At 73.5% G+C, this 57,165-nt stretch carries 51 protein-coding genes (1 of these 51 running past the window's edge); 22 read left to right on the top strand and 29 right to left on the bottom strand.

Annotated elements, in window-relative coordinates:
* A protein-coding gene (locus L6E12_RS31910; protein ID WP_236231640.1) for a TauD/TfdA family dioxygenase crosses the window boundary here: on the top strand, positions 1–887 show its 3' portion. Its footprint begins 100 nt before the window's first position; 887 of the gene's 987 nt are visible here — the last part of the coding sequence; its start codon lies off the left edge, out of view; it ends in the stop codon at positions 885–887.
* On the top strand, positions 887–2,755 hold the full coding sequence (locus tag L6E12_RS31905; protein ID WP_236231639.1) for an FAD/NAD(P)-binding protein: 1,869 nt from the start codon (positions 887–889) through the stop codon (positions 2,753–2,755). The genes L6E12_RS31910 and L6E12_RS31905 overlap by 1 nt, the downstream gene beginning before the upstream one ends.
* Positions 2,756–2,766: 11 nt before the next feature.
* On the opposite strand, the gene L6E12_RS31900 is transcribed toward L6E12_RS31905, so the two are convergent.
* On the bottom strand, positions 2,767–3,381 hold the full coding sequence (locus tag L6E12_RS31900; RefSeq protein ID WP_236231638.1) for a cysteine hydrolase family protein: 615 nt from the start codon (positions 3,379–3,381) through the stop codon (positions 2,767–2,769).
* Positions 3,382–3,476: 95 nt separating this feature from the next.
* Here L6E12_RS31900 and L6E12_RS31895 point away from each other — a divergent pair, with 95 nt between their 5' ends.
* Positions 3,477–4,742, top strand: a complete 1,266-nt coding sequence (locus L6E12_RS31895; RefSeq protein ID WP_236231637.1) for an FAD-binding protein — start codon at positions 3,477–3,479, stop codon at positions 4,740–4,742.
* An 18-nt stretch (positions 4,743–4,760) separates the two neighbouring features.
* Here L6E12_RS31895 and L6E12_RS31890 read toward each other — a convergent pair whose 3' ends face one another.
* The 3 genes from L6E12_RS31890 to L6E12_RS31880 all read right to left on the bottom strand — a co-directional run bounded on the left by L6E12_RS31890 (position 4,761) and on the right by L6E12_RS31880 (position 8,767).
* The gene (locus L6E12_RS31890) at positions 4,761–7,073 is read right to left on the bottom strand and encodes a glycosyltransferase (RefSeq protein ID WP_236231636.1); all 2,313 of its coding nucleotides are present in this window, start codon (positions 7,071–7,073) and stop codon (positions 4,761–4,763) included.
* Between the two features lie 32 nt (positions 7,074–7,105).
* The gene (locus tag L6E12_RS31885) at positions 7,106–8,113 is read right to left on the bottom strand and encodes an NAD-dependent epimerase/dehydratase family protein (protein ID WP_236231635.1); all 1,008 of its coding nucleotides are present in this window, start codon (positions 8,111–8,113) and stop codon (positions 7,106–7,108) included.
* Between the two features lie 258 nt (positions 8,114–8,371).
* Positions 8,372–8,767 carry a nuclear transport factor 2 family protein gene (locus L6E12_RS31880; protein ID WP_236231634.1) on the bottom strand — a complete coding sequence of 132 codons (396 nt, stop codon included), beginning with the start codon at positions 8,765–8,767 and terminating at the stop codon, positions 8,372–8,374.
* 107 nt (positions 8,768–8,874) lie between these two features.
* Between L6E12_RS31880 and L6E12_RS31875 the strand changes: the two genes are divergently transcribed.
* Positions 8,875–9,870, top strand: coding sequence for a GNAT family N-acetyltransferase (locus L6E12_RS31875; RefSeq protein ID WP_236231633.1), 996 nt, complete (start codon positions 8,875–8,877; stop codon positions 9,868–9,870).
* The gene (locus L6E12_RS35200; RefSeq protein WP_304523932.1) at positions 9,867–10,652 is read left to right on the top strand and encodes a hypothetical protein; all 786 of its coding nucleotides are present in this window, start codon (positions 9,867–9,869) and stop codon (positions 10,650–10,652) included. Before L6E12_RS31875 ends, L6E12_RS35200 begins: the two co-directional genes overlap by 4 nt.
* On the opposite strand, the gene L6E12_RS31865 is transcribed toward L6E12_RS35200, so the two are convergent.
* Entirely contained in the window at positions 10,633–11,388 is a 756-nt protein-coding gene (locus L6E12_RS31865; RefSeq protein ID WP_236231632.1) for a hypothetical protein, read from the bottom strand. The genes L6E12_RS35200 and L6E12_RS31865 overlap by 20 nt on opposite strands.
* 149 nt (positions 11,389–11,537) lie before the next feature.
* Between L6E12_RS31865 and L6E12_RS31860 the strand changes: the two genes are divergently transcribed.
* The 3 genes from L6E12_RS31860 (at position 11,538) to L6E12_RS31850 (ending at position 14,369) form a co-directional block, all read left to right on the top strand.
* Positions 11,538–12,317, top strand: a complete 780-nt coding sequence (locus L6E12_RS31860; RefSeq protein ID WP_236231631.1) for a hypothetical protein — start codon at positions 11,538–11,540, stop codon at positions 12,315–12,317.
* A 7-nt stretch (positions 12,318–12,324) separates the two neighbouring features.
* Positions 12,325–13,614 carry a hypothetical protein gene (locus tag L6E12_RS31855; RefSeq protein WP_236231630.1) on the top strand — a complete coding sequence of 430 codons (1,290 nt, stop codon included), beginning with the start codon at positions 12,325–12,327 and terminating at the stop codon, positions 13,612–13,614.
* 92 nt (positions 13,615–13,706) lie between these two features.
* Entirely contained in the window at positions 13,707–14,369 is a 663-nt protein-coding gene (locus L6E12_RS31850) for a DUF234 domain-containing protein (protein WP_236231629.1), read from the top strand.
* A 30-nt stretch (positions 14,370–14,399) separates the two neighbouring features.
* Here the strand turns inward: L6E12_RS31850 and L6E12_RS31845 are convergent, their stop codons facing one another.
* Positions 14,400–15,419, bottom strand: a complete 1,020-nt coding sequence (locus L6E12_RS31845; protein ID WP_236231628.1) for a GNAT family N-acetyltransferase — start codon at positions 15,417–15,419, stop codon at positions 14,400–14,402.
* Complete coding sequence (locus L6E12_RS31840; protein WP_236231627.1) at positions 15,416–15,928, bottom strand: hypothetical protein; 513 nt, start codon at positions 15,926–15,928, stop codon at positions 15,416–15,418. The genes L6E12_RS31845 and L6E12_RS31840 overlap by 4 nt, the downstream gene beginning before the upstream one ends.
* Before the next feature lie 492 nt (positions 15,929–16,420).
* Between L6E12_RS31840 and L6E12_RS31835 the strand changes: the two genes are divergently transcribed.
* The 3 genes from L6E12_RS31835 to L6E12_RS31825 are packed head-to-tail and all read left to right on the top strand — an operon-like array spanning position 16,421 to position 20,029.
* Complete coding sequence (locus L6E12_RS31835; RefSeq protein ID WP_236231626.1) at positions 16,421–17,938, top strand: FAD/NAD(P)-binding protein; 1,518 nt, start codon at positions 16,421–16,423, stop codon at positions 17,936–17,938.
* Positions 17,883–18,671 (top strand): class II aldolase/adducin family protein, encoded by a 789-nt coding sequence (locus L6E12_RS31830; RefSeq protein WP_236231625.1) that lies wholly within the window; start codon positions 17,883–17,885, stop codon positions 18,669–18,671. Before L6E12_RS31835 ends, L6E12_RS31830 begins: the two co-directional genes overlap by 56 nt.
* A gap of 11 nt (positions 18,672–18,682) precedes the next feature.
* Entirely contained in the window at positions 18,683–20,029 is a 1,347-nt protein-coding gene (locus L6E12_RS31825) for an FAD-binding oxidoreductase (protein WP_236231624.1), read from the top strand.
* Here L6E12_RS31825 and L6E12_RS31820 read toward each other — a convergent pair.
* The 3 genes from L6E12_RS31820 to L6E12_RS31810 form a co-directional block, all read right to left on the bottom strand.
* Positions 19,977–22,322: a LuxR C-terminal-related transcriptional regulator gene (locus L6E12_RS31820; RefSeq protein ID WP_236231623.1), complete on the bottom strand. Its 2,346-nt coding sequence runs from the start codon at positions 22,320–22,322 to the stop codon at positions 19,977–19,979. The two genes, L6E12_RS31825 and L6E12_RS31820, sit on opposite strands and share 53 nt — an antisense overlap.
* A 297-nt stretch (positions 22,323–22,619) precedes the next feature.
* Entirely contained in the window at positions 22,620–24,863 is a 2,244-nt protein-coding gene (locus tag L6E12_RS31815; RefSeq protein ID WP_236231622.1) for a LuxR C-terminal-related transcriptional regulator, read from the bottom strand.
* Positions 24,864–25,204: 341 nt separating this feature from the next.
* Positions 25,205–27,511: a germacradienol/geosmin synthase gene (locus tag L6E12_RS31810; RefSeq protein ID WP_236231621.1), complete on the bottom strand. Its 2,307-nt coding sequence runs from the start codon at positions 27,509–27,511 to the stop codon at positions 25,205–25,207.
* Between the two features lie 264 nt (positions 27,512–27,775).
* Here L6E12_RS31810 and L6E12_RS31805 point away from each other — a divergent pair, with 264 nt between their 5' ends.
* Positions 27,776–28,642, top strand: coding sequence for a trans-aconitate 2-methyltransferase (locus L6E12_RS31805; protein ID WP_236231620.1), 867 nt, complete (start codon positions 27,776–27,778; stop codon positions 28,640–28,642).
* Position 28,643: 1 nt separating this feature from the next.
* On the opposite strand, the gene L6E12_RS31800 is transcribed toward L6E12_RS31805, so the two are convergent.
* The 3 genes from L6E12_RS31800 to L6E12_RS31790 form a co-directional block, all read right to left on the bottom strand.
* Positions 28,644–29,066 (bottom strand): VOC family protein, encoded by a 423-nt coding sequence (locus L6E12_RS31800; RefSeq protein WP_236231619.1) that lies wholly within the window; start codon positions 29,064–29,066, stop codon positions 28,644–28,646.
* 39 nt (positions 29,067–29,105) lie between these two features.
* Positions 29,106–29,699: a hypothetical protein gene (locus L6E12_RS31795; protein ID WP_236231618.1), complete on the bottom strand. Its 594-nt coding sequence runs from the start codon at positions 29,697–29,699 to the stop codon at positions 29,106–29,108.
* Between the two features lie 78 nt (positions 29,700–29,777).
* The gene (locus tag L6E12_RS31790) at positions 29,778–30,767 is read right to left on the bottom strand and encodes a zinc-binding alcohol dehydrogenase family protein (RefSeq protein ID WP_236231617.1); all 990 of its coding nucleotides are present in this window, start codon (positions 30,765–30,767) and stop codon (positions 29,778–29,780) included.
* 65 nt (positions 30,768–30,832) lie between these two features.
* Here L6E12_RS31790 and L6E12_RS31785 point away from each other — a divergent pair, with 65 nt between their 5' ends.
* The 4 genes from L6E12_RS31785 to L6E12_RS31770 all read left to right on the top strand — a co-directional run bounded on the left by L6E12_RS31785 (position 30,833) and on the right by L6E12_RS31770 (position 35,037).
* On the top strand, positions 30,833–31,201 hold the full coding sequence (locus tag L6E12_RS31785; protein ID WP_236231616.1) for a helix-turn-helix domain-containing protein: 369 nt from the start codon (positions 30,833–30,835) through the stop codon (positions 31,199–31,201).
* Positions 31,202–31,332: 131 nt separating this feature from the next.
* On the top strand, positions 31,333–32,529 hold the full coding sequence (locus L6E12_RS31780; protein ID WP_236231615.1) for an Ig-like domain-containing protein: 1,197 nt from the start codon (positions 31,333–31,335) through the stop codon (positions 32,527–32,529).
* A 112-nt stretch (positions 32,530–32,641) separates the two neighbouring features.
* Positions 32,642–34,051, top strand: coding sequence for a glucose-6-phosphate dehydrogenase (gene zwf, locus L6E12_RS31775; protein WP_236231614.1), 1,410 nt, complete (start codon positions 32,642–32,644; stop codon positions 34,049–34,051).
* A 183-nt stretch (positions 34,052–34,234) separates the two neighbouring features.
* Positions 34,235–35,037 (top strand): IS5 family transposase gene (locus L6E12_RS31770; RefSeq protein WP_236231613.1). Its coding sequence is split into 2 segments (ribosomal slippage): positions 34,235–34,571 and positions 34,571–35,037, totalling 804 coding nucleotides; the frame shifts between segments, so codons are not numbered across the junction.
* A gap of 473 nt (positions 35,038–35,510) precedes the next feature.
* On the opposite strand, the gene L6E12_RS31765 is transcribed toward L6E12_RS31770, so the two are convergent.
* The gene (locus L6E12_RS31765; protein ID WP_236231612.1) at positions 35,511–35,987 is read right to left on the bottom strand and encodes an ATP-binding protein; all 477 of its coding nucleotides are present in this window, start codon (positions 35,985–35,987) and stop codon (positions 35,511–35,513) included.
* Positions 35,988–36,164: 177 nt separating this feature from the next.
* Between L6E12_RS31765 and L6E12_RS31760 the strand changes: the two genes are divergently transcribed.
* Both L6E12_RS31760 and L6E12_RS31755 read left to right on the top strand, forming a co-directional pair.
* Entirely contained in the window at positions 36,165–36,602 is a 438-nt protein-coding gene (locus L6E12_RS31760; RefSeq protein ID WP_236231611.1) for a DUF6292 family protein, read from the top strand.
* Between the two features lie 110 nt (positions 36,603–36,712).
* Positions 36,713–37,708 (top strand): Ppx/GppA phosphatase family protein, encoded by a 996-nt coding sequence (locus L6E12_RS31755; RefSeq protein WP_236231610.1) that lies wholly within the window; start codon positions 36,713–36,715, stop codon positions 37,706–37,708.
* 300 nt (positions 37,709–38,008) lie between these two features.
* Here the strand turns inward: L6E12_RS31755 and L6E12_RS31750 are convergent, their stop codons facing one another.
* From L6E12_RS31750 to L6E12_RS31740, 3 genes are all read right to left on the bottom strand, one after another.
* Positions 38,009–38,359: an STAS domain-containing protein gene (locus L6E12_RS31750; protein WP_236231609.1), complete on the bottom strand. Its 351-nt coding sequence runs from the start codon at positions 38,357–38,359 to the stop codon at positions 38,009–38,011.
* Between the two features lie 306 nt (positions 38,360–38,665).
* A complete protein-coding gene (locus tag L6E12_RS31745) occupies positions 38,666–39,517 on the bottom strand; it encodes an SRPBCC family protein (protein ID WP_236231608.1) in 852 nt (283 codons plus the stop codon).
* The gene (locus tag L6E12_RS31740) at positions 39,510–40,067 is read right to left on the bottom strand and encodes a transcriptional regulator (RefSeq protein ID WP_236231607.1); all 558 of its coding nucleotides are present in this window, start codon (positions 40,065–40,067) and stop codon (positions 39,510–39,512) included. Before L6E12_RS31740 ends, L6E12_RS31745 begins: the two co-directional genes overlap by 8 nt.
* 133 nt (positions 40,068–40,200) lie before the next feature.
* Here L6E12_RS31740 and hisG point away from each other — a divergent pair, with 133 nt between their 5' ends.
* Together hisG and L6E12_RS31730 are read left to right on the top strand one after the other, a co-directional pair.
* On the top strand, positions 40,201–41,058 hold the full coding sequence (gene hisG, locus L6E12_RS31735) for an ATP phosphoribosyltransferase (protein ID WP_236231606.1): 858 nt from the start codon (positions 40,201–40,203) through the stop codon (positions 41,056–41,058).
* A complete protein-coding gene (locus L6E12_RS31730; protein ID WP_236231605.1) occupies positions 41,058–41,735 on the top strand; it encodes a S9 family peptidase in 678 nt (225 codons plus the stop codon). Before hisG ends, L6E12_RS31730 begins: the two co-directional genes overlap by 1 nt.
* Here L6E12_RS31730 and L6E12_RS31725 read toward each other — a convergent pair.
* The 5 genes from L6E12_RS31725 to L6E12_RS31705 all read right to left on the bottom strand — a co-directional run bounded on the left by L6E12_RS31725 (position 41,704) and on the right by L6E12_RS31705 (position 46,431).
* The gene (locus L6E12_RS31725) at positions 41,704–43,653 is read right to left on the bottom strand and encodes a SpoIIE family protein phosphatase (protein ID WP_236231604.1); all 1,950 of its coding nucleotides are present in this window, start codon (positions 43,651–43,653) and stop codon (positions 41,704–41,706) included. The genes L6E12_RS31730 and L6E12_RS31725 overlap by 32 nt on opposite strands.
* The gene (locus L6E12_RS31720; protein WP_236231603.1) at positions 43,650–44,024 is read right to left on the bottom strand and encodes an STAS domain-containing protein; all 375 of its coding nucleotides are present in this window, start codon (positions 44,022–44,024) and stop codon (positions 43,650–43,652) included. Before L6E12_RS31720 ends, L6E12_RS31725 begins: the two co-directional genes overlap by 4 nt.
* A 177-nt stretch (positions 44,025–44,201) precedes the next feature.
* A complete protein-coding gene (locus L6E12_RS31715; RefSeq protein WP_236231602.1) occupies positions 44,202–44,420 on the bottom strand; it encodes a ferredoxin in 219 nt (72 codons plus the stop codon).
* A 2-nt stretch (positions 44,421–44,422) separates the two neighbouring features.
* Positions 44,423–45,616: a cytochrome P450 gene (locus L6E12_RS31710; RefSeq protein WP_236231601.1), complete on the bottom strand. Its 1,194-nt coding sequence runs from the start codon at positions 45,614–45,616 to the stop codon at positions 44,423–44,425.
* Positions 45,617–45,861: 245 nt separating this feature from the next.
* A complete protein-coding gene (locus L6E12_RS31705; RefSeq protein ID WP_236231600.1) occupies positions 45,862–46,431 on the bottom strand; it encodes a TetR family transcriptional regulator in 570 nt (189 codons plus the stop codon).
* An 89-nt stretch (positions 46,432–46,520) separates the two neighbouring features.
* On the opposite strand from L6E12_RS31705, the gene L6E12_RS31700 reads away from it, so the two are divergent.
* Complete coding sequence (locus L6E12_RS31700; protein WP_236231599.1) at positions 46,521–47,117, top strand: hypothetical protein; 597 nt, start codon at positions 46,521–46,523, stop codon at positions 47,115–47,117.
* A 557-nt stretch (positions 47,118–47,674) separates the two neighbouring features.
* Here the strand turns inward: L6E12_RS31700 and malQ are convergent.
* From malQ to L6E12_RS31685, 3 genes are read right to left on the bottom strand one after another with little or no spacing between them, the layout of a single operon-like run.
* Complete coding sequence (gene malQ, locus L6E12_RS31695; RefSeq protein ID WP_236231598.1) at positions 47,675–49,588, bottom strand: 4-alpha-glucanotransferase; 1,914 nt, start codon at positions 49,586–49,588, stop codon at positions 47,675–47,677.
* Positions 49,589–49,606: 18 nt separating this feature from the next.
* On the bottom strand, positions 49,607–51,001 hold the full coding sequence (locus L6E12_RS31690) for a DUF2867 domain-containing protein (RefSeq protein ID WP_236231597.1): 1,395 nt from the start codon (positions 50,999–51,001) through the stop codon (positions 49,607–49,609).
* Between the two features lie 43 nt (positions 51,002–51,044).
* Complete coding sequence (locus L6E12_RS31685) at positions 51,045–51,587, bottom strand: hypothetical protein (RefSeq protein WP_236231596.1); 543 nt, start codon at positions 51,585–51,587, stop codon at positions 51,045–51,047.
* 142 nt (positions 51,588–51,729) lie between these two features.
* Between L6E12_RS31685 and L6E12_RS31680 the strand changes: the two genes are divergently transcribed.
* Positions 51,730–52,146 carry an STAS domain-containing protein gene (locus tag L6E12_RS31680; RefSeq protein WP_236231595.1) on the top strand — a complete coding sequence of 139 codons (417 nt, stop codon included), beginning with the start codon at positions 51,730–51,732 and terminating at the stop codon, positions 52,144–52,146.
* Here the strand turns inward: L6E12_RS31680 and L6E12_RS31675 are convergent.
* From L6E12_RS31675 to L6E12_RS31660, 4 genes are all read right to left on the bottom strand, one after another.
* Positions 52,122–53,450, bottom strand: coding sequence for a sodium:proton exchanger (locus tag L6E12_RS31675; RefSeq protein WP_236231594.1), 1,329 nt, complete (start codon positions 53,448–53,450; stop codon positions 52,122–52,124). The two genes, L6E12_RS31680 and L6E12_RS31675, sit on opposite strands and share 25 nt — an antisense overlap.
* 29 nt (positions 53,451–53,479) lie before the next feature.
* A complete protein-coding gene (locus L6E12_RS31670) occupies positions 53,480–54,025 on the bottom strand; it encodes a hypothetical protein (RefSeq protein ID WP_236231593.1) in 546 nt (181 codons plus the stop codon).
* 70 nt (positions 54,026–54,095) lie between these two features.
* Positions 54,096–55,595 (bottom strand): CYTH and CHAD domain-containing protein, encoded by a 1,500-nt coding sequence (locus L6E12_RS31665; RefSeq protein WP_236231592.1) that lies wholly within the window; start codon positions 55,593–55,595, stop codon positions 54,096–54,098.
* Positions 55,596–55,902: 307 nt separating this feature from the next.
* A complete protein-coding gene (locus L6E12_RS31660) occupies positions 55,903–57,027 on the bottom strand; it encodes a glutamate--cysteine ligase (RefSeq protein ID WP_236231591.1) in 1,125 nt (374 codons plus the stop codon).
* Positions 57,028–57,165 lie beyond the last annotated feature (138 nt).

Genomic DNA, 57,165 nt, shown 5'->3' with positions numbered 1-57,165 from the left:
GGCTGGTGGAGCGCGGGGAGGTGCCGCCGGTGCTGCTGGGCGTCGCCGAGCGGGTGCGGGCCGAACGCGCGGCCGGGGTGCACGCGCACGCGCTGCGCAACTGCCCGCTGGACCCGGAGATCCCGCTGCTGGACCAGGACGACCCGCTGACCGACAAGTACGCGCGGAAGAAGACCTTCATCGGCGAGGCGTTCCTGGAGCTGTTCGGGCAGTTGACCGCCACGCCGCTGCTGTCGTACGCGACCCGGTTCAACGGTGACTTCTACGTCGACGTCATCGCCATCACCCGCTACCGGGGCAAGCAGACCGGCTACAGCGACGGCGAGCTGGCGTTCCACAACGACCGCGCCGCGCACCCGGTGCGCGCCGACCACATCACCCTCCTGGGGATGCGCTGCCCCGACAGCGAGGTCACCTACACCGGTTTCGTCAGCGGCGACGCCCTGCGCGCCTACGTCGGGGAGCACGGGGAAACGTTGCGGCAGGAGCACTTCGTCACCCCGTTCGACGTGGTGTCGCGGGACAACAACGAGGCGTTGACCGTCTCGGAGAAGCACGCGATCTTCTCCGGTGAGCGCACCGTGCGCTACGTGGACACGCACACGACCGTCGCGCCGGACGCGCCGCCGGAGGCCAAGGACGCGCTGATCGCCCTCAAGGACGCTTTGGTGCGCGCGGACAAGAGCAGGCACCGCATCCTCACCGGCGACCTGTTCACCTTCGCCAACCAGGACGGCCTGCACAGCCGCGAGCACCTGGAGATCACCGACCCGGAGCTGGCCGCGACCCGGTGGCTGCTCAAGACCTACGCCTTCCGCGACGAGGCAGCCGCCGCCGCGCACGCCGACCGCTGGGTCGACGGTGTGGTCGGGCGCGTCGGGGACTGATGATGCACAACGAGCAGGGCGCGCGGCGCGCGCAGACCGTGGCCGTGGTGGGCAGCGGCCCCCGCGGGCTGATCACCGTGGAGCGGATGGCGGCCCGGCTGGCCGAGGAGCAGACCGATCGGCTGGTCGACATCCACCTGATCGACGCGGTGGAGGTGGGCGCGGGCCGGGTCTACCGGACGGATCAGCCCGAGTGGTACCTGATGAACACCGTGGCGGGCATGGTGTCGGCGTTCTCCGGGGTGCCGGACGAGGGCCCGGTGCGGGCGGGCGCGGGGCCGTCGCTGTACGAGTGGTGGGCCGGGGTGGACCCGGAGAACGCCAGCCCGGACGGGTACGCCTCGCGCGCGGACTACGGCCGCTACACCCGGTTCCTGCTGGACGCGGTGGAGGAGAACCTGCCGCGCGGCGTGCGGTTGCTGCGGGTGCGCGCCGTGGTGGAGGACATCGGCCCGGACGGCGACGGCTACCTGCTGCGGCTGTCCGACGGCGAGGACCTGCGCGCCGACCAGGTGGTGCTGACCACCGGGCACACGGTGCCGGAGCTGACCGGCCGGGAGAAGGCGCTGGCCGACTTCGCCGCCGACCGGGCGGGCCCGCGCTACCTGCGCGGTGACTCCGCCGCGGACATGCCGCTGGCCGAGGTCGCCCCGGGCACGCCGGTCGGGGTGATCGGGCTGGGGCTGTCGTTCTACGACGTGCTGGCCGCGTTCACCCTGGGGCGGGGCGGGCGGTTCGTGCCGGACGGCGACCGGTTGCGCTACCTGCCCTCGGGCCGCGAACCGGTGGTGGTGGCCGGGTCGCGCAGCGGGATGCCGCTGCCCGCGCGCGGGCGCAACCAGAAGCCGCCGCGGTTCGCCTACCGGCCGACGCTGTTCACCCAGGACAACATCCGCGCCCGGGTGCCCTCGGGGCCGCTGGACTTCCGCCGCGACGTGCTGCCCTGGCTGCTGGCCGAGGTGGACCTGGTCCACTGCGCGACCCGGCTGCGGCTGCGCGACGGGGAGGAGGCCGGGGTCGCCTTCACCCACGCCGTGGCCCGCGCCGTCGAGGGCTTGGTCGACCCGGCGGTGCCGCCGGACGTGACCGCGATGGCGGCGGTGCACGGGGTGCTGGTGGACAAGGCCGACCTGGACGCGCTGGCCCGCCCGTTCGCCGGTCGCACCTTCGCCGACCGGGCCGAGTTCGACGCGGCGCTGACCGAGGCGGTCGCTGCGGACCTGGCCGAGGCCGAGCTGGGCAACGTGGACTCCCCGCACAAGGCGGCGATGGACGTGCTGCGCGACTGCCGGGGCATGATCATGCGGCTGGCGGACTTCTCCGGCCTGACCCCGCGCTCGCACCGCGAGGACCTGATCGACTGGTACGGCCCGCGCAGCGCGTTCCTGGCCGCCGGGCCGCCGCCGGTGCGGCTGCGGCAGGTGCTGGCGCTGCTGGAGGCGGGGGTGCTGCGGGTGATCGGCCCGGAGGCCCGGTTCGACCCGGACCCGGCGGCGGGCCGGTTCGCGGTGTCCTCACCGGTGGTCGGCGGCGCGGCGGTGCACGTCGACGTGGTGGTCGACGCCCGCATCCCCTCCCCCGACCTGGACCGGGACCTGAGCCCGCTGACCCGGCGGCTGCGCGAGCGCGGCATCTGGACCGCCTACGCCAACGGGGACTTCCGCACCGGGGGCGTGGCGGTGACGACGAGCCCGTACCACCCGGTGGACCGCGACGGCCGCGCGCACACCGGGCTGCACGTGGTCGGCATCCCCACCGAGCACACCCGGTGGTTCATGCAGGTGGGCAGCAACCGCCCCGGCCTGTGGGGGGACCTGGTGCACGACGCCGACGCGATCGCCGCGCACGTGCTCAAGGGCGGGACCTGACCGTGCCCCGCTCAGCGCGCGGCGGCCGGGGACAGCGCGTCGTCGACCGTGGTGACCTCGGCGGTGCGGGCGATGATGCGCAGCGCCCACTCGTGCACGTCCGGGTCGCCGGTGGCGGTGGCGTCGGCCAGGACCCGCACGCGGTAGTCGCGGTCGTGGGCCTCGCGGGCGGCCGAGAGCACGACCAGCTCGGTGGCGACCCCGGTCAGCAGCACGGTGTCGACGCCGAGACCGCGCAGCAGCAGGTCGAGGTGGGTGCCGTGGAACGGGCTCACCCGGCGCTTGACCACGACCGGCTCACCGGGGAGCGGCGCGACCCGGTCGTGCACGGTGGTGCCCCAGGTGCCCAGCGTGGGCTTGTCGTCGTCGGTGCGGGCGCGGAACAGCGGCGAGGCGACGGGCCAGTCGGCGTAGCCGGGTTCGAAGCCGATCACGACGTAGACCACCGGGACACCCGCCGCCCTGGCGCGCTCGACGGCGGTGGCGGCGCGGTCGAGCACGCCGCGCTCGGCGATGGCGCGGTGGTAGCCCTCCCCGGCCTTCTTGCCGTCGGGGTGGACAAGGTCGTTCATCAGGTCGAGCACCAGCAACGCGGAACCGGTCACCACGGCGTCCTCCTCGCTCACAGTCGCGACCGGATGCTCGCACACGGGGACGACAAAGGACACGGTCCGGAGTGGATCGTGGATGACCATGCGGGGAACCGCGCGGGGAGGGCACAGTGAGCACACCGGCGGACGACGACTTCGGCCACCTGGTCCACCGCACACCGGCGCGCGTGGTGCGCGCGGAGCGCACCGAGGACGTGGTGGCGGCCGTCATCCGGGCCCGGGAGGACGGGCTGCGGCTGGCCGCGCGCGGCGCGGGGCACTCGGTCTACGGTCGGTCCCAAGTGGACGGCGGGGTGGTCGTGGACGTGTCCGGGCTGCGGCGGGTCGACGCGCCCCGGGACGGGCGGATCACGGTCGCGGCGGGGACCACCTGGCGCGCGGTCGTCGAGGAGACCCTGCCGCGCGGCCTGCTGCCCCCGGTGCTGCCCGACTACCTGGACCTGACCGTGGGCGGCACGGTCGTCGTCGGCGGGGTCGGCGGGACCACCCACGCCCTCGGGGTCACCAGCGACCACGTCCTGGGGTTGGAGGTGGTGACCGGCGCGGGCGAGGTGCGCACCTGCTCGCCCACCGAGTCCCCGGAGCTGTTCGACGCGGTGCGCGGCGGCCTCGGCCAGGTCGGGGTGATCACCGAGGTGACGCTCGCGCTCACCGACGCCCCCACGCACGCCCGCCGCCACGCGATCACCTGCCCGGACCTGCCCACCATGCTCGCCGACGCACGGGTGCTGCTGGCCGACGGCCGGTGGGACCACCTGCAGGGCGCGATCCTGCCGACCCCCGACGGCTGGAAGTACACGCTGGAGGGCGCGGAGCTGTTCTCCGGCGAAGCCGACGACGTCCTGGACGGCATCGGGGGCACCGTGGAGACCTGCACCGTCACCCACGCCGAACTGCTCTCGCGCCTGGAACCGCTGGAAACGGCGTTGCGCGGGCTGGGCGCGTGGGGGAACCCGCACCCGTGGCTGACCACGTTCCTCGGCGACGACGCCGCCGACGACGCGGTCCCCCGGCTGCTGGACCGGACCGACCCGGCCGACCTCGGGCGGTTCGGCCGGGTCGCGCTGTCGCCGATCCGCGCGGGCGCCATCACGACCCCGCTGGTGCGCACCCCGGGCGGCGGGGACCTGTTCGCGCTCAACCTGCTGCGCTTCCCGGCGGGCGACGCGGGGACCGCGCGGCGGCTGGTCGCGGACAACCGCGCGGTCTACGAGCTGGTCCGCGCGGCGGGCGGCGTGCTCTACCCGGTCAGCGCCCTGCCGATGAGCGCGGCCGACTGGGCGGCGCACTTCGGCGAGCGCTTCCCCGCCCTCGCCGGAGCACGCGCCGAGCACGACCCGGACGGCCTGATGACCCCGGGCTACGAGGTCTTCTGACCGCTGCTGTTCTGACCGCTACACAGCCGCCTTGTCACCGGCTCCCAGCGCGCGGCCGGACGGCGCGTCGACCGCCTGCGCCGGGACCACGACGGCCACGGTGGCCGGGGTGACCGGTTCCGGGGCGACGACCAGGTCCAGCACCGCCAGCGCCCCGGCCAGCGCGGCGTCGAGCCCGGCCGGTTCGTCGGCGGACACGACCAGCCAGCCCAGCTTGCGGCCCGCCTCGGTGAACGGCAGCACCCGGTCGCCCGGCCCGACGAACAGGTCCACCCCGGCCACCGACGGCAGCGCGCGCACCGCGTCGAGGTCCCCGACGGCCACCACCTCGCCCGGCACGTCCAGCGGGGAGGTCAGCACGTGCAGCAGCGTCGGCCGCGCCGGCGCCGGGTCGAACCCGAACGGCTCGCCCAGCACCATGTCCAGCAGCGCCCCGACAACGTCCACACCGGACACGGCGGCGGCGAGCCCTGGCAAGCCGTTGCCGCTGAGCCGGGCACCGACCTCCAGCACGAACCGGGTGCCGTCGGGGCTCAGGACCACGTCGAAGTTCGCCGGGCCGTCGGACAGGTCCATCGCCGCGCACAGGGCGGCGGCCTCGTCGAGCAGCGCGCGCTCCACGGCCGGGTCCAGCACCGCGGGCGCCTGGTGGCCGAGGATGAGGAAGCGCGGGCCGGGGTCGATCCGCTTCTCGGTGATCAGCGACCAGCCGACCGCGCCGCCGCGCAGGAACACGTTGACGGTGAAGTTGCGCCCCGCCAGGAACTCCTCCACGATCACCTGCCCGGACGGGGAGAAGGCCGCCGCGTTGGCCAGCGCCGCGCCCAGGTCCGCCCGCCCGTCGACGCGCAGCACGCCCCGGCAGCCGGAGGCGTCGGTGGGCTTGACCACCACGGGGAAGCGGAAGTCCGCCGCGGTCGCGGCCAGCTCGGCGAGGTCGTCGGACTGCGCCCAGCGGTAGGTCGCCACGCCCGCCGCGGCGGCCAGCCGGTGGAACGCCGACTTGTCCATCGACGCGGCGACGGCCGCCGCCGGGTAGCGCCACGGGGTGGCGAACCGCTCGGAGAGCACCTGCCAGGACTCCAGGCAGGTGTCGGCCGCGGTGGAGACGACCCCGGCGACCGGCCTGCCCGCGAGCGCGGCGGCGATGGCCCCGTGGTCCGTCGTGGACAGCGGGAGGAACTCGTCGGCCAGCGCGATGCCCGGCCGGTCCGCGCGCATGTCCACCGCGACGGTCCGCAGCCCGCGGCGCCGCGCCTCCCGGTAGAGCACCACCTGCTCCTCACCGGCCCCGAGCACCACCAGCACCGGCTCGGCGCGGGTGGGCGGCGGCACCGGGGCGGCGCCGCCGTCGACCATGTCCGCCGGGTCGACGTCCACAGTGGCCTCGCGGACGTAGTAGTGCCTGCGCGGGCGGGCGTCCTGCATCCGCCGGTGCAGGTAGCGGCCGACCAGCGCGGTGGAGGCCAGCCCCAGCGCGGTCACCAGCGTCGCCACCGCCAGCACGACCGACGGGGCGACCAACCCGAACACGCCCAGCAGGGCCAGCAGGAGCGCGGCGGGGGCGGCCACGCCCGCGACCCCGTACATGACGTTCAGCGGGCGCCAGGAGAAGCCCAGCAGCAGCTCGAAGGCGTCCCCGGCGAGGCGGCCGAAGCGGAACTTCGACGTGCCCGCCGTCCGGTCCCGGTGCGCCACCGGGACGCTGGTGTAGCGGGCACCGACCTGCGGCGCCTTCGCCACGAAGTGCGAGTTCGCCGTGGGCAGGTCCACGATGGTCCGCCCCACCGCGGTGCGCACCACCCGGAACGAGCTGGCGCCCTGCGGCACCTCGATGCCCAGCAGCCCGCGGGCGACCCGGTGGGTGCCCGCGGCGCCGACCCGGCGCAGCCAGTTGTCCTTGCGGTCGCGGCGCACGCCGAAGACCACGTCGTAGCCCTCGGCCGCCTTGTCCAGCAGCGCCCAGGTCTCCTCGGCGGGGAACTGGAGGTCGGCGTCGAGCTGCACGGCCCACGGCTTGCCCGCGTACCGGAAACCCGCGGTGACCGCGGCGGGCAGGCCGAAGTTGCGCGCGAAGGACACGTAGCGCACCCGGGGGTCGCGGGCGGCGACGGCCTTGATCCGGGCCAGGGTGTCGTCGGAGCTGCCGTCGTCGACGAACAGGACCTCCAGGTCCCCCACCGGGTCCAGGGCCGCGCACACCGCCGCGTGCGCCACCTCGACCTGCGCGCCCTCGTTGTAGCAGGGGATGATCGCGGTGAGCCCGGTCGCAGTGCTGTTCACCGCGCCGGTCACCGTGTTGATCGCGGTGTTGATCACAGGGCCGGTCACTGTGTCGGTCACTGTGCTGATCGCTCTGTTGGTCACATGAGCCTCCGCGACCAGGTCTGCGGCGTCAGCTCGTTGACGATCTCCAGGTCCAGGTTGTAGTTGAAGTCCTTCGGGCCGGTCGCGGCGATCCACTCGACCATGCCGGTCAGCCCCTCGCGCAGGCCGACCTCGGTGCGGTAGTCCAGCAGCCGACGCGCCTTGTCCGAGCTGCACGTGGCGTGGTGGACCTCCAGCGGCCGGGCGGGCATGAAGATCGGGTCGCACGGCACGCCGATGATCTCGCAGATCAGCTCGGCCAGCTCCAGCACGCTCACCTCTCCCTCGTCCGGGCCCACGTTGACGATCTCGCCGGTGATGGCGGGGTCGGTGCCCAGCCGGGTCAGGCAGGACAGCACGTCGCCGACGAAGCTGAAGCAGCGCAGCTGGCTGCCGTCGCCGTAGACCACCGGCGGCAGCCCGCGCAGCACCCGGTTGATCATGATGGCGGCGACGTTGCGGTACGGGTCGTCGAAGCGCTGCCGGGTGCCGATGATGTTGTGCGGCACCGCGATGTTCCACTCCATCCCGTGCACCCCGGCGATCGCGCGGACCTGGAGGTCGGCGGCGTACTTGGCGATGCCGTACGGGGTCAGCGGCTCGGGGGTCATGTCCTCGGTGAACGGCGGGACCAGCTTGCCGTAGCGCGACATCGACGAGCAGTGCACGAACCGGCGCACCCCCGCGCGCACCGAGGCCGACAGCATGGCCACGGTGGCGCTGGTCGTGTGCTCGTGGACGAGGTAGGGGGCGAACACCGACAGGCCCTCGTACGGGGCGGCGGCGCAGTGGTAGACCAGTTCCACCCCGTCGAAGAGGTGGTCGAGGTCGAGGGCGTCGCGGCAGTCGAGTTCGTGGAAATCGACGCCCGCGGGAATGTTCTCCTTGAATCCGTCCATCATGTTGTCGATGCCGCGAACGGAGTAACCCCGGCCGAGCAGGTCATCGGCCAAATGGCTGCCCAAAAAGCCCGCCACCCCCGTGATGAGGACCGGATTTCCCATCGAAGACCCTTCCCTAGAACCCGCCACCAGCCGTGGTCACGCCTGGTTGAGACCCCCTGGGCCCCGATCGGGACGACGGGGGCCGGACGACTCGCGCCGCGCTGACCCGGGCACGCCGAAATGACCACCGGAGCCGGAATCGGTGGCACACCCGGGTTGGGAGCGGACGAGAAGTGATCGGGACTATAACCCCGAGCCGACCACGGGAAAAGGTTCTCCTTAAACAGATCTTTGCCAGATGGCGCTTTCGTCGCCGCGTTACTCCGAGCGGAGCACCGTGCACTGGTCGTGGACGAGCAGCCAGGCGCCGCCGACCCGGGTGAAGGTGAGCCCCATCCGGAACCGGGACGGCTCGGCACCGGGCCCGCCGACGTAGGTCACGTCCACCACGGCGGTCGCGGTCGCCTCCGTGCTGGTTGACCGAAGGTGGTCCACTGTGTACGTCCAGTCACCACCGGCGAACCACTCGCGGTGGAACGCCACCACCTCGTCGGCCCCGGACAGCATGTCGCCGCTGGGGATGATCACCGTGACGTCCGGGTGCACGGTGGCCCGGTAGGTCTCCAGGTCGCGGGCGACGACCGCGCCGAGGTGGCGCTCGATGGCCCGGTCGGCCGTCTCGCCGGTGTCGGTGGTCGGGTCCTGGACATCCACGGTGCGCCTCCGGGAGAGTGTGGGCCGCGCGGGGGTGACCCCGGCGGGGGCGCGGTGAGCGTAGCCGCGGGCCGGTCCCGCGAGAAGGTCTCCTGGAGGGCGGTCCGGTGCACGCGGTACTCCTCGACCCGCTGGTCGACCCGGTCCCCGACGCCTGGGACGGGCTGGTCGCCGCGACCGGCGCCCCCGCGCTGTGGCGCTCGGCGCTGCTGGTCACCGCCGCCTGGGCCGCGCAGGCGCCGACCGTGCTGGGCGTGGTGTCGGACGGGTCGGAGCCGGTGGCGCTGTTCCACGGGCGGTTCCAGGGGCCGACCGACGTCCGCCGGTTCACCCGGCCGGGGGCGGTGCCGGTGGCGGGGGTCTTCGAGTGCCGCCTGGCGCCCGCGTCGATCGCCGGGTACCGGTTCGCCCGGGCGCTGGACGCGGCGGGCAGGCGGGCGGCGGTGGTGGCGTTCGAGTCGGCGGTGCGCGCCCGCTTCCGGTGGCGGGTCGCGGGTTTCTGCTACCGGCACGTCACCGAGGACGTGGTACCCGCTGTGTCCGGCCGGTTGCGGCGTGCGATCGCGGTCTCCCCGGACACGGTGCTCGACGTCGAGTGGACCGCGGTGGCGGACTACCTGCGGACGTTGCCGCCGAAGTGGCGCTCGCAGCTTCGCAAGATCCGGGCCACCGTCGCCGAGGACACCGCCGTGCGCCGCGAGGTGACCGCCGCCGTCCCGGCCGGGCAAGCCGCCCGGCTGGTCAACCAGGTCCGCAACCGCCACCGCTCACCCGGCGTGGTCCGGCCGCCGATCCCGGAGCGCTACTTCACCCAGCTCAACGACGACCCGTCGACCCGGTTCACCGCCTACCACGCGGGCGCGGACCTGCTGGCCGTGTCGACGGTGCACGACACGGGCGCGGAGCTGGTCATGAGCTACTGGGGCATCCGGGACCGCACCGAGGGCGGTCGGCCGAACCTGTACTTCGACCACTACGTGGCCATGGTGGAGCTGGCGATCACCACCGGTCGCCGCGTCCTGCTGCCCGGCAAGGGGATGACGCACATCAAGGAGCGGTTCGGGGCGCGCACCGTGCCGAACTTCGTGGTGGTGGGCCGGTGAGCCGGGCGCGGGCACTGCTGCGCCGGGTGGCCGTCACCCTCGGCCGCTCCCCGGACCGCGACACCGCGTCGGCCACCTGCGCCCAGTGCGGCAGCCGCTCGTCCACAGTGGTGCACCGCCTGAGCCGCCGCCGGGTGGGCTACTGGTGCACCGCGTGCACCGCCGTGGTCACCACCGGTGACCTGTCCGTGTTGGACGAACCACCGCCGGTGACCGCCGAACCGGTCGACCCGCACGCGGCCGTCCTCGCCCCACCGGTCCTGGTGTGGGCGCGCGCCCACGCCGCGCGCCTGCTCGACCGCCCGGTCCTGGACCGCGCCGCCTACAAGGAACTGCACACCCGCTTCGACCGCGCCGAGTCCCCCGGGCTGCCCGGTGTCTCGGCGGTCATCGGCAGGCTGCACGAGTCCTGCTACCGCACCGACCGCGTCACCGCCTCGTTCCCCGCCGCCCCCGGCCTGGTGGAGCGCGTCGAGCACGCCCGCCGCTGGCTGGCCCGCGACGCCCGCGACCTGTGCTGGGTCATCAGCGCCGAGACCCCCGACCACCCGCCGCTCGACGAGGTCGGGAAGGCCGCCGCCGCCTGGGCCGAGGGCGGGCCGCTGGACCGCGAGCAGGCGAGCGCGCTGCGCACCGCCCTGTTCGGCACCGACGGTGGCCCCGGGTGCCGGATCCTGCTGAAGTCCTTCGACGACACCGAGGTCACCGCCGCCCTCGACGCCTACCTGACCACCCGCGCCCGCCCCCTGCGCGCGGCCACCCTCACGGCGCTGGATCGCTGACCAGCACCGGGGTCCGGTGCCTGCGGCACAGGTCCACCCGCGCGAGGTCCCCGGCCGGGACGGCGATCCGCGACAGCGTCGGCCGCCGCCTGCGCAGCGCCGTGACGACGAGGACACCGTCGGTCACGGTGACGTGGAAGCGGCGCCACAGCACGTGCCAGTGGCCGCAGACCGGTGAGCGGGCCGCGAAGTAGCCCAGGTGCGGGTCGAACAGCACCGCCGCGCTCCCCCGGTGCTCGGCGGCCCCGGCGGCGGCCAGGCGCAGGACCACCGGTCCCACGTGGTCGAGCCGGGCGGTCAACTCCGGCACCGCCGCCGGGGGCGCCACCAGCACCGGCCGCGCCGGGGTTCGGGCGCGGGCGGGGCCGTCCAGATCCGGGGTGGACACCACGACCGGGGCGTAGCCGGGACCGACCGGGGTGAGGCGGGTCCAGGGAACCCAGGCGGGACGCGCCTCCACCACCGGCGTCGCCCGACCCCACCGGCCCGCCAGGCGCACGGCGGCGGCCAGGTCACCGGGGACACCGGTCCACAACGTCGGTTCCCGCGCCGGGGTGAACGGCGACGCCAGCGGGCACAGCGCCCACAACCGGTCCGCCAGCTCCGCCGAGGGCACCGGCCCGCCGCGCGCCCCCGCCCCCACCAGCCGCTCCCGGTAGAACGGGACCTCGCGCAGCGCCCGGTCGGCGACCGCGTCCGCCGCCGCGGCCCACCGGGGTCCGGAGAAGACCAGCACCGCCCCACCTCTCCCGGTGCCCGCCCCGGCAGTGGGCCGAATGGCCGCGCCCCCTTGGGCCGAGTCGCCGATTTTGCTTTCCCGCAAGGAATTCATCCGTAGTATGCCGGTTCTGGATTCGGGCAACACCATCGTTGGAGCCACAGCCCATGAGCGATACCGACACCGGCCTGCGCACGCACCGGAACTTCATCGTCCTGGCGGTCCTCACCGCCGTCGCCGCCGCCGCGGTCTGGGTGGGCTTCCCGCACCAGAAGGCGATCCCCAACGTGTGGGTGCTGCTGGCGAAGCTGGTGCCGTTCGTGCTCGCCGTGGAGGCCATCGCGGCGATGCGGTTCAGCCCGCAGGTCCGGCGCCGGATCTCCCTGGCGGCCCTGCCGGTGTGCTTCCTGGTGTTCTTCACGTTCTTCGTGCCGCAGATCTTCTTCGCCGCGGCGAACGAGAAGAGCTTCTACTACCTGGTGCTGACGCTGACGCCGTTCATCATCCTGTCCCTCACCCTGGCCCACCGGCTCGGCGGCGGCGCACCGGGCACCGCCCGCAGGCACGGCTACGCGATGCTGCTGCTGCAGCTCTCCGGCCTGGAGGACCTGGCGTTCCTGACCATCAACCCGCACACCGACCCGGCCTGGACCCCGATCCCCGAGGTGTGGACCTGGGCCGACCACATGACCGTCCGGCTGGGACACCCGGCCAGCAAGTACGAGGCGTTCACCCTCATCGCCGTCCACGTGGTCCTGGCCGTCCTCGTGCTCACCCTGCCGGACCGCTTCTGGCTGCGCCTGGTCGGCAGGGGCAAGCAGACCCCCGGCGCCGTCGCCACCACCCCGGCCACCGGAGCGGGCGCGGGCGCCACGGCGGTCACCACCGGCACCCCGGACACCCCGGTCGACGGCTCCACCAAGCACCCCGAACCCGCCGGGCACTGACCCGGCGATGACCGCACCGACCCAACTCGCCGAACCGACCGCCCCGCGCGGCCGGTTCGGCCGGGGGCTCAAGGGCAAGGTGCGCGTCGTCCTCGGCCGCGGCGTGGCCCGCGGCGCCATCCAACTGTCGCTGCTGGGCCTGCTGCCGGTGTGGGGCGCGGACGCGTTCGGCCGGTACGTCGCCGCCACCGGCGCGTTCACCTGGCTGGTCGGCGTGGTGCTCGGGGTGGAGAAGGCAGCGCTGACCGCGGTCCCCCGCACCAGGCTGCTCGCCGCGCAGACCACCCGGATGCTGATCGGCCGCGCGGCAGCGCTGTTCGCCACGGGCCTGCTCGCCGCGGCGGCCCTGCTCCCCACAGGCGGCGCCCCCGCCCTCTACGGCCTGGCCGCGGCCAACGCGGCGGGCATGGGCCTGCTGTCGGTGCTCGCCGCCGTCCACCGGTTGGCCGACCACCCGGAGCGCGACAGCTTCGGCTACGCCGGGTACGCGCTGTGGGTGCTGTGCATGGGCGGCCTGGCCCTGGCGGGGGTGCTGCGCCCGTACGGCTACCTGCTCGCGCTGACCGCCGGGCTCGCCGTCGCCTGCGCGGTCCTGGCCTGGCTGGTCCCCGCCCTGCACACCCGCCCCACCCGCCGCCGCGACCTCGCCCGGCTCCTCAACCGCCGGGTCGTCCTCCTCGGCCTGACCGACGTCACCGACTCCGCGGGTGTCTCCATCCTGTTCGTGGTCCTGGCAGCGGTCGACAAACCCGCCGACAGCGCACTGGTCTACCTGATGCTGCTGGTGTCGAGCACCCTCGGCTCCTTCGGCATCCTGGTGCTGCGGCTGATCCAACCGAGCACGTCACTGCGCCTGCGCGGCACCGGCGGCGCGGGCGGCAGGCTGCGCGCCCGCGCCATGCTCGGCTGGACCGCGATCGGGGCGGGCGGCATCGCCGCGGCCACCACCGCGGCACTGCTCACCACCCGATCGGCGCTGGGGGCGGACGCACTGGCCGCGATCGGACGCCACCCACTGGCGGTCGGCGGCCTGGTCCTGGTGGAGATGACGTCGTTCTGCATGGTCGTCTACGCGGTCTTCCTGCTGGAGAACACCAACGGCGCGGTCCTGTCACTGACGACGTCGGCGGCACTGGCCAGCCTGGTCGCCACGGTGGCCACCGCACTCGTGGTGGTGACCACGCTCGGCGCGGTCGGCGCGTTCCTGGCGCTGGTGGTGGGGCTCGCGGTCAAGGCGGCGGTCCTGCACGCCCGGCTGCGCCCCCGCCCGGTGATCGACGTGGCCCTGCCCGACTGACACCGCCACCGGGCGACGTCACCACCGAACCACCACCAGCGACCGCCAAGCCGCCGCCGTCCGTTGCAACACCCTCCCGGACCCGGCAGACCATGACCCTGGGTCCGCTCAACCCCGTCGAGGCCGGCCTCACCCTCGGACTGGACGCCGCCGACGCCCACCTCATCACCGGCGGCCTACCCGGCATCATCCGCACCTGGGTCCCCGGCACGCCGCCCCTGGACTTCCCCGAGGCCGAGTGCGCCGACCCCGCCTCACCGGTGTTCAGCGTTCCGGAATCCACGCTCCTCGCCGAGTTCGCGACACCGGACCAGGCCCGCCGCGGCCGACCCGAAACCGCTGTCGCCCTCCTGCACAAGCGCTGGTCCACCTGGCGCGGCCGAGCCGTGGAACCCCTCATCCGCGAGGCGCTCGAACTCACCGCGAGCGCCCAGGCGCTCCCCTGGCCCGACACCACCAGCATCGGCGGGTGGTGGAACCGCCAGTTCAACCCCGAGGTCGACCTCGTCGGCGCCGACCGGGCACCCGTAGCGGGGCGCATCCACTTCACCGGCTCGATCAAGTGGCTCAACACCCCCTTCGACCACCACGACCTGCACGCCCTGCACACCGCCTGCGTGCACGTACCGGGTTTCGACCCGGAGTCCACCGAGCACGCGGTCGTATCCCTCTCGGGCACCACCGACCTCCCCCGGCCACCACGCCTCGTCTGGGGACCCACCGACGTCCTCAACGCCTGGACCGCCACCGCGTGAACCGGTGAAGTCCCCGTTGCCGACAGCCGATCACCACCAGCGCGTCGGCACGGCCAGTGCGACCTGTTCGGTCGGCTCGGCGCCCAGTGACTCCTTCTCCCGGGACTTGCCCTTGCCCAGTTCCAGGCCGAGCCTGCCCTCGTCGATGGCCCACCCGACCACGCTCGCCAAGTGGTGGAAGTACAGGTCGCGGATGCCGCCCCGGTCGCGGGGCAGTTGCGACCAGCTCCGCACGACCGGGCGCTCCGGGTGGTCGAGGACGTGCCCGAACGCCAGCAGCCTGCCGGTGGAGCGGTCGAGGTAGCTGTAGCTGCGCACGTCCGGTTGTGCGGACAGCTCCCGCAGGTAACCGCCGAGCACCCGGACACGCGGGATCAGGGCACCGCCGTACTTGGCGTCGTTCCAGCGCATGACCTCGGCCACCGGGCGGTCGTCGAGGACCGTGCCGGTCTGCACCCGGACTTCCAGGTTCTCGTCGGCGGTCATCCGCTTGACGATGCCCCGCAGGTTGCTGCGCCTGCTGCGCGACAGGGCCATCAGCCACTGCTCGCGGTCGGTCCAGCGTCCGGTGTGGATGGTCCAGAGCGGTTCCGTGGTCAGGGCTTTGCCCACCCCGCGCTTGATGTGGTCCACCTGGTCCGGTCGGACCTGGCGCCACACCACCCCGAGCGCCCCCGGCCCCAGGGCGCCGCGCATGGCCCTGGCGTAGGCGTCGGCGAACTCGGCCAGCGGCACGTGCTCGGCCAACCACCAGCCGGGCACGGCGGCCGAACCGGGACCGCGCACGTGCAGCGCCCCCAACCGGGGTCGGGCCCCGGCGCGGGCGAAGGAGAACCGGCCCGCGGGCAACCCGAGCCACCCGGCGTTCACCGCGGCCACCGGCTCGGTGCCGTCGAACAGGACGGTGACCGTCTGCGGGGTGCGCGCGCCCCACGCCTGCACCGCCAACACCGGCCACGCCCAGTCGCCGCGCAGGCCCGCCTGGGCGCGCAGGTCGTCCCAGTAGGCGGGTTCCGGGTCGGTGCGCGGGTCCAACACGTCGGCTCTCACAGCTCCACCACCGGTCTTCCGTGGGTCGGGCAGGCGCCGACGGTCCCCGGGGTGCCGGGGGCGATGTCGACGAGCATCGGCGACCGCTGCCGCAGCAGGGTGAAGGCCAGGCCGAGCGGGGTCGCGCGGGCGTACACGTCGCGGTGGCACAGGTGCCAGCGGCCGCAGTCGCCGCGCACGGCCAGGACACCGAGGAGGTCGTCGCGGATGATGCCCGCCCCGGGGTCGTCGCGGGCGGCGGCGAGCGGGACGGGGCGTCCCAGGGGGACGGTTTCCAGGCCGCGGTACGGGTTCACCCCGGCCGGGCCGCCCCTGAGCGGGACCAGGTCGGGGAGGCGTTCGACGGCGACCTCGGCGGGGGTGGCACCCGCGTGGGCGCCGGTGCGGCCCGGTACGAGGGTCGGGTCGGTGCGGCCGTGCAGTGCCCACAGTTCGCGGTAGTGGGGGACCGTGGCGAACGCGGTCCGCACCACCCGTCGGTAGGCCGGGGTCCAGAGCAGCGGTCGCACGGTGAGGCAGTGTGCCACGGCGGACCGGCCGGGGAAGCCCGCTGGGTGGGGGAATCCCGGGCGGGTCCGCAGTTCGCCGCACCGGGCAGGGCGAGCCGGTCGGCGGTGCGGGCGCGGGTGTCGGCGGCGGCACAGCACACCCCCGTGGCGACGGGGTTGCCTGAATCAAATTCAGAGCAATTTTCCGGTGAACGCGGCAATACCGGGATGTCCGCGCTCGGAATGGGTTCCCGTATTCACCGAACCCGGCCTCGCCACCGTTGCCCGCCTGCCACCCCAGCGGGGGTACAGGGGCGTTGACCAGCAAAATCAGCGCCTGCTCCCCACGCTGTGGAGCCGCCGACTAGGTGGTGTGTACGTAGCCCGTGGGTGGCCTAGGTGGATTGCCTGATTGTCGCGACCGCCGCCCTCGATCAGCCTTGATCACGAAAGGGGACTCGCTCCTGCGAGTTCCCGGGAAACCGTTGAGCCAAACCCGCTGGAGAGTTGACGATGCTCGAACTCGCGGTCATAGGCGGTGGGCCCTCCGCGGCTTGCGTGCTGGGAGCGGTGGCCCGCCACATCGCACCGGAAATCCAGGTCAGCGTCACCGTGTTCGACCCCGGGCCCAACCTCTGGTGCGGCCGGGTGTTCCAACCCGACGGCGACGAGGTGCTCGCCAACGTGCCGATGGCGGAGATGTCGGCGCGGGCGTGGGACCGGGAGCACGGCACCCGCTGGCTCCTCGATCAGGGGATGGACGAGTTCGCCACCGGGACCGCGGTGCCGCCGAGGTGGCTGGTGGGCAGGTACCTGGAGAGCTCGGCCGCGCAGGCGATCACCGACATCGAGGCGCTGGGGTCGCGGGTGCGGGTCGAGGCGAAGGCGGTGCGCGGCCTCGCGGTGACCGAGGGGGTCATGCGCGCGCGGGGCGACGGCTGGGAGGCGGGGCCGTTCGACCACGCGGTGCTGTGCCTCGGCGGTTCGCCGTCCTACGACCACTACCGGTTGAGCGGCTGCCCCGGTTTCGTCGGCAACCCCTACCCGCTGAACCGGTCCCTGGCCGGGGTCGCGGAGGACGCCGCCGTCGGCGTGGTCGGGTCCGGGTTGACCGCGATCGACGTGGTGATGGCGCTGCGCGCCCGCGGCCACCGGGGTCCGATCTCCCTGATGTCGCGCAACGGCACCCTGCCCGCGGTCCGGCGCAGGCCCGCCCACCACGAGTTGCGCCACCTGACCGTGCGGCGGGTGGAGGAGCTGCGCGGGGCCGACGGCCGGGTCGGCCTCGACGACCTCATCGGACTGGTGCGCGCCGAACTGGTCGAGGCCGGTGCGGACCCCGGCCGCGTCGCGGCCGACCTCGCGTGCACCGCGCCCCCGGTCGAGCGCCTGCGCAACGACCTCAACAGCGCCCTGCACGACGACGACCCGGCCTGGACCGTGCTGCGGGACGCGATGGTGGCCTGCGGTCAGGACGCCTGGCACCTGCTGCGCGACGAGGACAAGGCCCGGGTCCGCACCGCCCACCAGGCGCTGATGCGCAACTGCTGCCCCATGCCGCCGGGCAACGCGCGGCACCTGCTGGCCCTGTTCGACAGCGGTCAGCTCGAGGTGCTGCCCGGCGTGCGCTCCGTCGAACCCCGGGCGGGCGGCGGCTTCCGGGTCGGCGCGCGGCGCGACGTCGACGTGGACGTCGTGGTCGCCGCGTCGACCCCCGCCGACCACGTGCCCGCACCCGAGGCGCGCCCGCTGGTGAACTCGCTGGTGGTCCAGGGCATGGCGGTGCCGCACGCGCTCGGCGGTGTGCGCGTCGACCGGACCACGAGTCGTCTGACCACCTGGCGCGGCGTGCCGAACCGCCGGGTGTACGCACTGGGCGACCTCACCCACGGCGCCTACCTCTTCACCTTCGGGATGCCGGTGCTGGCCGCTCGCGCGGAGGGCATCGTCAACGACATCAAGGAAGGAACACCGCGTGACAACGTACTTGTCGGACACGGAGAAGTCCCTGCCGATGCCCCAGCCGCCTGAGTTCGCGAGCCCCTCCCACGAGAGGGCGCACGTGAAGCGCAGGCTCACCGCGGCCGTGCGGCTGTTCGGCCACTACGGCTTCGACGAGGGCATCTCCGGCCACCTCTCCGTGCGCGACCCCGAGCACCACGACCGGTTCTGGGTCAACCCGTTCGGCGTGGCCTTCAACCGGCTCAAGGTGTCGGAGCTGATCTGCGTCGACTCGCGCGGCGGTGTCGTGCACGGCGACCTCCCGATCAACCCCAGCGCGTTCGTGATCCACTCCGCCATCCACGGGCAGCGGCCGGACGCCCACGCGGCGGCGCACGCGCACACGCTCAACTCCCGCGCGCTGACGGCGTTGGGCGTCGGCCTGGAACCGGTGGACCAGGAGTCCAGCGCGTTCCACGGCGACCACGTGCTCTGCGACGACTACGCGGGGCCCACCGTGGACACCGAGCAGGGCACGGCGGTGGCGGACGCGCTCGGCAACAAGCGCGCGATCCTGTTGCGCCACCACGGTTTGATCACCGTCGGGTCCACGATCGACGAGGCCGCGTTCTGGTTCATCAGCTTCGACCGGTGCGCGGACGTGCAGTTGCGGGCGCGGGCGGCGGGCGCCCTGCGGCCGATGACCCCGGAGCAGGCCCGGTCGGCCCGCAGCGGCTTCGGCGACCCGAAGCTCGCCTGGTACAGCTTCCAGGTCCTCTACGACCACATCGTGCACCTGCAGCCCGACTTCCTCGACGAATAGGCGGTAAGAGCGTGTTGGGACCGAACATCGGCATGTTCCGCCAGCGGACCGTGCTCGACGTGCTGCGCCCCCGGACCGCGCAGGAGGTGCGGGACATCGTCGCCGGGGCCGACGGCGTGTCGTTCCACGTGTTCAGCACGGGGCGCAACTGGGGCCTGGGTTCCCGCGAGCCCGCCCGGGACGACGTGGTCGCGCTCGACCTCGGGGCGCTGGAGGAGATCCGCGCCGTCGACGTCGAGCAGGGCTGGGCCGTGGTCGAGCCGGGCGTGACGCAGGCCCGGCTCGCCGAGCGGCTGGCCGGGACCGACCGGATCGTCAACATCACCGCGTCGTCGGCGCACACCAGCGTCGTGGGCAACATCCTCGACCGCGGCGTCGGGCTGCGCAGGCCCCGGGTCGACGACCTGATCGGGCTCGAGGTCGTGCTGCCGGACGGGGAACTGGTGCACGTCGGCTGGTGGCCCGACGGCGGGCCGCCCTACGCCGCGGGCCTGGGCCCCTCGCTGCTGCACGCGTTCGTGCAGTCGAACCTCGGGGTGGTGACGGCGGCCGTGGTGCGGCTGCCGCCGCGCCCGGAGGCGGTGCGGGTGGTGTGGCTGCAGTTCGCCCCGCACGACCTGTCCCCCGCGGTCGGGGTGCTCCGGCGCTGGGTGCGGCAGGGCCTGGCCAAGAACTCGCTGCGGGTCTACAACCCGGCGGCCTCGGTCGCGTACCGGGGCCGCCCCGGCGAGTACCTGGTGCACGTGTGCGTGGACGGGACGGCGCGCGCGGTCGACGCGCTCAGCGCCATCGTCGTGGACGATGCGCGGGAGTCGGGTCTGTTCACCGCGGTGTGGGACTCGGGCACCCCGGACCTCGCGGAGCCGGACCGGGAGCTGGCCCGGCTGGTGGACCTGGAGTACGTGGGTGAGCCCGACCCGGGCGACCACCTGCTGTCGGCGAAGATCGGCCACCCCGTCGAGCAGGCGGACGAGAAGGCGGGGCTGGTGTTCTTCCTGCCGGTGGTGCCGATCTCCGGCGCCGCGGTCCAGCGCTCCGAGCGGCTGCTCCAGCGGATGCACGAGGACACCGGGGTCCGCTACGGCGCGACGTACTTCACCCTCGACACCGATCTCGCCCTGGCGATCATCGCGCTCAGGTTCGAGCGGACCGAGGAGGAGGCCGAACGCGCGCACCGGGCGCTCGACTCGCTGTACGAGTCGTTCGCCGCGGCGGGCTTCACGATGTGCCGGATCGACGTGGACCACGCGGAGTGGGCCGACAAGCTCGGCCCCGACGCCGCGGGCAGGCGGCTCGTGCGCCGGATCAAGGACCTGCTCGACCCCGACGGGGTGCTCGCGCCGGGTCGCTACCACTGATCCGCCGCGCGGGAGGGGAGGGCCGCGGTGCGACCGCCACCGCGGTCGTCCCCGTCCACCCCCGCGCGGCGAACCAGACGCCGACCTGCACGCGGGAGCGCAGGCCCAGCTTGCGCAGGATGTGGTCGACGTGGACGTCGACGGTGCGCGGTGAGATCAACAGCTCCGCGGCGATCTCCTTGTTCGTCCGGCCGTGGGCCAGGCGCTCCGCCACGTCCATCTGGCGCCGGGTCAGCGGGCCGGGGTCCCGGGCCGCCCCGCCCGCCAGGAACTCCGCCGCGCGCTGCGGCGAGGTGCTGTTCGCGACCCCCACCTCGTACGCCGCGGTGAAGCGTTCGGCTCCCAGCAGGCGCCGCAGCACCTCCGAGCACCTGCGGTGGGCGGGGGGCAGCAGCGGGTTGCCGCGCCGCGGGGCGCCCCCCATCCGCTCCCACAGGCGTTCGGCCAGGCCGAGGATGCCCGCCGCGCGCGCGTGGTCCCCGGTGACCACCGCGACGTCGGCCAGCGTCTCGGCGATGAGGACGAGGCACACGGGGTCGTCGAACTCGGCCGCGATCCGCACGCACTCCGCCGCGTGGCCCCGGGTCGCGTCCGCGTCCCCGAGCACCCACGCGCTGATCGCCAGCACGCAGTGCCCGTACGAGCGGTGCCACAGCTCGCCGCAGCCGAGGGAGAAGTCGATGACGCGCTGGGCGTGTTCCCCGGCTCGCCGGGCGTCACCGCGGGCCAGCGCGACCAGTGCGGGACCGAGGTCGGGTGGGTGCGCGTGCCGGTCGGGGCGCTGCACCCGGTCGCGCCACAGGGCGCTTTCCCGGTGCGCCACCTCCGCGCGCTCGAGGTCGCCCGCGTGCAGCGCCGCCACGCCCTCGCCCGCCAGTGCCCGCGACAGCAGCTCGGCGTCCCCGGTCCGGCGCGCGACCAGGACCCCCTGCTCCGCCAGCCGCAGCGAGGTCTCCCGGTCGCCGAGCGTGGCCGCCGCGCAGGCGGCGGAGGCGAGCAGCTCGGCGCGCAGGCCCTGCGGCAGGTCGTCCCGGGCCAGCGCCCGGTCGAACCACCGCCGCCCCTCGTCGAGCAGGCCGCAGGCCGCCCAGTACCGGTCCAGCCGCGCCGCGAGGCGGGCGCCCGCCTGCCCGGTGGCGGGGTCGCCGAGCCCGAACTCCAATGCAGCCCGCAGGTTGGCGTGCTCGCGCCGCAGCCGGGCGGTGATCGCGGTCTGCTCGGCGCTGAGCCAGCCCTCGCCTGCGGACTCGGCGAGGTCGAGGTAGTACCGGAGGTGGCGGGTACAGAACTCCCCGGTCCGGCCGGATCGCCCGAGCCTGTCCCGGCCGTACCGGCGGGTCGTCCCCAGCATGCGGTAGTAGGTCGAGCGGTCGTCCCGCTCGCGGCACACGACGGACTTGTCGACCAGGCCCGCCAGCGCGACCAGCACGCCCCCGGCCCCGATGGGCTCGCCCGCGCACACGGCCTCGGCGGCGGCCAGGCCGAAATCGCCCTCGAACACCGACAGCCGAGCCCAGAGCGCCCGCTCCTGCGGCGAGCACAGGCCGAAGCTCCAGTCCACGGCGGCCTCCAGCGTCCGGTGCCGGTCGGGTCTGGACCTGCCTGCCCTGGGCGGCAGCCCGCGCCCGCCCTCGATCCGCTCCAGCAGGTCGGTCAGCGACAGCACGCGCAGCCACGCGGTCGCCAGCTCGATGGCGAGCGGCATCCCGTCGAGCAGCGCGCAGAGGCGCACCACCGCGTCCCGGTTGGCGTCGGTCACCGCGAAGCCCGGCGCCGCCGCCGCGGCCCGGTCGGCGAACAGCGCCACGGCGTCGGCCGGGCCGGTCAGCTCGCCGTCGGCCACCACGGGCACCGGCAGCGGGCCGATCGGGACGACCGCCTCCCCGTCGACGCCCAGCACGTGGCGGCTCGTCGCCAGGACCCGCACCCCGGGTGCGCGGGTCAGGACCTTCTCCACGAGCTCCGCGCACGCCTGCGCCAGGTGCTCGCAGCCGTCCAGGACCAGCAGCAGCGACGTGTCCGCGAGGAACGCCGCGACCTGCTCGGCCGCGTCCCGCGAGACGTCCTCGATGCCGAGTTCCGCGGCCACCGCCGTGGCGGGCGAAGCGGGCGTGGACTCCAGTGGGACGGTTCGGCTGCCGTCGGCGAACGCGCCGCGCTGCCGGGCGGCGGTGTGCAGGGCCAGCCGGGTCTTCCCCGCACCCCCCGGCCCGGAAATGGTCACCAACCGGTTGTCGGCGAGTGCCGCGCAGATCGAGGCGATCTCGTCATTTCGACCGACGAAGCTCGTCAATCCGGCCGACTGCCAATCGGCGACCTCGCCGGAAAAGCCGCGACCGACACCGGGCGGAATTGTCGAGGCCGAGTCGAGTTGTTCCGGACTCGATTTCCCGCACACTGCGCGCGCCATGCCCACTCTCCTGGTCCACGCGTGCAACCCGGGGGAATCATAGGTCAACGCGCACCGGATTCGGCGTGCGCGGCGCGAGAATCAGCCGAGCGGTTCAGCTCTTTTTCACCCGGCAACCGGAAAGGCACGTCGGCTTCACCTGGGGTGGCGGTCGCCGCGCCGTCCGGGTGCGGGCGCCGGTCACCCGGTCCCGTCACCGGTGCTCAGCCGCCCGGGCGCGTACGAGGCGACCCAGGTGCCGATCTGGACGCGTGAGGTGAACCCGAGTTTGCGCAGGATGTGGTCGACGTGGGCCTCGACGGTGCGGGGCGAGATGGACAGGACCTCGGCGATCTCCCGGCTGGTCCTGCCCCGCGCCACCCACACCGCCACGTCCATCTCGCGCGCGGTGAGCGGGCCCGTGTCCTGCTCGCCCCGGTCGAGCTGCTCCAGCAGGAACTCCGCCGCGAGGTCGAGGGAAGCGCCCTTGGCCGTCCCCAGGTCGAACGCGGCCGTGAACGCCTCGTCCCCCATCGAGGCGCGCAGCTCGGCCTTGCGGGCCCGGTGCGGCTCCACGAAGGCCGCGCCGCCGGTCAGCAGCGACCCGCCGACCGCGAGCCACACCCGTTCCACCAGCCCGAGGACGCAGGCGGCGCGGGCGCGTTCCCCGGCGGCCAGCGCCACCTCGGCCAGCATCTGCGCCTGGAAGGCGACGAGCTTGCCGTCGTCGAACCCCGCCGCGAGGCGCACGCACTCGGCCGCGTGCTCGTACGCGCCCGCGAGGTCGCCCTGCTTCCACCTGGCGAGCGCCATCGTGTGGTGGGCCCGGGCCTTCCCCCACAGCTCACCGCGCTCCGACAGGTGCGCGAGGCAGAGCGCGGCCAGCTCCTCACCCCGCGCCGGGTCGCCCAGCAGCACGGCCACCATGCCGCTCGCGTGGTACGGCGGGTACAGCCGCGCGCCGGAGCCGTCGATCTGGAAGTAGGCGGCGATGCTCTCGTCGAAGCAGGCCCCCGCGCGCTCGAGCTGCCCGGTGACCACGGCCGCGGTCCCCAGCCCGTACAGGGCGAACGCGAGCAGCTCGGGGTCGCCCGTCCGCCTGGCCAGCGCCACGCCCCGGTGCCCCGCCTCGAGCGCCGCGGGGTGGTCCCCCAGCACCGCGGCCGCGTAGGCGCTCTCCCAGAGGGCGTGGACCACCACCTCGTCCGGCAGGTCCTCCAGCGCGAGCACCCGGGTGAGCCACTGCCTGCCCTCGCCGACGAAACCGCAGTTCATCCAGAAGAAGTGCAGGCGGACGGCGAGCCACGCCGCGTCCGGCACCGGGTCGGCGGGGTCGAGGCCGAACTGCAGCGCAGCGCGGATGTTGGCGTGCTCGCGCCGCACCCGCGCCATGTACACCAACTGCCGGGGCCCGTGCCAGTCCTCGGCGATCGCCTCGGCGACCGCCCGGAAGTGGCGGCAGTGCCGGACCCGGAACCGCTGCACCTGCCCGGACTCCACGAGCCGGTCGTGCCCGTACTGGCAGATCGTCTCGAGCATGCGGTACCGGGCGGCGCCGTCGTGCTCGTCCCGCGTGATGAGCGACTTGTCCACCAGTTCGGCGATGGTGGGCAGCACGTCGTCCGGGGCGATCCCGTCACCCGAGCACACCGCTTCGGCGGCCGCCAGGGAAAAACCGCCCCGGAAGACGGAGAGCCGCGCCCACAGCGCTCGCGCCACCGGCGAGCAGAGCCGGTGGCTCCAGTCGATCGTGGCGGGCAGGGTGCGGTGCCGCGGGTGCCGGGAGCCACCGCCGCGGGCGGGCAGGCCGAACCCCTTGTCGATGCGCTGCGCCAGGTCCGGCAGGGACAGCACGCTCAGCCACGCGGCGGCCAGCTCGATCGCCAGCGGTATCCCGTCGAGCTGTTCGCAGAGGCGGGCGACGACCTCGCGGTCCGCCCGCCCCACCTCGAACCCCGGCGACGCCGTCGCCGCCCGGTCGGTGAACAGCGTGACGGCGTCCGCGTCACCGACCCAGGCTCCCGCGCGCAGCCGCGGCACCGGCAGCGACCGCACCGGCAGCAGGCGCTCGCCCTCGACGCCCAGCACGTGCCTGCTCGTCAGCAGGACGCGCACGCCGGGCGCGGCGGCCAGCACCCTGCCCGCGAACTCCGCGCACGCGTCGACGAGGTGCTCGCAGTTGTCCATGAGCAGCAGCAACGACTTGTCCCGCAGGTGGGCGAGGACGTTGTCGGCGGCGTCCTCCGGCACGTCGCGCAGGCCCAGTTCGGCGGCCACCTCCTGGGCCAGGAGGGCCGGGTCCGCCAGCGAGTCCAGGGCGACCGCGCACACGCCGTCGGGGAACGACGGCCCCGCGGCGGCCGCCACGCGCAGGGCGAGCCGCGTCTTCCCCACACCCCCCGGGCCGAACAGGGTCACCAGCCGGTTCCCGGAAAGCAGTTCCACCGCCTGGTCGATCTCGCGACGTCGACCGACAAAGCTCGTCAGCTCGGTTGTCCGCAAATTGCCGCACTCCCTGAAAGCGCTGCACCGGTGATGAAATTGTGGAGCTGCCGGGCCGTCAACCGGTAAGCTACGAAAGAGAATGCCCGCCGTCAAGCGGGTGCGATGTGCGGATTCCCACGCGCGAACTCCCACATCGGCGGTGTTCACCTCCTTTCACTTCCCCGCCCCGATTCGTTCATTCGGCCGTCGCGAACCCGGACCGCCGGGCGGGAGCCCTCCCCGGAACGGACCCCGGCCCCGAGCCCGTGGTGGGCTCGGGGCCGGGCAGGCGGTCTCGGGGCCTAGCGGCCCGCCACCGCGGCGGGTGGGGCGAGGCGGGCGGCGGAGGTGCCCAGGCCGGTCGGGCCGTGCAGGCTCGCCACGACCGTCGGGCCCGAGGTGGACACGGCGCCGGTCACCGGGCCCGCCGCTGCCGCCGCCGCGCCCGGGGAGGCGGGGCCGAACTGGCGGAGGAGGTCCTCCTCGCGGTAGCGGCGGCAGTCCTCGTGCCAGATGAGGATGCCTGCGATCCAGTGCTTGAGCTCCTCGGCGTAGTGCAGCAGCATCGCCTGGGCGTCGGCGTCGAGGTCGTAGTCGGTGAACAGGGCGGGGAGTTCGACCTCGATGACGTGCAGGAACTGGTCCAGGCGGTCGGCGAGCATCCGGCCGACGACGTCGACGGCGCGTTCCAGGTCGGTGTCGAGGAAGTGCTCGACCACCCGGATGAGGTTGTGCACCTCGCCCTCGAACTGGATCTCCTTCTGGTAGGAGTAGATGTCGTTGATCATCCAGGCGACGTCGGCGGCGGAGTTCTCCAGGGCCTGCACCGGGCGGGTCCGGTAGATGTGGGCGGGGACCACCTGGCCGTGGCCGATCCGCGACAGGGCCATGGTCAGGTCCGAGCCGAAGGTCTTGCGGCGCATCTCGATGTAGTCCACCGGGTCCGGGATGCGGTTGAGGTGCATGTTCTCCAGCTCCCACAACCAGCTCTCGGTCATGACCACGATCGTCCGCCGGAACGTCTCCCTGGCCTCCAGGCTCATCGGGGCCGACGTGCGCTGCCACAGGTCGACCAGCGACCGCTCCAGCGCGCTCACCGGCACGATGCCCGGCGTCCCGTCGACCGACATGCACTCGGCCAGGCGGGCGGTGGTGACCTTGGCGGCGGTCATGTCCGGGGTGCGGCCGAACACGACCGGGTACAGGTCGTCGCCGTAGGTGCCCCAGGCCAGCCAGCCGGAGGTGATGTCGAGCTGCTCGGCGCTCGCGTCCGGGTGGATGCCCGCCGCGCACAGCGGGAGGTCGTAGTCGCGGATCTTCTCCTCGGTCCACACGCCCTCGTGCGCCGGGCCGCCGGGCACCGGCTCGAAGATGCCCATCCGCGCGGCCCACTCGACCACGTTCTCCCTGGCCTGGGCCAGGTGCGGGCTCAGGGTGGTGCCGAACGGGAGGTCGATCGGGGGCTTGCGGATGGCGCCGACCGGGCGGAACGGGACGTTCGAGTGCTGCCGGGCGCGCACGGCCAGCGACTCCAGCAGCGCCGGGACCAGCCGGGCGGCGGAGGTGCCCAGGCCCGAGGGGCCGAACGGGAACGGCGACCGGGTCGCCTGGGCGTTCTTGTTCATGTAGCGGCTGGAGCGCATGTGCCACTCGTGGCCGCCGGACTGCCAGTCCTGCAGGCCCTTGACGTAGGCGAGGACCTTCAGCCTGCCCTCGGGGTCGACGCCGTGCTCGTCGAACAGCGGCTGCAACTCCGTCAGCGTGGTGTGCTCGAACTGGTGCAGCCGGGAGGTCAGCAGGTCGTTGACGGCGTCGGCGGCCTCCTGGGTGCTGATGTCGAGGAACTTCTCGAACACCAGCACACCGTTGCTCAGCTCGCCCTCGTCGTGGACCTCGCGCTCGTAGGAGAACAGGTCGTTGCGCAGGTGCACCGCGTCGGAGAAGGTGTCGCGCAGCACGTGCATGGGCCGGGAGGCGGCGATGACGTGCGGGACCTCGGCGCCCGCCGCGTGCTCGACCAGGTTGGCCGACCAGGGGGCGCCACCGACCTTGCGGCGCATCTCGATGTACTCGATCGGGTTGGACAGGCGCCCCTCGTTGATGTTCGCCAGTTCCCACAGCGACTCGTCGAGCAGGGCCTTGGTGCTGTCGACGAACCGGCGCCGCCAGTCGGCGGTCATGGTGGGGACGGTGCGCACCCACAGGTCGGCCAGGCCCGCCTCCACCGGGTTGGTCGGGACCTCGGTGATCGCGCCCTCGACCGGCATGAACAGCGGCAACCGGTCCAGGTAGGCGCGGGCGCCCGCCATGTCGTGGGTGCGCTTGAACAGCTCCAGGAAGTGGTCGTCGAAGTAGAAGACCCAGACGTACCAGTCGGTCACCAGGTCGAGTTCCGGGCCGGGGCAGTCCGGGTGGGTGTAGGCGCAGAGCAGGGCGTAGTCGTGGGAGTCGAAGTCGTGTTCGTCCCAGATGACCGTCCCCTCCTGCGGGACGTCGATCATGTCCATCTCGTACGCCCAGGCCTTGCTGTGCACCCGGGCGCCGTCGAGGTCGGGGTTCAGGCGCGCGGGGTACGGCATGTAGAACTCGGGCAGCTCGAACGGCTGCATACGGCACCCGACCTCTCTCGTGCGGTGGCCCGTGGGCCGAGGGCTTCGCGTGCAGACAACCAACCCGCGCGCCCCACGCCAAGATCTTCTGCGGCTTTCCACTCGTTCGGGCAACAGAACACGCTGCGTGATCACGTGAGCGGGAGCGGCGCACCCGCGGCTGCTCGATCAAGGGGTCGCGGCGCTCGGGGTGGGCCGGGTCCGCGCTTTGCCGGATCGGCAATGATCTTTGCCAGGTGCCCGGATCGGGGGCAGGCTGGTGCCATGCACAACCACGAGGCGCACGGCCACCACGACTACTCCCACGAGGCGATGGGCGACATCCTGGAGCAGGAGGGGGCGCTGCACCGCGGCTTCAACGCCGACGCCGCCGCCTGGCTCCGCGGTCTGCCCACCGTGCCGGTCGCCCGGGTCGTCGACGCGGGCAGCGGGCCGGGGCTGGCCGCCTGCGTGCTCGCCGAGACCTTCCCCGACGCCGAGGTCATCGCCGTCGACGCCCAGGACGGGCTGTTGGCCAGGGCCACCGCCCGCGCCGAGCGCCTGGGCCTGGGCGCCCGCTTCCGCACCCACCGCGCCGAATTCCCTGGCGGCCTCGACGGCCTGGAGCCGGTGGACCTGGCCTGGTCCAGCCGGGCCCTGCACCACGTCGGCGACCAGCAGGCCGCGGTGGACGCCCTGGCCGCCACCCTGCGCCCCGGTGGCGTCCTGGCCGTCGTCGAGGGCGGCCTGCCACCGCGCTGCCTGCCCCGCGACCTCGGCCTGGGCACCCCCGGCCTGGAGGCGAGGGTGGACGCCGCGGCCCAGGACTGGTTCAGCCACATGCGCACCGACCTGCCCGAGGCGACGACCGCGGTCGAGGACTGGACCGGCATGATCGCCAAGGCGGGCCTGGCCCCGGCGGGCACGAAGACCTTCCTGGCCGACCTGCCCGCCCCCCTGTCCGCGGAGGACCGCCGGGGTGTCCACACCCGCCTCACCATGGCCAGGGACCAACTGGCAGACGCCCTGCTCCCCGATGACAAGGCCACCCTGGAGACCCTGCTCGACCCCGACTCCCCGCACGGCGTCCTGCACCGCCGGGACGTCTTCTTCCTGCACGCCCTGACCGTCCACACCGGACGCAAGGAGTAGGTCAGCCGAGGCAGAACTCGTTGCCCTCCGGGTCGGCCAGCACCACGTGGTGGCCGTCGAAGTCCGCCAACCGCCGAGCCCCCAACCCCTCGACCCGCTCGGCGGCGGCGCGGATCCGAGCCCACCGCTCCTCCGGCGCCCCCGTCCCGGCGACCCGGAAGTCCAGGTGCAGCCGGACCTTCCCCACCTTCGGCTCCTTCACCTGCTGGAAGAAGATCCGCGGCCCCACCCCCTCCGGGTCGTGCAGCCACGCCCCGTCGTCGGCGTCGTCGGCCGGGTCCTCGGGGAAGCTCGCCACCCACTCCGCCCGCGTCGCGAACGGCGCGGGAGGGGGTTCGTCCTCGTACCCGAACGCCGCCTTGTAGAACGCGGCCAGCGGTGTCGGGTGCGCACAGTCGAGCGTCAGATCGATCCGGATCGCCATGCGGGCACGCTGGCGCCGACCCCCGACAATTCCCGGCGGTCAGAACCACGTCCGCATGACACCGGCGCCCAGGAACAGCATGAGGACCGCCGCGCCGATGATCGTGGCGCCCTTCCAGCGGCGCGGGATCTCCCAGGAGGAGGTGAACGGCCGCCGGGCCAGGGCCACGACGCCGAAGGCGGGGAGCCAGGCGATCATCGACAGGATGCTGGCGTAGATGCCCGCGAAGTACCCGATGTACATCGCTTCCGCGTCCAGGCCGGGGAAGGTGACCAGGCCGATCGCGCCCAGGACGGTCGCGGTCACCGTGTGGGCGCCCTGGCGCTGCTGCGGGATCTCGTCCCAGAACATGACCAGGACGCCGATGTAGACCATGGCGAGCCCGCCGGGGAGCCAGCCGACGATCGTGTCGAGCACCGGGACGGTGCCCACCGCCTCGCTCAGGGCGGGGGCGAGGACGAACCAGAACAGCGGGAACAGGGCGATCCAGCCCACGACCGCGGCGATCACCAGGGCCACCCGGGTGCCCGATTCCGCCTCGCGCGGCGGGCGTGCGGCATACGCCGCGGCCGCGGTGGTCGTTCCCTTGTGCCGGTTGCGTTTGCGGTTGTTGCGCTTCTTCTGGCTCGCCATGGCGGCAACCCTACAAACCGGACACCCGGGCCCGGACCGGTGCCCGCGGATCGGGCGGGCACCGGTCCCGATCACCGGTCACCCAGCGGCCACGACGATCTTGCCGATCATCGCCGAGCCCTCGACCGCCTCGTGGGCCGCGCGCAGGTTCTCCGGGGTGATGGGGGTGAGCTTCCTGGTCATCGTGGTCCGCAGCACCCCCGCGTCGACCAGTCGCGCCGTTTCGTCGAGGAGGTCGCGCTGGGCGGTGCTCTCCGGGTCGAACAGCGGGCGGGTGAACATCAGCTCCCAGGTCCAGGTCTGGCTCTTGGACTTGAGCGGCAGGGTGTCGAGGCCCTCGGGTTCGTCGATCGCCACGACGTGGCCGTGGATGGCCATGACCTCCGCGTAGGTCTCCACGTTGCCCTCGGAGAACGGGGAGAAGACCCAGTTCACGCCGGACACCTGCTCGCGCAGCTCGCGGTGGTCCACCACGCGGTGGGCGCCGAGGGAGAGGGCCCACTCGCGGGATTCCGGGCGGGAGGCGGTGGCGATGACGGTCACGCCGGTGAGCTTGCGGGCGAGCTGGACGACCATCGAGCCGACGCCGCCCGCGCCCGCCACCACGAGCAGGGTGCCGGTGCTGTCGGCGGTGAGGCCCATGCGCTCGAAGAGGGTTTCCCAGGCGGTGATGGTGGTGAGCGGGAGCGCGGCGGCCTCGGCGAAGTCGAGGGTGGTCGGCTTGTGGCCGACGATCCGCTCGTCGACGACCTGGTGGGTGGCGTTGGAGCCGGGGCGGGCGGGGGAACCGGCGTAGTAGACCTCGTCGCCGACCCGGAAGGCGGTGACGTCGGGGCCGACCGCGGTGACCACGCCCGCGGCGTCGAAGCCCAGGACCCGGGGGCCGCCGTCGAAGGACGTCCTGACCTTGACGTCGGCCGGGTTGACCGAGACGGCCCGGACCTCGACCAGCAGGTCGTGCGGTTCCAGGGCGGGCAGGTCCAGGTCGATCTCGACGAACGAGGTCTCGGCCCCGACGGGGCCGGGAGCGGTGGCGGCGATGGCGCGGGCGGTGGTCGGTGTGCTCATATGGCAAAGGTAGAACGCGGGTACCAGTTACCCGCAACGGTCACTAGTAACCTTGGGAAACCATCGTGGTCAGCACCCGTCCCCGCCTGTCCCCGTCCGGCCCGCACGACGCCTACTCCGCCGCCTGCCCCTGCCGGGGCCTGCTCGACCTGCTCGCCGACAAGTGGAGCGCGCTCGCCCTCTGCGCCCTGGCGGATGGGCCGATGCGCTTCGGTGAGCTGCGCCGCAGGCTGGAGGGGATCAGCGCGAAGGTCCTCACCACCGTGCTGCGGCGGCTGGAGGACGCCGAACTGCTCACCCGCACCGTCTACCCGGAGGTGCCGCTGCACGTCGAGTACGAGCTGACCGACCTCGGCCACGACGCCCGCGTGCCGCTCGCTGCGCTGCGCACCTGGGTCGAGGACAACATCGAGCGGTTTCCCGCGGGCGGGTGAAACGCATTCCCCGGAGCGCCGTATAAAGGGAAGTGAATCCGTCGGGGGTGGGACGCGCGAATACGCGGGGACCACCCGAACAATTCGACCGAATCATTTCCAACCGGTCAATCAAGAATCACGGGGATCAGATGCGCAAACCGGACAGGTCGAGCGTGCTCGCGGTGGCCGTGGCCGCCGCCCTGCTGCTGGGCGGCTGCACCTCCGGCACCGGCACGGGCACCGCGGGCGGCGGGCAGGCGGCGGACGCGACCGCGCGGGCCGCGGCGGCGGCCGAGGTGGTGGTGGCGCCCACGGCCGGTGAGCAGGTCGCACCGACGACGCCGATCGTCGTGACCGCGAAGCAGGGCACCCTGGACGCGGTCACCGTGACGAACGCGAAGAAGGCGACCCAGGTCAAGGGCGCGCTGTCGGCCGACCGGAAGACCTGGACCTCCGCCGAACCCCTGGGCTACGCCTCGACCTACCAGGTCAAGGCGACCGCGGTGGACGCCGATGGCCGGAAAGTCGACCGGACGGCCGACGTGACGACCCTGTCGCCGAAGGCGCAGGTCTACCCGTCGTTCATCCCGGCGCCGAGCACCACCGACATCGGCGTCGGGCAGCCGCTGGTGGTGAAGTTCGACCAGGACATCACCGACAAGGCCGCCGCCGAGAAGGCGCTCACCGTCACCTCGACCCCGGCGCAGACCGGCGGCTGGTACTGGCTGTCCAAGCGGGAGGCGCACTACCGGCCCAAGGAGTACTGGCAGGCCGGGACGACGATCACACTCCACGCCGGGATCTACGGCGTGGACCTCGGCGGCGGCGTGTACGGGCAGACCGACCGCGACCTGACCCTGAAGGTGCACGACTCGTGGGTGGCCAAGGCCGACGGCGCCACCGAGAAGATGGACATCTTCCAGAACGGTTCCCTGGTCAAGTCGATGCCGATCAGCATGGGCAAGGACGCCACCCCGACGCACCTGGGCGCGCACGTCATCTCGGACAAGAAGCAGAAGTACACGATGGACTCCTGCACCTACGGGGTGTGCCCGCCGGACCCGAAGGCGTACCGGTCGGACGAGAACTTCGCCCTGCGGATCTCCAACGACGGCGAGTTCGTCCACGAGAACCCCAACAGCGTCGGCTCGCAGGGCAGCGCCAACGTCAGCCACGGCTGCATCAACCTCAACGCCGCCAACGCCTCCTGGTTCTTCGACCACTTCAACCTGGGTGACGTCGTCGAGGTGGCCAACTCCGGCGGCCCGCAGCTACCGGTCTACGACACCTACGGCGACTGGGCCGTGCCGTGGGACGCCTGGGTGGCCGGTTCCGCCGTCAAGTGAGCGGTCCGCGGTCAGGGGCGGGTCAGCGGGTGGTGGGACGTCTTGCGCTTTTGTGGCTGGGGTCACCGCACACTCGGGTGCGGTGACCCCGGCGAGCACAGGAGCGCACACGATGACCCGAACCGACACCCCGGCCCCCACGCTGTTCGTCCTGTTCGGCGGCACCGGTGACCTGGCCAGGCGCAAGCTGTTCCCCGGCCTCTACCGCCTGCACCGCCGGGGGCTGATACCCGGCGGCTTCCGGGTGGTCGGCTCCGGCCGCACCTCCCCCGGCACCGACGAGGAGTACCGGTCGCTGCTGGAGGACTGGGTCCGCAAGTTCGCCGGTGACGACTTCGACGACGACGCCTGGGCCCGGTTCTCGGCCAACGTCACCTTCCGCACCTCGACGGCGGCCGACGGGGAGGCGCTCGCGGAACGGGTGCGACAGGCGCGCGCCGAACTGGGACCGGGGACCGAGACCGTGCTGTACCTGTCGGTGCCGCCGACCACCACCGAACCGATGGTGTCCATGCTGGGTCGCACCGGCCTGGCCGAGGGCGCGCGGCTGGTGCTGGAGAAGCCGTTCGGCAGCGACCTGCCCTCGGCGCGGTCGCTCAACGCCGCGCTGCACGAGGTGTTCCCGGAGGAGCGGCTGTTCCGGATCGACCACTTCCTGGGCAAGGAGGCGGTGCAGAACATCCTGGCGTTCCGCTTCGCCAACGGCGTGTTCGAACCGCTGTGGAACCGCGACCGGATCGCCTACGTGCAGGTCGACGTGCCGGAGCTGATCGGCATCGAGGGCCGCGCGGCGTTCATGGAGTCGACCGGCACGTTCCGCGACATGGTGTGCACCCACCTGTTCCAGGTGCTCGGCTTCCTCGCGATGGAACCACCCGCGGCGCTGACCGCCGACGCGCTGCGCGCGGAGAAGCGCAAGGTGTTCGACGCCCTGCGCCCCATCGCCACCGACGACGTGGTCTTCGGCCAGTACGACGGCTACCGCGACGAGGACGGCGTGGCCGAGGACTCCGCGGTGGAGACGTTCGTGGCGCTGCGGGTGTGGGTGGACAACCCGCGCTGGCGGGGCGTGCCGTTCCTGCTGCGCACCGGCAAGGCGATGGCCGAGTCGCGGCGGACGATCACCCTCGGGCTGCACGAGCCGCCCGCGCGGCTGTTCGGGTCGGCGGAGGTGCCCAACGAGATCGTGTTCGACCTGTCGGACGACGCCCGGGTGCGGGTGGAGTTCCGGGTGAAGCAGCCGGGGCCCGCGCTGCGGGTGGGGCAGGCGCAGTTGAGCTTGGACGTGGCCGAGGCGTTCCCGGGGAATCAGGCGTTGGAGGCTTACGAGCGGTTGCTGCTGGATGTGCTGAACGACGACCAGACGTTGTTCACGACTGCCTCGGAGGTTGAGCGGTTGTGGGCGTTGGGGGATCCGGTGTTGGCGGGGAGGCCGGAGGTGCACCGGTACGCCCGGGGGTCTTGGGGGCCGGAGGCGGCTGTTGCGCTGCCGGGTGGGCGGGGGTGGCGGCTGCCTGAGTGATATCCCGACGTTGGGGATGACTGGTGCTCGAAGGGATCCGCTTGCCGTGTCTTGCAAGCCCGGTCGTTTGTTGGTGGTGCCCGGGTGGGTGGATCTGCTCGGCCGTGTTGGTTTAAGAGATCAGTTCAGAATGAGGTGGCGTGTCGGCTTTGCTGTCACAGCAGGGTGTTTCATGATCGTGTCGTGCGTGAGGAAGTGGTGACCGATGAGTTGTGGGCCCGTCTGGAGCCGCTGATCCCGGTGCCTCCGAGGCGCTTCAAGCACCCCGGACGCAAGCGGGTCGAGGACCGGGCGGTGATCGAGGGCATCCTGTACTCGGTGCGTGTCGGGATCGGGTGGAACCGGTTGCCCGCCGGGTTGTTCGGGGCGTCGGGGGCGACGTGTTGGCGGCGGTTGGCCGAGTGGCAGGAGGCCGGGGTCTGGCAGCGGCTGCACGAGACGCTGCTCGCCGAGCTGCGGGCCGCGGGGATGTTGGACCTGTCCGCCGCGTTGGTCGACTCCACGCACCTGCGCGCCCTCAAAGGGGGGAGCACGTCGGGCCCAGCCCGGTCGACCGGGGCAAGCTCGGCTCCAAGCACCACCTGATCACCGACGCCCACGGCACCCCGCTCGCGGTCACCCTGACCGGCGGAAACCGCAACGACGTCACCCAACTGATCCCGCTGATCGACGCGATCCCACCGATCCGCAGCGTGGTCGGCAAGCCCAAGCAGCGGCCGAGGCGGCTCTACGCCGACCGCGGCTACGACCACGACAAGTACCGGCGCCTCGTCCGCGCCCGCGGGATCACCCCGCACATCGCCCGCCGGGGCGTCGCCCACGGCTCCGGTCTCGGCGTCAAACGCTGGCCGGTCGAACGCACCTTCGCCTGGCTCAAGAACTTCCGACGACTCCGCATCCGCACCGAACGCCGCGCCGATGTCCATCAAGCCATCCTGTCACTGGCCTGCTCGATCATCTGCCTCCGCAAACTCATTCTGAACTGACTTCTAACAGCCCGGGATTTTGTCGCTGGTGCCCGGGTGGGTGGATCCGCTTGGGCGGGGCCCCTACGCCGATCATGCGCCCAGTGTGACCGAGTGGGGCGAAAAGATGCCCCACAGCCCAAGCAGGCTTGCACATGATCGGCACCCCCACCCAAGCAAATCCACCCACCCGGGCATTTTCGTAGCCGGGCCGGCGGTTATTGGGATGATCGGCTTTCGCTGCGCCGCTGGGGTTCGGCGTGGCTGGCCGCCAGACCGGCGGTTGGCGCAATGGCTGGCGCAGCGGCCAGCGGCTGTGCCCTGAGGGGTTCGGGGTGGCCCGGGGGCTGCGGCGTGGTTGGCCGCTGCGCTGGTGGGGTGACTGGGGGCCGGGCAGGTTTTCAGGCGGGGTGCGCCCGTGGTGTTCGAGGTGGCCTGCGGCCGGGCAGGCGGTTTCGGGGGTGGCCGACTGGCGCCTGGGGTTGCGTTCCTGGTCAACTGCCGGACTGGGCGCCTGATGGGGCGTCGGTGGGGGCCGGGCGGGGTGGGGTGAGGTCGCAGGGGACGGCTGCCCAGACGGTTTTGCCCTCGTGGGAGGGGGTTGCGCCCCAGCCGAGGGAGAGGCTTTCCACCAGGAACATGCCCCGGCCGGTCACCGCCTCGATGTCCTTGGGCATGACCACCGGGAGCACCGGGCTGTGGTCGTCGACCTCCACCCGCAGGACGTCCGGTTGCGCTGTGCGGCCGATGCGCACACCCCGGACTCCCCCTCCGTGCTCTCGGGCGTTGGCGAGGAATTCGCCGCACACCAGGTGCAGTACGTCGAGCCGATCGGGGCCGAGGTCTGCCAGCCGCCGGGTCAGCTCGCGCCGCAGGTCCGAGGCCGGGGGCACCCCGGGTGCCTCGACCCCCAGGACGACCTCCGCCATCGCCGGTCCCCCGTCGGCCCCTGGCTCGTCCGGGCCGTCCACCACCGTGCCACCTCCGTCCGCGCTCGCATCCGCACGGGCGCTCGCAGCCTGAGTACCCCGGTGCCGGTCGGGTGTCACGCCCCACACCGCGAAATCGCTTTCACGTCACCCGCACCGCCGTGGGGGCGGGTGTGGTGGGGGCGCGTGAGTTCCCACGATCGGGGGTACTTGACGGGCATGACTTCCGACCACCGGGATCGTCGCCCCTCGCACGACGACCTCACCGCCGGGTTGTGCGGGTACCTGCAACTCGTCGCCGACCTCGTCGGGGCCGACCACCGGGCGGGCACCACCGACGTCGGGTCGGTGGCCGCCGCGCTGCTGCCGCTGCCGCACCGGCTGAGCTGGTTCCCCGAGCGGGCGCTGGCGCTGGGCTGGGACGAGGAGCACGGGTGGTCCGCCCAGCTCGCGGGTGCGGACGGCGTCGACCAGCTCCCGGTGTCCTACCTCGGGGTGGACGCGCTCCCCACGCCCAGGGTGGTCGCCTGGTTCCTCAAGGACCTGCTGGCCGGGGGCGACCCCGGGTCGCCGTTCCCGCCCGCGATGCGCGACCGCGGCGAGCGCGACGACTTGGAGGAGCGCCTCAGCGCCTACGCCACCCACTCGGACCACTGAGGCAGGCCACCGGCGGCCAGACCGGCGAAGCCCCACCCGGACCGGCACCGAGCACCGGACACAGCGGGTACCGAGGTGGTGCGCACAGGCGCGGCGGGTATAAGGGCGACATGAGGCTCGGTGTCATCGATGTCGGTTCCAACGCCGCCCAACTGCTCGTCGTGGACGCGCGGCCGGGGTCGGCGCCACTGGCGTCGTACGCGTTCAAGCGGCCCACGGTGCTCGGCGCGGAGATCGGCCGGGACGGCACGATGTCGGCCGAGGGCGTGCGCCGGGTGGTGCGGGCGACCGCCGCGGTGGTCTCCAGGGCGCGGTCGCTGGACGTCGCCGAGCTGTACGTCTTCGCCACCTCGGCGGTGCGCGACGCGGCCAACCGGGACGTGATCGTGCGGGCCGTCGAGACCGCGACCGGGTTGCGCCCGCAGTTCCTCTCCGGTGAGGACGAGGCCCGGCTGACCTACCACGCCGCGCACCGCTGGTACGGCTGGTCGGCGGGCAGGCTGCTGCTGCTCGACATCGGCGGCGGGTCGATGGAGATCGTCCTGGGCCGCGACGCCGAGCCGGAGCTGGCCATGTCGCTGCCGCTGGGGGCCGGGCGGATGACCCGCCGGTTCCTGACCGAGGACCCGCCCACGGAGCGGCAGATGCGCAAGCTGACCCGGCACGTCCGCGAGGGCCTGCGCGAGGCGGTGGAACGGCTGCGCTGGGAGGGCGCGTTCGACCGGGCGATCGCCACATCCAAGACGTTCAAGCAGCTGGCCCGGCTCGCCGGGGCACCGCCGCAGAGCGCCGGGCCGTTCGCCAAGCGCGAGCTGGGCGTCGCCGACCTCGACCACTGGCTGCCGGAGCTGGCCGCGATGACCACCGCGGAACGGGCCGGGCTGCGCGGGGTCTCACCCGCGCGGGCCGGGCAGATCGTGGCCGGGGCCGTGGTCGCCAGGACGACCATGACCGCGCTGGGCGTGACCAGCGTCGACATCTGCCCGTGGGCGCTGCGCGAGGGGATCATGCTGCACCAGTTGCAGACCGCCCTGTCCCCCACCGACCCGATGGCGCTGCGCACCGTCCGCCCCATGGCGGACGGCGAGACCTGGCAGCGGACCTAGAGCCTGTCCTCATCAAAGCAGGCCACCACCCCGCCAGCCCGGCGGCCCGGCACGCCGAGCCGTCAGCGGCACAGCGGCCGACCACCCTGCCAACCGGCGGCCCGGCTACGCCAATGCCCGGGTGGGTGGATGTGCTTGGGTGGGGGAAGCGATCATGTGCAAGCCTGCTTGGGCTGTGGGGCATCTCTTCAGCCCCACTCGGTCACACTGGGCGCATGATCGCTGTAGGGGCCCCGCCCGAGCAGATCCACCCACCCGGGCACGCCCCCAAAAATCTCGGTCTTTAAGGCTAGACGTGGCCTAGGCGGTCGTGCCGAGGACGTCTTCGAGGGCGTCGGCGACGGTGAGGGTGGAGTCGAGCATCGTCAGCGCGAGTGCGCGCCGGGCCGGGCCGGTGGCGACCACGGTGAACGGCAGCGCGGCCTCCTCGGCCTCGTTGCGCGCCACGACCAGCGCCGAGAGCCCCGCCGATCCGAGGAACCCGACCCCGCTGAGGTTGGCGACCACGCCCTCGACGGCGGGCGCCTTGGTGGCCTCGGTCAGCGCCTCGGACAACTGGGTCACCGTGGCCAGGTCGACATCACCCACGGCGTGCACGACCACCGTCGGGCCGATCTGCTCGCGGTGCACGGTCAACAGCGGGCTCGTCACCAATGAGGTCCTCTCGTACTGGTTCCGGCGCTCCCCGCACCGCGTGGGACCGGGCTACCCCGCACCCGGCCCCGACAAACCCCCGGACGCGGAACCGGCATCCATAACCCGGGGCTATGACCCGTTGGGATGGGCGCGGGCCGGTGCGGTCGGGGATGCTCTGAGGACCCTGCACCACTCGACGGAGTTCCCCGGCAGCCGCCGAGGGCTCCGGGCGCCGGACCCGCCCCCGAGGGTGGTCCCGGTTCAGGGCCGGACACGCGCCCACGCCCTGCGTGTCCGGCCCGGCCGGGTGCTCCGGGCCCGTCAGACCCCCGCGTCGACCCACAGCGGTGTCCACGGGTCCAGCTCGACGTAGCGGCGCAGCTCGGCGAAGCCGCTGATCCAGCCCATCCAGCCCGCCCACGGTGCGTCCTGGGCGTCGAACCCGCTCTGGGAGAACGTCAGCCGGGTCTTGCCGCCGGACTCCGCCAGCTCCCAGGTGGACTGCCCGAGCCCGGCGCCGAAGTCCACGGTGATCCTGCGGTTGGGCTCCAGCTCGGTGATCGTCGCCGGGTTCGGGTTGTGCTCGAAGCCGCCCATGGCCCACCGGCCGCCGACGCGCGGTTCCAGCTCCACCGGGGCGTTGAACCACTGCACGAACTCCGCCGGGTCCATCAGCGCCCGGTAGACCTTCTCCGGGGCGGCGTCGATGAGGTACTCCGCGCGCAGGTCGGTGGCCTCGAAGTCGGGCAGCGGGCCCAGCTCGCGGCCCGCCAGGTGGTCGGCGAGGTTGGCCAGGGCCAGCGCCCAGAACGTGCCGGTGAGCCCGAGCGTGCCGCCGTCGCCGCCCGCCACGGCGCCCCAGCCGGGGAACTCGGTCTGGGTCAGCGACAGCACGGTCTCGTCGCCCTCGGGCTTGAGGGCCAGTTCCACGGTGGTCTCGGTGCCCTCGATGGTCCAGGCGAAGCGGACGGTGGTGGAGTCCACCGCCAGCGGGCGCTGGGCGGGTTCGGCGCCCGCGACGGTGTGCCTGCCCCAGAACGCGTACGTGTCGGGGAGGGCGACCTCGGCGTGCTCGGCGAACCAGGTGCGCAGCTCGGCCGGGTCGGTCAGCGCGGTGTGCACCCGCTCGGCCGGGGCGGGCAGGCGCAGGGCGAAGGCCAGGGTCTCAGCCATCGGGGGTCTCCTTCGGGTAGCAGGCAACGACCAGAGAGAAGGCGTCGCCTTTTGCCCCGCCGTAGCGGGTGAACAGCTCTTGCAGGGTCGTGCGCAGGTCCGCGAGGAACTCCGCGCGGTGTTCCGGGGCGACGCGGATCTCGCCCGCGACGCCGACCGAGGGCAGCTCCGGGCGGGACCGGTCGAGGGCGGCGATGTCGACCTGGACCTGTTCGACCAGGTCGAGCAGGTGCCCCAGGTTCAGCTCGTCGCGCTCGCGGCGGGTGCCGATGCGGCCCACCAGGGCGGGCGAGAGCCAGTAGGACCGCGCCGTCGCCTGGAAGACGCCCTCGGTGACCCCGCGCACCCGCCGGTCGGCGACCTGGGTGACGACCCCGGCCTCGACCAGCTTCTTCACGTGGTAGTGGACCCGCTGCGGCGTCTGCCCGAGGGCAGCGGCCACCTCGGTGCACGACCGGGGTTCGGCGAGCTGCCGGAGCACGTCCACGCGCGCCGGTTTGAGCAGGGTCTCCGCCTGCTCAAGCTGGTCGAGGTACAGGATGTCTCTCATCGCAAAAATGATTTTGTACGTTCAAAAAGATTTTGTCAATGCCCTTCGACACCCCCTGGCCAGCACTGATGCTCACCGGCCGTTCAGGACCGGGTCGCTCGCGGGTCGCGGGGCTGTGGCAGGATCAGACCGCGTGACCACGCTTCGGATCGCCGTGCCCAACAAGGGTTCGCTCAGCGTCCCCTCGGAACAGCTCCTCACCGCCGCCGGCTACCGGGTGCATCGGTCCAACCGCGAGCTGATGATCGACGACACCCGCAACGACGTGCAGTTCTTCTTCCTGCGCCCGCGCGACATCGCCGTCTACGTCGGCTCCGGGACGCTGGACGCGGGCATCAGCGGGCGCGACCTGCTCATCGACGCCGACACCGGCGCGCTGGAGATCATGCCGCTGGGCTACTCCGCCTCCACCTTCCGCTTCGCCGCCCGCCCCGGCACCCTGACCGCGCTCGCCGACCTCGACGGCAAGCGGGTGGCCACCAGCTACCCCACGCTGGTGGAGAAGTACCTGGCCGAGCACGGCATCTCGGTGCGGCTGGTCAAGCTGGACGGCGCGGTGGAGACCTCCGTGCAACTGGGCATCGCCGACGCGGTGGCCGACGTGGTGGAGACCGGTACCAGCCTGCGCAACTCCGGCCTGGTCGTGTTCGGCGACCCGATCCTGGAATCCGAGGCGGTGCTGATCCAGCGCCCCGAGCTGGAGGAGGACGCACTGGTCTCCTTCGAGCGGCTGCGGCGCAGGCTCAAGGGCGTGCTGATCGCCCGCCAGTACGTCATGGTCGACTACGACTGCCCGGTGGAGGCCCAGGCGGCGGCGTGCGCGCTGACCCCGGGCATCGAGGCGCCGACGGTCTCCCCGCTGGCCCGCGAGGGCTGGGTGGCGGTCCGCTCGCTGGTGCGGCGCGACCGCGCGCCGTTTGTCATGGACGAGCTGTGGGAGGTCGGGGCGCGGGCGATCCTGGTGACCCCGCTGGAGTCCAGCCGCATCTGATGCTCCGGTACGGCCCGCACCGGAGCCAGTTCCTGGAGCTGAGCACGCCTGCCGGGCCGTCGCGCGGCACGGTCCTGCTGCTGCACGGCGGTTTCTGGCGCGCTCGGCACGGGGTGGAGCTGATGCGCCCGTTGGTGCCGTCGCTGCTGGCGGCGGGCTTCGCGGCGGCCAACGCCGAGTACCGGCGGGTGGGCGGGGACGGCGGCTGGCCCGCCACCCCCGACGACGTGGTGGCCGCCCGCGCGGCGCTGGGCGCCGACGTGATCGCCGTCGGCCACTCGGCGGGGGCGCAGCTCGCGGTCTGCCTGGCCCGGCGCGGCGGGGTGCGCGCCGTGGTGTCGCTGGCGGGGGTCCTCGACGTGGTGGCCGCCGCGCGGGACGGCCTCGGCGAGGGCGCGGCGCCCGCGTTCCTCGGCGGCCTCCCGGACGAGGTGCCCGAGGTCTACGCCGCCGCCTCGCCGATGGCGCTGACCCCGGTCGGCGTGCCGGTGACCTGCCTGCACGCCCCGGGCGACCAGCGCGTCCCGTTCGCGCAGAGCGCCGCCTTCACCGCCGCCACCGGCGACCGGCTGTTGGCCGTGGCCGGCGACCACTTCACCCCGATCGACCCCGGTTCCGCCGCCTGGGCCGCGGCACTGGCGGAGGTCAGCGCGCTGGCAGGTCCCAGGCCATCGTGACGGTCGTGCCGTCGGCGCGGTGGGTGGTGACCCAGCGGTGCGCGAGCTGCGAGATCAGCGGCATCCCCCGGCCGCGGGTCGTGTCGGTGGGGTCCGGCGGCTTCCAGGTGCCGTGGTCGGTGACGGTGAGCACCAACCGGCCCGGCCGGTGCTCGGCGAGCACGTCGAGGACGCCGTCGGGGGTGTCGCGGTAGCCGTGCTCCACCGAGTTGGCCATGGCCTCGTAGCCCGCCAGCACGATGTCCTCGGTCAGCACCGGCGACGCGCCCCGCTCGGTCGCCCACGCGGCCAGTTCGCCGCGCAGCGGGACGAGGGTGTGGGCCCGCGCGGCGACGCTGCGGTGCAGCCGGGCCAGCGGGCCTGCGTGGTGCACGTGGATGAGGGCGATGTCGTCGTCGTGGGTGCCGCCGGTGAGGTCGGCGATGAGCCGGTCGCACGCCTCGGCGGTGTCCGCGGCGGCGCGCACGCCCGGCAGCCGGGCCAGCAGCGACTCCATGCCGGAGACCAGGTCGCGGGAGCCGCGGGTCTCCACCAGCCCGTCGGTGTAGAGGAACAGGTCGGCGCCGGGCGGGAAGGCGGTGGTGCGGGCGGTGAACTCGCGGCCGACGCCCAGCGGCTGGGCCATCGCCTCGCCGATCTGCTCCAGCCGCCCGTCCGGGTGCACCAGCACGGCGGGCAGGTGGCCCGCGTTGGCGTGGACGAGGTCGTCGGTCACCGGGTCGTGCACGGCGTAGAAGCAGGTGATGAAGCTGGGTTCGACGAGCTGGGAGACGTTGCGCAGCAGCTCCGCGGGCGGCAGCTCCAGCAGCGCGTACGAGCGGACCGCGGTCCGCACCTGGCCCATGACCGTGGCCGCGGTGACACCGTGGCCCACCACGTCGCCGATGACGAAGGCGGTGGCGCCCGAGGGCAGCGGCAGCACGTCGAACCAGTCGCCGCCGACCTTGTCCCCGGTGGCCGCGGGCAGGTACCGGGTCACCACGTCCAGGCCGGGGACCTCCGCGGCCGCGGGCAGCATCCGCCGCGACAGTTCCCTGGCCAGGTTGGCCTCCCGGTCGTAGAGCCGGGCGTTGTCCAGGGCGATCGCGGCGTACCCGGCGATGCCCTCGGCCACGTAGGCGTGCCGCTCGGTGAACCGGCCGGTCTCGGGGTGGGCGAAGAAGAACCCGCCGAGGACCTTCCCGGTGGTCGGGCTGATCGCCGACACCGCGAGGTAGCTGCGCACCGGCAGGTGCCCCGCGGGCATCCCCCGGTAGGGCTCGTTGTGGCCGAAGCGCGGGTCGGCGGTGATGTCGTCGCTGCGGACCGTGCCCAGGCCGTCGAACGTGGGTCCGAAGACCTGGGTGTTGCGCGGCATGGGGAAGCGGGAGAACGCCTCCCTGGGCACGCCGGAGAGCGTGTAGAGGGTGTAGGACTCGCCGAACTCGTTGATCAGGTTGTAGAAGAACGCGCCGAACGCGGCCCCGGTGGCGGTGGTCGCGGCGTCGGTCGCGTCCTGCACCAGCACGTCGATGTCGAGCTGCGCGGTCAGCCGCCGCCCCACCGAGTGCAGCGCGTCGAGCACCGCCGCCTCCGCCCGCAGCGCGCGCACCGTCTCGGCCAGGTCGGCGGTCGCGGCGGCGACGGCGGCGACCACGAAGCGGTGCCGCTCGCCGACCGGGTCCACGGTGGACAGCAGGACGGCGTGGTCCCCGTCGGCGACCAGGACCGCGCCGGTCACCGGCTCGCCCCCGGTCAGCCGCTCCAGCGCCGCGTCCCCCGGCACCCGCACCAGCGGTCCGGCGGTGGTGTCGTCGAGCACCAGCGCCGGGTCCACCTCGCGCTCCCGGACCGGCACCGGCGTGCCGTCCGGCCCGGCGAACCCGGCCCGCACGGCGGCCACCAGCTCGGCGAACCCCGGCCGGGTCGACGTCCTCACCGGCCCGCCACAGCGGCGGCGAGGGTGGGGTAGATGTCGAGTTCGTCGGTCAGCCGGGTGATCTGCAACGGCCGCAGCACCACCCGGCCCTCGGCCACCACGCGCATCCCCGGCTGCTCCCGGTGCGTGCGCACCAGCACCGACATGCCCGCGGAGGCCAGGAAGTCGACCCCGGTGAGGTCGACCACCAGCACCCGGTCGCCGTGGCGCACCGCCCGCTCCACCAGCTGCTGCAACTTCGGCGCCAGTGCCAGGTCGAGCGCGCCGGTGACCCGCAGCACGGTCGGTCCGTCCGTGGTGAGCAGCTCCACGGAACCCGCGGCGCTGCTCACCTTGCCCACGTCGTCCCCCTGGCCCGTGTCGTCGTCCATGGGTCACATCCTGCCGCCACCGCGCCCCGCTGTCGCCGCTCGGGGGGCTGACCAGCGCCGACGACCCGCCGCGACGGGCCGTCGACGCTGCTGGGCCGTGTCCTCAAAGCCCGGGATTTTGCTGGTGTGCCCGGCTGGGTGGATGTGTTTGGCTTTGAGGACACGCCCTGGGCCGGGTCAGTCGCGCGGGGCCAGTTCGGTGCCGTCGGCGTCGGTCACCACGATGGCCGCCGCCGGGCAGGAGTCCGCCACGTCGAGCAGCCCCTCGTCCGACTCCACCGAGTCCACCAGCACCCTGGCGTGCGCGCCGTCGAGGGCGAACACGTCCGGGCGGGCGCCCGCGCACATGCCCGAGCCCAGGCATGCCTTGTCGTCGACCGCGATCGTCCAGCTCATGCTCACCAGTCCACCACCATCCGGCGCGGGCCGCGCACCAGCATCTGCGTCTTCCACTCCGGTTCCGCCGCCTCGCGCAGCCCGGGCAGCCGCACGGCCAGCACGCGCAGCGCCTCCTGGAGTTCCAGGCGGGCCAGCGGTGCGCCGAGGCAGTGGTGCACGCCGTGCCCGAAGCCCAGGTGCGAGGTCTCGGTCCGGTCGAACCTCAGCTCGTCGGGGTCGGGGAACCTGTCGCCGTCGTGGTTGGCCGAGCCCACCGACACCAGGACCGGCTCCCCCGCCCGCACCAGCACCCCGCCCACCTCGACGTCCTCGGTGGCGTACCGGGGGAAGGCCGCGCCCGCCCCGAGCGGGACGAAACGCAGCAGTTCCTCGACGACCTCGGGCGCCTTGGCGGGCTCGGCCACCAGCTCGGCGAACCGCTCCGGGTTCGCCAGCAGCACGTGCACGAAGTTCGGGATCTGCGTCGCGGTCGTCTCGTGCCCGGCGACGAGCACCCCGACGCACAGGTCGACCAGCTCCAGCTCGGTCAGCCGGTCCACGTTGTCGGCGCGGGCGGCGATCAGCGCCGACATCAGGTCGTCGCGCGGCTCGGCCCGGCGCTGCTCCACCAGCCCGCCCATGTAGGCGCGCAGCTCCGCGTGGTTGCGGGCGGACTCCTGCTCGGTCAGCGAGGAGGTCGACAGCAGCGCGTCGCTCCACACCCGGAACCGGTCGCGGTCCTGCGCCGGGACCCCGAGCAGCTCGCAGATGACCTGCACCGGCAGCGGCAGCGCGAACGAGTCGACCAGGTCCACCGGTCCACCCGCGGCGACCATGTCGTCGACGAGCCCGCCCGCGATCTCCCGGACCCACGGCCGCAGCTTCTCGACCCGCCGCACGGTGAAGGCGCCCGCCACCAGCACCCGCAGCCGGGTGTGGTCGGGCGGGTCCATGGCCAGGATGCCCCCGGGCCGCCGGTAGGGCTGGCTGCGCGGCTCGTCGTGCTCAGCCGCGGCGGCCCGGCTGAACCGCCGGTCACCGAGCACCAGCCGGACGTCCTCGTACCGGGTGGCCAGCCAGGCGGGCTCGCCGAAGGGCAGCCGCACCTTGATCATGCCGGGCGCCTCGCGCGCCTCGCGGTAGCGCGGGGACAGCTCCAGCCCCTCGGGCCTGTTGAACGGGTAGCTCTCGACGCGTTCGTCCGCGGTGGTCAATTCGGGGTCCCCTCGACGATGACGGGCGTGGTGTAAGCAGCCGCTGACAACGTACGTCCGCCGGAGCGCAGCGTCAACGCGCGAGCGCGGACAGTGATAGCCCGTGGGTGAGACCCGACAGGCGGGTGAGCTGCGCCGATGCACCCCCCGGACCGCAGAGGTGGTCAGAGAGCACTTCCGGGGGCGATCCGGACGGCGGGGAGCGAACCGGGCGGATCACCCCGGGGCGCGGCGGGAGCGGGCGGTCAGCCGTTGCCGAGCAGGTGGGCGACCGCGTCCAGGACCACCGGGGTGACCTCGGCGGGGTCGGTCTTGGCGACCGGCCCGTCCAGGCGGATCTGGCGCACCAGGGCGATCCCCAGGAGCCAGGCGCAGACCAGTTCGGCGCGCAGGTCGGCGGACGGGGCGTCGGTGAGGCTGCGCAGGGCGGCGCGCAGGGGCGCGGCCACCTCGCGGTCCAGCGCCTCCGCCGCGCCCCCGTCCTGGGGGCCGCTGAGGGCCATCAGCAGGAGGTTCGCCCCCGGGCCGCCCGGTTCCCCGGCGAAGATCTCGCCGACCAGGCGGGTGAGCAGCTCCTCCGGCGGGGTGGTGGCGACGATCTCGCGGCCCGGGGCGGTGAGGACCGCGCCGAGCAGTTCCTCCTTGGAGCCGAAGTAGCGGAACACCAGGGCCTGGTTGACCTCGGCGAGCGCGGCGATGTCGCGCACCGAGGTGCGGTCGAAGCCGCGGGCGGTGAACAGCTCGGCCGCGGCGGCGAGCAGGGCCTGCCTGGTCGCCGCCGCGTCGCGCCTGCGGGTCCGGTCGCCCTCGGTCATCTGCTCCCCGTTCGTTCGGTGCGGCCCGGCGGGCGCGCGGTGGTGGGGCGCCAGGGAACCACACGCGCGGGCCGGGGCAGGATGTCCGGGTGAAGTGGAACCGCGCCGTGCACCACGTCGAAGCCCTGGCGACCACCTGCGCCGACATGGCCGCCAAACCCGACTCGATCTTCCCCCTCAAGGTGACCGGCCTGTGGGTGGCCGGGGACATCCTCGGCCCCGCCCGCGACCTGGAGACCATCCTGGTCGCCCTCACCGTCGACCTGCCGGTGCCGGAGGTGCCCTGGCTGACCGAGCCCTCCGGCTCCCGCCACTGGGGCAACGCGGTCCGCCTCCCCCAGCTTCCCTTCCGCGTCTGCTGGCGCTCCGCGCACGCCCCCGTCTGGAACCACCTGATCGACCGCCCCGCCCGCGTGTGGTCCGTCGGGGACGGCACCGACCAGCACGTCCTCGACGCCCTCCGCGACGGCCGGGGCGCCGACGTCCGCACGGCGGCGCCCGCGGACCTCCCGGCCCGCCTGGCCGCCGACCTGGCCATCAGCCACCAGGCCCTCATCACCCGCACCGCGGACTACGCGGACCGCCGCTGGCGCCCCGGTAAGATCGAACCGGTGGCCGACGCCCTGTGGCAGGCCAGCACCGGCTACCTGGATTTGCTCGCCGTGACCAGCGCAACCGCCAACTGAGCGAAACTTTCTGGGCCGATCAGGTGTGAAACCGAACCGGAACGGTTACCCGGGCTCGTCACGACCAAGCCGAGGAGGCGACTGTGCTGGAGACCGACCCGAACCCGATCTACACCGAACTCAGCCGTGAGCAGGGTGTGAGCCCGGTCCCCGAGCAGCAGGACACGCCTGCGGAGAAGATCAAACCCGCCAAGAAGTAACCCTGGGGGACGACTCCCACCCCGACCCCACCGCCACTCCCCACCCACCAGGCCACCCAGGCACCAGCGGGCATTCGGCGACCCCCGCTCCGCTGACCGGCCTCTGCCGACCGACGCCCAGGCCCGCCAACCGGGCACCCCGGTCTGCCGCTGTGGTCGCCCAACCCCAGCGACGACGCGGCGCAGTCCACCGGACGGCGTAGTCCACCCGGCAGCGCAGCCCCACCCGGCAGCGCGGCCCCGCAGGACAGCGCGGATTCCCGAGGCGACCCAGCTCCACCGACCAGGCCGCCCCCGCCCACACGAACTCCACACCGACCAATCCCGCTATCAAGATATAGAATAGCGAATCATCGGTTACCGCTTCTTGAACTCCGCCACCGCGCGGCGGACCGCCGGGTGCGTGAAGATGTCCGCCACCGGCAGCGGCAGCGGGATGCGCCAGTTCGGGTACTGGTCCACCGTGCCCGGCAGGTTCGGCTGCCTGGCCTCGCCGATCAGGTCCGCGGGCGCGGCGAACACCAGCGCGCACGGGGTCCGGGCGAGCAGGACGTGCAGGGCGTCCACCACCTCCTCGGCGGACGCGCCCGGCGCCACCAGCCCCTCCGACTCCAGCAGGCCCACGATCTCCGCCCGCTCGTCGGCCGCCCGCAGTTCCTCGGCCGCCGGGTCGGACAGCAGGCCCAGGTCGGCCCGCACCCGCACGTGGTCACCGGTGAGGAAGCCCAGGGCCGTGGGCAGGTCGTGGGTGGACACGCTCGCCGCGGCCTGGGCGGGCCAGTCGGCGGGCGGCCGGGGCCTGCCGTCGGCGTCGCGCTCGAACCAGGCCACCGAGCAGCTCAGGACACCGCGGGCGCGGAGGGTGTCGGTGACCTCCTCGGGGACCGTGCCCAGGTCCTCGCCGATGACCACCGCGCCTGCCCGGTGGGCCTCCAGCAGCAGGACGCCCAGCATGGCCTCCGCGTCGTAGTGCACGTAGGTGCCCCGGTCGGCGGTCTCGCCCGGCGGGATCCACCAGAGCCGCCAGAGGCCCGCCACGTGGTCGACCCGGATGCCGTCGCCGTGCCGGAGGACGGCCCGGATCATGTCGCGGAAGGGCAGGTAGCCCGCTTCGGCGAGGCGGTCCGGGCGGAACGGCGGCAGGACCCAGTCCTGGCCCAGCGGGCTGAACGCGTCCGGCGGGGCGCCCACGGTGACCGAGGTGGCGAGGACGTCGCGCAGCGACCAGGCGTCCGCGCCGCTGGGGGTGACGCCCACGGGGAGGTCGTGGACCACGCCCACCGCCATCCCCGACGCGGCGGCGTGCACCTGCTCCAGTTGCCGCGAGCACAGGCCCTGCACCCACACGTGGAAGGCCACCCTGGCGTGCAGGCGGGTGCGCTCGGCGGCGACCTCGGCGGAGTCCGGCCTGCGCAGCGCTTCCGGCCACTCGCGCCAGTCCTCGCCGTGCTCCTCGGCCAGGGCGGCGAAGGTGGCGTAGTCGAGCAGGCCGGGATCGGCTTCGACCGGACCGGTGCCGGGGTCGACCAGTTCCAGGGAGTCGACGAGGGCGGTGGTGGAGAACAGCAGTTCCAGCGCCGCCGACTTGGCCCGCCAGACCGCGTCGTGGTCGACCAGTTCCGGGTTGTCCGGGCGCAGGGCGCGGACCCGCTCCCGCACGTCGGCCGACGCGGCCCGGAACGCGTCGGTCTCGGTCACCGACAGGTGGATCGGGTTGAGGAAGCGCCTGCTCGACGGCGAGTACGGCGACCGCTGCACCGGGTGCACCAGGCTCGGCGCGGCGACCGGGCTGACCAGCACCGCCCCGGCGTCGTCCGCGACCGCCGCGGCGACGAACGAGCGCAGGTCGGCGTAGTCGCCGATGCCCCACGAGTCGGGGGTGTGCAGGGCGTAGAGCTGGGTCATCCACCCCCAGGTGCGCGGCGCGGGCGGCAGCGCGGCGGGGGTGACCGCCAGCGACGTCTCCCGCTCCCCCACCCGCAGCCGGTGCCAGCCCAGCGGCAGGTCCGCGGGCAGCACCCCGGACACGGGCACCTCGCCGCCGTCCTCCAGCAGCACGACGCCCGTCCCGACGGCGACCGGCGCACCCTGGCGCACCACGGTCGGCACGCCCGCGCCCCGCGTGACCGGCGGGTCGCCCGGGTCGACGCCCAACTGGGCGAGGACGGCGACGACCACGTCCGGGTCGACCTCGACCTGTTCGCGGTCACCGTTCTCGTAGGAGACCGCGACGCCGTGCGCGGCGGCGAGGGCGGCCAGAGATTCGTCCACTGTGGACCCTTTCGGAGATCAGCGGGCAGCGACCGGACCGGGGGCCCGCTCGGCGGCGTTGGCGATGCCGCGGGCCATCATGCCGAACACCACGTCGTGCGCGGGTTTCTGGGCCAGCCAGTACAGGGTGCCGGGCAGGCCGTCGGGCACGAAGGTCACCGTCTGCTCGAACCGGCACTCCCCCGGCGCCGTCCCCGCGATGGCGCGCAGCCGCAGCCACGCCCGGCCGGGCAGGCGCATGTCCGCGCGCAGCAGCAGCGACCGGTCGGCGTCGTCGCGGCTGACGACGGTCCAGCTGTCCACCGCGTCGCCGGGGGCGAGTTCGGCCGGGCGGCCGCGGTGCAGGCCGATGCCGCCGAGCAGGTGGTCGAGGGCGCCGCGCAGGGTCCAGGCGCCGGGGACGGTGTGCCAGCCGCCGCGGCCGCCGATGTCGGTGATCACCCGCCAGAGGGCGGGTTCGGTGGCGTGGACGCGCAGTTCGCGGCGGTCGACGCGGATGCCGGGGGCGGTCGTGGGCGGGCCGACCGGCACCGGCAGGCCGAGGGCGTCGCGCAGCGCCCGGTCGAGGCCGGTGGCGCCGCCGGGCGGGGCGGGGGCGACGTTCGCCGGGTCCGGCACGAGGTCGTGGCGCAGCGACTCCAGCAGGGCGCGCACCAGCGGGCGGGGCAGGTCGCTGAGCGCGGCGGCGGCCGCGGCGGCCGGGCCGGTCGGCACGACGAGCACCGGCACCGGCAGCCGCCACGGCAGGCCCGCGATGCGGGCGTAGCGCTGGACCAGCTCCAGGTAGGTCAGCGTCTCCGGGCCCGCGAGGTCGACCACCAGGTTCACCGGTTCCCGGTCCGCCGCGTCCACCAGGTGGAACAGCACGTCGGCCAGGGCGATGGGGCGGCTGCGGTTGCCCATCCACGGCGGGCGCAGCACCACGGGGGCGAAGCGCGCGGCGTGGGAGAGCAGGTCCAGGCTCGCCGAGCCCGCCCCGATGACCATCGACGCCTGCAGGACCAGCGCGGGGGTCGGCGCGGCGAGGAACGCGTCGCCCACGTCGGCGCGGGAACCCAGGTGCGGGGAGACCTCCGGGCCGGTCGGGCGCGGGCCGCCGAGGTAGACGAGTTGCCGGATGCCGACCGCGGCGGCGGCCTCGGCGACGGTGTCGGCGATCACGGTGTCGGTGTCGGCGAAGTCGGTGCTGTCCATGGAGTGCACGAGGTGGTAGACGACGTCGACACCCGCCATGGCCGCCGACAGCGCCATCGGGTCACGGGCGTCGGCGCGGATCGGGATGACGTCCAGCGGCAGGTGCGCCGGGTCGAGGGACCGGGCCATCGCGCGGACCTCGTGCCCCGCGGCGCGCAGCGCGGCGACGAGGGGCTTGCCGATGTACCCGCCCGCGCCGATGACCAGACATGTGCTCACCGGACCAACTATCGCAGCGGGGGCGCCCGTTCGCCCGGCGTGATCAGGCGGGGTCGGTGCTGCCGAAGCGAGCGGACGGGTCGGGTGAGGACAGCCAGCGCCGCACCCCGTCCGGGTCGCGGCGCTCCAGTTCGTCGAGGCACCGCGCGCGGTCGCGGACCACGGCGGCGGCCTCCCCGGGGGTGCTCGCCTCGGCCAGCGCCCGCGCGCCCGCCTCCCAGCGCCCGCGCAGCTCAGCGGTGTCGAGGAAGCGGTGGCGCGGGCCCAGCAGCGGCAGGCCGGTGACCGCCAGGCACACCAGCAGCGCGACCGCGGCACCGCCGAGGGCGAGCACCAGCCCGGTGCCTGCGACGAACACCGCGGTCAGCAGCGCCACCAGGGGCAGCAGGCGCACCGGCCGGTCGGCGAGGTCCTCGGCGGCGGCGCAGCAGGCCACGGCCAGGCAGGTCGCTGTGGCCAGGATCATCACCAGCGACCAGGTCCCGGTGAGGACCACACCGAGCAGCAGGCCCGTGAAGCCGGACGCCCCGGCCACGGCCACCCAGGCCGACCGGTACCCGCGCGCGGAGAGCAGTGACGTGACCACGCTGCGTGGGTACCACCGCCGATCGGTGGCGAACCTGCGACCTTCGGGTCAACCCGCGCACGCAGTTCCTTGCCCTGGGGCAAACGTGGCCTATGCTGCCGGTGCCCCCTCTCGCCCGATCACCCGAGGAACCGAGGACGTCATGGCTGCTGCCGCACCCGGGGGCGGGTTGCCCCGTCCGCGCCGGGGCGGGCGCCCCGCGCTGGGGGTCCGGGTCTCGACCGAGGGCCGGTGGGCGGTGCTGGTGACGGTCTCCGGCGAGGTCGACCTGGGCACCGCCGCGCGGCTGCGCGAGCTGCTGGAGCGGGCCCTGGACACCGGCGACCCGCTGGCCCTGGTGGTCGACCTGTCCGAAGTGGACTTCCTGGCGGCGGCCGGGCTGTCCGCGCTGGTGCGCGTGCGCGACCGGGCCGAGGCCAGGGCGGTGGAGTTCCACGTGGTGGCCGACCGGCGCTCGGTGCTGCGCCCGCTGGAGATCACCGGCCTGCGCCCGAGGTTCCGGGTCCACCCCGACCTCGGCAGCGCCCTGGCCCGCTACGCGTCCGCCAGCTCCCGGTAGGGCGTGCGGTACCCGTCGCGCAGCAGCCGCCGGACGTGGTGGCGCCTGCGCACGATGGTGATCAGGGCCAGCACCAGGTAGACCCCGGACAGCGCGATCAGCTCGATGCCCTTGACCGACGCGGGCAGCACGGCGGCGAGCACGAACTGGGCGAGGAACAGCCCGAGCAGCGTCAGCGCGCCGCGCACGGTGATGGTCAGCCCGAGCAGCAGCGTCACCGCGAACAGCGACTGCGCGGCGGTCAGCAGCAGTTCCTCGCGCTGCGGCCCGTCGAGCGGCAGCCCGTTGAGCCCGCCCGCGGCGATGGCGAACACGATCGGCAGCGTGCCGACCAGCAGCGTCCACTGGTTGACCTTCGACGACACCAGCGTGGCCAGCGCGTCGGTGGTCTTGAGCCGCCAGGCGTACAGGCCCGCCACCAGCAGTTCCGGTGCCTCCGAGGCCAGCGGCGCCACCCACTGCACCAGCAGGAACTGGCTGACGCCCAGCTCGGTGCCGGTCTCCACCAGCGAGTGCGCGAAGTTCTCCGCCACCAGCAGGATCACCGCCGCGGCGAAGGCGAACATCGCCAGGCACCACACGCGGCGGGCGGTCTTCGACTGCCCGCCGACCACCGCGGCGACGCCGTCGAGGTCCGGGTCGCCCGCGGGTGCCCTGGCGACGCGCACGGCGTAGAGCACGAAGATGCCGACCAGCACCACGGCGTCGACGATCGTGATGGTGTGCCGCAGCGGCAGCGTCAGCGAGTAGAGGGTGGCCAGGGCGAGGAACGCCAGCGGCACGGAGTCGGTGCGCTCCAGGGAGACCGTGGCCTGCTTGGGCGAGCGGGCCTTGCGCCCCGGGTCCTCGGAGGAGTCCCCGGCGACGCGGTTGCGGTGGATGCGCCAGGTGGCGATGAGCACGACCGCGGCCCAGCCGATGCCGACCAGGATGCGGTTGGCGCCGGTCATGTTCGCCAGCGCCAGCCCGCACGGCGACTCGGTGCCCTCGGCGGCGTCGGGCGGCAGGCAGGTGGGGCCGTGCTCGGCGAAGGCGTTGCCGCCCTCGGCGGTGAAGACGAAGTCGACCGCGTACTCCGGCAGCACGGCGATCAGCGCCAGCAGGGTGATCGCCAGGCCCGGGGAGATGTCGAGCTGGACCGCCTCGGCGACCCAGGACAGCACGAACGCCGCGCCGACGACCGCGATCCCGAACAGGACCGCGTCGACCGGCGGGGCGATGTGGGTGCCGGTGGCACCGAGGAAAACACCGGGGACCGTGAGCGCGACCGCCGCCCACAGCGGAATCGCGGCCCGGGAGAGCATGGGCCGCGATTCCTGGAGCTGCCCGGTGTTCAGCGCTTTTCCGGCAGGATCGGGCGTTCGATCGGACCGCGCCGCTCCTGGACCGTGGTGGGGATCTCCGGGTCACCCGGCTGCACGGCCTTGAACCGCGCGGGGGTGGTGGGGTCGTTGGTGATCACCGGCTCGTGCCGCACCGGGACGTCCGGGTTGGGCGAGACCGGGCGCTCCTCGCCACGGGCGTCGTAGCGCTTCTTGGTGAGGTTCTCCGCGTCCAGCCGGTCGCGCATCCGGTTGAGCATCTTGAGGGTGGCGAAGTGGGCCAGCGCCAGCAGGAGCAGGACGATGCCCAGCTTGAGCACGACGACCTCCATCGCGCTGTCACCGCCGACGTCCAGCGTCGAGATCAGCAGCACGAGGCCGAGGACCGCGATGTGGAACAGGACCGAGACCATCCGCGCCATGGACTTGGCCGACTGCTGCTCGCTGCCCTGCGTGTCGGTCAGGTACCGCAGTCCACTGCGGTAGATGACCTGACCGTCGACCAGTACCAGGGCGACGCTCACTATCAAGAACAAGATGTACGCGCTGTCGTCCACGTCCCAGCCCCTTTCGGTGGAGTCCCTGCCGACAGGGGATTACCCGAGGTGGCCTAAGACGAAACCGGGTTCACCCCGGCAGGTGGGGGCCCTTGGACCCGCACAGCCTGGCCCAGGCCGCGACGAACTCGGCCTCCGCGGTGTGGGCGCGGGTGTCCTCCCTGGCCCACAGCAGGCCGTAGGTGAAGGCGTTGTCGCCCTCCAGGTGCACGCGGACCCCCAGGTCCCGCAGGGCTTCGCGGGCCACGACGGCGTCCTGGTGCACGCCGAGCGCGGTCTGCACGCCCTTCACCCGCTTGCGCCACTTGCGCAGCTCGCGGCCGAGGACCGGGTCCACCGCCTCCACGGTGTAGCGGGCCTTCTTGGCGTCCTTGCGGGCCTGGTGCAGCGCGGTGTCGCGGTCGGCGGGGGACGCGGCGGTGTCGGCGGCCTCCACCGAGGCGGTGAGCCGGTCGGCGGACTTGCGCACGGCCTTGCGCAGCTCGCCCGCGGCGGGCCGGGCGGCCTTGGCGGTGAACGGCGGGTCGGCGAGCAACGCGGCCAGGTCGACCAGCACGGCCTTGTACCGGTCGCCGTCGAGGACCGCCAGCGCCGAGCCACGCGCGTCCGCGCCGACCCTGGCGAACTCGGCGGTCAGCCGGGCGGCGACCCCGCCGAGCACGACCTCGGTCGGCAGCCGCTCGACCTCCGCGAGCAGGTGCTCCTGGAGCACCTCGGCGTCGCGGGCGGGCGCCAGCTCCGCGCCGAGCCAGCGGAACTCCTCGCGCAGGGCGGCCACCCGGTCGGCGTCGAACAGCGGCCGGAACGCCTGCAACGCGCTGCGCATCCGCCTGCAGGTGACCCGGAACTGGTGGATGGAGTCCTCGGCGTCGAGGCGGACCCCGGTGTCGTGCGCACGCAGGTCGTCGAACCGCTCGCGCACGTACAGCAGGGCCGCCTCACCGGCGGTGGGGTGCTTGGGCAGTGCCGGGGGCTGCTGGCGGCGGGCCTTCTTGCCCAGCGTCCGAACCAGTTTGGACGCCGACGACGACGGCCGGGCACCGAGCGCCTCCCCGATCGGGTCGAGGGCGGCGGCGTCGGTGGCCTCCACCTCCAGCTCGCGCCAGGTGGCGGCCTTGCCGTCGGTGGGCACGGCGGTGACGTGGTCGTCGGCCAGCAGCGCGACCTGCTCGCCGTCGGCGTCGAGCAGGGTCCACTCGTCGCGGCGGGTGACGATCCGGGCCACCGGCACCAGCGGCTCGTCGAGGGTGTGCGCGCGGACCAGGGCGGCCAGCGCGGCGGGCACGGTCTTCTTGGCCCGGCCCAGCGGGAAGCGCACCTCGTCGCGGGTGTCCGGGCCGACCGGCAGCTTGGCGTGCCAGCCCGCGTCGCCGCCGCCGGTGCGCCTGCGCAGCGTGATGCCCGCCCGCGCCAACCGGAGGTCCTGGGTGTCGAAGTAACTGGCGTCGAGGTCGCTGCGCTCCGGCCCGCGCACGGCGGTCACCCCGCCCACCCCGACCAGGTCGGGGAGGCTGAAGTCGGCGTCGGCTTCGTACTTGCGCTCGGTCTCGCGGACCACCTGGGCACCCATCGTTCCACTATGACACCGATCCGGACATCGCGTGAGCCGGCGCCGGGGTGGGGCTCTCCGGGGTTCACACCCCTGTCGAGTGAGGAACGGCGGGGAGCGGGACCGGCCCGCCCCGGCACCGATCGTCCACGATGGTCAGTACCGGGGCCTTCCACGACCCCCGTGCACCACAGGCACCGGTACTGGACCGGCAAAAAAACCAGGGGGGACAACCCGGTTTCCCGGGTTGTCCCCCCTGTCGGATCGAGGGACCGCGCGCCCCGCTGACCAACCAGCTCCGGCTACCGCGATCCGACGCCCGCGGTGGTCACCGCGAAGCACCCACCGAGCGCGACCCCGACATGCTCGTGTCGGCCGTCTGCGCGGCGAGCATCGCCACCACACCGTCGATCCCGGCGGCCCGCTGGCGGGTCGCGCCGTCACCCGTCTTCTCGAGGGAGGACAGCGTCGACTGCACGAACTCCAGCTCGTCGGAGCGGCGCAGCGCGGGTGCGTGCCTGGCGATCAGGTCGGCGAAGATCTCCGGCGCGGGGCGGTGCCCGTCGGCCCACGGGTCGGGCACGACCGCGCCCCACCCGTCCTTGGCCGCCCGCCACTGCGCCGCGCGCACGACCTGGGTGGGCACGCGGGGGAAGTCGCGGTCGCTGTCGAGCGCCTCGGCCACGATCGTGCGCACCAGCACGGCCAGCAGCGCGGCCTCGCGCGGGGTGGGCGCGACGTCGCTGATCCGGGTCTCCACCGTCGGGTGGTCGTCCGACGGGCGGACGTCGAAGTAGACCATCTTGCGGTCGAGGATCGCCCCGGTGGCCAGCAGGCCCTCCACCAGCTCCTCGTACTGCTCCACGGAGTCCAGGTAGGGCGGCGGGCCCGCGGACGGCCAGCGCTCCCACAGCAGGTGCCGGGTGCTGGCGTAGCCGGTGTCGCGCCCGTCCTGGAACGGGGAGTTGGCGCATACGGTGATCAGCGCGGGCAACCACAGCCGCAGGTGGTTGGCCGCGCGCAGCGCCGTCGCGGTGTCCTCCACCCCCACGTGGACGTGGCAGCCGCAGGTCATCCCGGAGAACATGAACTCGCCGACGTGCGAGGTGATCCGCCGGTAGCGGGCGCCGGGACCGACCGAGGCGAAGTCGGGCTGCTGGTGCGGGACCGTGCCGGTGGCGACCAGCAGCGCGCCCTGCTCGCGCGCCGCGTCCGCCAGCGCCACCCGCAGCTCGGTCAGCTCCTCGGCGACCTGCTGTGCGCTGTGGCAGATGCCGGTGGCCGACTCCACCATGGCCCGCAGCAGCTCCGGCTTCAGGTCGGGGTCGCCATCGACGGCCGCAGCCCCGCGCTCGGCGGTCTCCGGCCCCTGGTCGACGAGCCTGCCCGCCGAGTCGACGAGGAAGAATTCTTCTTCCACGCCCACGGTCAACGTGGTCGAGTCGATCGTCACTCGCTGTCCTCCTCGTTTTGAGCTGCTGGGGTGAGGAGTACCCATTCAGCGCCCGGCGTCACGCCCACGGCCGGGTTCGTGATCGGCGGGCAAGGAGGCCGCCGACGACGCCGACGACGGCACGGTGCTGCTCGAGCA

Origin of the sequence: Actinokineospora sp. PR83 (assembly GCF_021056305.1) — a bacterium.
In the GTDB taxonomy this organism is placed as follows: Bacteria; Actinomycetota; Actinomycetes; order Mycobacteriales; family Pseudonocardiaceae; genus Actinokineospora; species Actinokineospora spheciospongiae.
The sequence above is the reverse complement of the archived record's forward strand: the minus strand, read 5'-3'. Positions and strand labels throughout refer to the sequence as shown.

Coding starts and splice junctions, on each gene's coding strand:
- L6E12_RS31800 (WP_236231619.1), bottom strand. CDS start 29,066: ATGGCGATCCGGATCGATCTGACGCTCGACTGTGCGCACCCGACACCG.
- L6E12_RS31795 (WP_236231618.1), bottom strand. CDS start 29,699: ATGGCGAGCCAGAAGAAGCGCAACAACCGCAAACGCAACCGGCACAAG.
- L6E12_RS31790 (WP_236231617.1), bottom strand. CDS start 30,767: ATGAGCACACCGACCACCGCCCGCGCCATCGCCGCCACCGCTCCCGGC.
- L6E12_RS31705 (WP_236231600.1), bottom strand. CDS start 46,431: ATGACCGAGGGCGACCGGACCCGCAGGCGCGACGCGGCGGCGACCAGG.
- L6E12_RS31810 (WP_236231621.1), bottom strand. CDS start 27,511: ATGCAGCCGTTCGAGCTGCCCGAGTTCTACATGCCGTACCCCGCGCGC.
- L6E12_RS31780 (WP_236231615.1), top strand. CDS start 31,333: ATGCGCAAACCGGACAGGTCGAGCGTGCTCGCGGTGGCCGTGGCCGCC.
- L6E12_RS31835 (WP_236231626.1), top strand. CDS start 16,421: ATGCTCGAACTCGCGGTCATAGGCGGTGGGCCCTCCGCGGCTTGCGTG.
- L6E12_RS31745 (WP_236231608.1), bottom strand. CDS start 39,517: ATGGCTGAGACCCTGGCCTTCGCCCTGCGCCTGCCCGCCCCGGCCGAG.
- L6E12_RS31805 (WP_236231620.1), top strand. CDS start 27,776: ATGCACAACCACGAGGCGCACGGCCACCACGACTACTCCCACGAGGCG.
- L6E12_RS31850 (WP_236231629.1), top strand. CDS start 13,707: ATGACCCTGGGTCCGCTCAACCCCGTCGAGGCCGGCCTCACCCTCGGA.
- L6E12_RS31740 (WP_236231607.1), bottom strand. CDS start 40,067: ATGAGAGACATCCTGTACCTCGACCAGCTTGAGCAGGCGGAGACCCTG.
- L6E12_RS31675 (WP_236231594.1), bottom strand. CDS start 53,450: ATGCTCTCCCGGGCCGCGATTCCGCTGTGGGCGGCGGTCGCGCTCACG.
- L6E12_RS31720 (WP_236231603.1), bottom strand. CDS start 44,024: ATGGACGACGACACGGGCCAGGGGGACGACGTGGGCAAGGTGAGCAGC.
- L6E12_RS31905 (WP_236231639.1), top strand. CDS start 887: ATGATGCACAACGAGCAGGGCGCGCGGCGCGCGCAGACCGTGGCCGTG.
- L6E12_RS31730 (WP_236231605.1), top strand. CDS start 41,058: ATGCTCCGGTACGGCCCGCACCGGAGCCAGTTCCTGGAGCTGAGCACG.
- L6E12_RS31860 (WP_236231631.1), top strand. CDS start 11,538: ATGAGCGATACCGACACCGGCCTGCGCACGCACCGGAACTTCATCGTC.
- L6E12_RS31665 (WP_236231592.1), bottom strand. CDS start 55,595: ATGGGTGCCCAGGTGGTCCGCGAGACCGAGCGCAAGTACGAAGCCGAC.
- L6E12_RS31885 (WP_236231635.1), bottom strand. CDS start 8,113: ATGGGAAATCCGGTCCTCATCACGGGGGTGGCGGGCTTTTTGGGCAGC.
- L6E12_RS31755 (WP_236231610.1), top strand. CDS start 36,713: ATGAGGCTCGGTGTCATCGATGTCGGTTCCAACGCCGCCCAACTGCTC.
- L6E12_RS31715 (WP_236231602.1), bottom strand. CDS start 44,420: ATGAGCTGGACGATCGCGGTCGACGACAAGGCATGCCTGGGCTCGGGC.
- zwf (WP_236231614.1), top strand. CDS start 32,642: ATGACCCGAACCGACACCCCGGCCCCCACGCTGTTCGTCCTGTTCGGC.
- L6E12_RS31760 (WP_236231611.1), top strand. CDS start 36,165: ATGACTTCCGACCACCGGGATCGTCGCCCCTCGCACGACGACCTCACC.
- L6E12_RS31855 (WP_236231630.1), top strand. CDS start 12,325: ATGACCGCACCGACCCAACTCGCCGAACCGACCGCCCCGCGCGGCCGG.
- L6E12_RS31680 (WP_236231595.1), top strand. CDS start 51,730: ATGGCTGCTGCCGCACCCGGGGGCGGGTTGCCCCGTCCGCGCCGGGGC.